Source organism: Shinella sp. 20P9.1.1, assembly GCF_057798995.1.
On sequence record NZ_JBYOLC010000001.1, the window covers coordinates 676280 to 733950 of the forward strand.

Sequence of the window (57671 nt, forward strand, 5' to 3'; positions counted from 1 at the left end):
GTCTTTTTCGCGTTCGGCGAGTGCCTCGCTTGAGATCACCCCAGATTGACCCATACGGATTTAGTCTGGGTATATTGAGTGAGGGCTTCCAGGCATTTGTCGCGGCCGTTGCCGGTCTGCGTGTAGCCGCCCCAGATCGAGGTCATGTCGCCGTGGTCGAAGCAATTCACCCAGACGACGCCGGCCTCGATGTCGCGGGCGAAGAGATGGGCCTTCGAGATGTCGCGGGTCCAGATCGAGGCGGCGAGGCCATAGATGCTATCGTTGGCGTCTTCCATGCCGTCAATCGGGATGATGGTTGCGACCGGGCCGAAAATCTCTTCGCGGGCGATCTTCATGGAATTGTTCACGCCGGCGATGCGGACAGGACCTAGCGTCGTGCGGAAATCGATAGCATTGCTATTGGCCGGATTTTCACGCCCATTTCGCCTGGACGGGCGGGCGCCGGTTCTCCGAAGCCGCTGCCGCCTGTTCAAAACGGAAATGTGACAGGAGATCCTTGAGCCGCTGGCTCTCCTGCGCAAGCGCTGCGCCCGCTGAGTTCATCTGTGCGACAATGGCGGCGTTCTGCTGCGTTCCCTGATCCATATGGTTGACGGCGGTATTGACCTCGGACACACCAATGGACTGCTCCTTTGCCGCGGTCGCAATCGCTTCCATATGCGTATTGGCGGCGATGACGAGGTCGGTGATCTCGGAGAGGCAATGTCCCGTGTCGCCCACCAGCTTGACCCCGTCGCCGACCGCAAGGGCCGCGGCGCTGACCAACTGCTGGATTTCGCCCGCCGCCTCGGAGGAGCGTTGCGCCAATGCCCGCACCTCCTGGGCCACGACGGCAAAACCCTTGCCGGCCTCGCCGGCCCGTGCTGCCTCGACGCCGGCATTCAGCGCCAACAGGTTGGTCTGGAAAGCGATTTCCTTGATCACATCGATGATCTGGCCGATCCGTTCGGAAGAATGTTCGATCCGTTCCATGGCCGCGATGGTTTCGTTGACGACCGTGCCGGACTGGTCTGCCTTGCCGCGAGCGTCATGTACCGTCCGGCGCGCGTCGCTGGTTCGATCCGAGGTCGACCGGACATTGGCGGTGATCTCTTCGAGGGCCGCCGCCGTCTGTTCCAGCGAGGCCGCCTGTTGCTCGGTACGAAGCGCGATGTCGTTCGATGCGGCCGAGACATCCTGGGCTCCTGCGTTCACCGTGGAGACCGATCTGGCGACATCAGCGAGCACATCACGCAACTGCCGCACCGATGTGTTGAAATCCTGACGCAGCGCCTCGAATTGCGTTCCAAACGGCGTGTCGATTTCGCAGAACATATCGCCGGACGAAAGGCGGCGGAGACCGTCGGCAAGCGAGGCCGTCGCATGGTTCAAACGCCGCTCGGCCTCGGCTTCGGCCTGGCGCTGCAGCGCGATCCGCTCCTCCTCGGCCCGCTCGCGGCTGGAGACGGCCGCCATTTCCAGGTCATTGTTGCGAATGGCTGCCTGCTGGAACACCTGCACGGAGCGCGCCATGCCGCCGATCTCGTCGCGACGGCCGACAAAGGGAACGGAAATCGAGAAATCGCCGTCGGCGAGCTTGCGCATCATCGCGGTGATCTGTTCCACCGGGCGGACGAAGCCTGTCGCGGCAATGAAGGCGCCGGTCAGAGCGACGAGAAGGATGCCGGCGGAAATCAAAAGCATGCGGTTGCGCGCCGTTATCGCGCCTTCGACCATGGCGTTCTCGGGCGCGGACAGGATGAGCAGCCATTTCTCCGATGCGCCGGGGAAAGCGATGGGAACGGCAGCCTGATAGAGACCGCCATCAAGGACGCGATCGGCAACACCGTCCTGCTTGGCGGCCGAACCGAAGGCGAGGATCGCCTCGTCCGTGACCTTCTTTCCGACAAGAACCTTGTCCGGATTGGCCAGCCACTGGCCGGCGCCGTCGATCAGTGAGACCGTTCCCGTGTTGAACGGCTTCAGTTCCGCAATCATCTTCGAGATGTCGGTGAGCGCGAAATCCACCCCTGTCGTGCCAATAACTTTGCCGTTCGATCTGATAGGCGCGGCGAGTGTGGTGATGAAGGTGGGCTTGCCGTCGATCTGGTCGACATAGGAGGGTGTGATGACCGGATGGCCGGCATCGCGCGGCGCGACATACCAGACGGCGACGGCATCGTCCGTCATGTCGAGCTTCTCGACGGCGACCTGTTTCGCCTCGTTCCGATAGACATAGGTCGCGAAGCGGCCGCCCGTCGCATCCGAAAAGGCATGGCCGACGAAGTCTGCATCGCGGCCATCCAAAGCGTCGGGTTCGAAGACGAGCGTGACGCCGAGAAGGTCCGGATTGTCCTCGACCATGCTCGTGACGATCCGGCCGAGATCGTCGCGGCTCTTGGATTGCGATGCGGCAAGCGCCTGGGCGGTGGTCGCGAGGTTCTGTCCAAGGCCCGCCGCGTGGGTGATGTCGGCGCGAATGGAATTGGCATATTCGCGCAACAGGCCTTTCGCGGCCGTTTCCGCTTCAACGCGACTGGAGGCCGACATCAAGGCCGAACCGGCCAGCGTGACCGATGCGAGGCCGACAATAAAACCGATCGCCGTCAAAGCCAGCAGGCGGCCACGCATCGAATGCAAGCTTATCATTACCCATCCCCCGGCGTGCCAGCCGCCATCTCTCCAGTGAATGCAGTTCTAGATTGAAGATGGGCAATAAAGGTTTAATTTCACTCCCGAAAATTGCCGCTGCTAGAAAAAGCTCTCACAGCAGGATTGCTTGAGGCAGCTGGTGGTGTGGGCGGCCAATCGATCTGCGCCTTGAACCCGGCGAATGGAGCCGGCATTCGGAGCCGTAAACCCCTTCGATCGGATGTCAGGAGAAAAGCGGTTGCGTGCGCACCCACAGTTCCAGCGTCGTTTCGCTACCGAGCGTCGCCGAACGATGTGGGAGATGCGACTGGAAATGCATGGAGTCGCCTTTGTTGAGGATGTGGCGCTCGCCGCCCACTTCCAGCAGCATGCAGCCTTCCAGTACATAGACGAAATCCTCGCCCTCGTTGTGCATGATCTCCGACACATGCCCCGGCCGGCGGCGCACGAGGGTCGGATGCAGTTTGGCGCCGGAAAAGCCGGCGCCAAGCAGCTCATAGGTCCGCCTGACATCGCCAAGACTGAAGGATTCGCGCTCGCCGGGGCGCGACACCGAGCCCGACTGGCGCGGCGCCTTGATGAAGGCATCGATATTCGTGCCGAGCGCTTCGGCGATGTTGCACAGCGAGGCAAGCGACGGCGTCGAGGTGCCGCGCTCGACCTGCGACAGGAAGCCGATGGAAAGCCCGACGCGCTCGGCAACCTGCTGCAACGTCATATCCATCGCACGGCGACGCTTGCGTATCTTCTTGCCGAGAGCCTCTTCCGCAACGCTGTCTGCCACGTCCTTCTTTCTCGCTTTCGCCTCTGGCGACATTACAACACCCGTTTGCGGACCGGTTCGAAATCCGCCGAAATATGAGCCACGCCACCGGCAATGTCGATGCCATCCAGCGAATTCTCGCGCTTGCGGCCGCATCTGTATCCACGGTTTCGTACCCCTATAAAAATTTTACCACAAGCCTTCAATTTCTTTTGCATTGGTTCAATTTTTGAGCAACAACTCTGCGCAGTGAGGATAAAGCTCAAGGGAGGAGCCCCCATGCGGATGCACAAGAACTGGACGATTCTGATGGCGACGGCGGCCGTGATCGGCGCGCTGCAGACTGGCACCGTGCTGGCGCAGGAGGAGCCGCAGACCGGGGGTGTGCTGCGTATTCTGGCGACGGGCGAGCCCGACCATATGGATCCGACGCTTGCCGGCATGGTGACGACGAACAATCTCATGCGCGCGATTTCCCGCCAGCTCGTCAGCTACGAGGCGTCCACCGATCCGGACATTGCGATCAAGCCGGTCGGGGATCTCGCAATCGAGGTTCCGCAGCCGAGCGCCGACGGCCTGACCTACACCTTCACCCTGCGCGACGGCGCGATGTGGAATGCGCCTTCCGGCGCGCGCCAGATCACCTCGGCCGATGTGGAGCGCGGTTTCAAGCGGCTTTGCAATCCGCATATGCAGGCTGCAACACTGACCTATTTTACCGCCTTGATTTCCGGTCTGACGGAATTCTGCGACGGCTTTGCCAAGGTCGAGCCGACACCGGCGGCGATGAAGGTCTATATGGAAGGCAACGACGTCTCGGGCATCGAGACGCCCGACGACAAGACCGTCGTCTTCAAGCTCAAGGAGCGGGCCGGCGATTTTGTCTATATGCTCTCCCTGCCGATGCCCGCGCCAGCGGCCATCGAGACGCTGGACTACCTTCCCGACAGCCCGGAATACCGCGCCAATTTCATCGGCAGCGGCCCTTACACGATTGGCGAATATACGCCCGATACCAGCCTGAAACTGGTGCGCAACCCGGCCTGGAAGGCTGAGAGCGATCCGTTGCGCAAGGCCTATGTCGACGAGATCGACATCACCATGGGCATGCAGGCCGATGCGATCATGCAGCAGCTCCAGTCGGGCGACGGCGATCTCGCCTACGACATCAACGTGCCGACCGCGATCCTCTCGACGCTTGCCGCCACCGGCGACGAGAAGCTGACGGCCATGTCCGCCGGCAATACGAACTTCCTGTTCATCAACACGGTCTCGGACAACAACAAGGGCGCGCTGAAGGACCTGCGCGTGCGCCAGGCGCTGCAATATGCCGTCGACAAGGCTGCTATCGTACAGCAATGGGGTGGCGCGGCGGTGGCAGAGCCCGCCAACGGCATCTTCGGCATCGGCGTGCTCGGTCACCACAAGTTCGACCTCTATCCCTCGACGGACGCCAAGGGTGACCCCGAAAAGGCAAAGGCGCTGCTGAAGGAAGCCGGCTTCCCTGATGGCATCACGCTGAAGATGCCCTATCGCAACAAGGACCTGGAAGTGGCGACCGCCGCGACGATCCAGGCCAGCCTTGCCCGCGCCGGCATCACGCTGGAAATGACGCCGGTCACCGCGGCCGACTACTATTCCAAGTTTATGACGAACCCGGTCAACACCAAGGACGGCACCTGGGACATCGCGCCCGTGGGCTGGACACCGGACTGGGTAGGCGGTGCCGCGCGCTCGGTCTTCCAGCCTCAGTTCACCTTCGACGGCACGCACCAGACCTACAACTACACCGACTACAACAACCCGAAGGCCAACGAGATCGCTGCCAAGGCGATCAATGCCACGACGCCGGAGGAGACGGGCAAGCTCTGGGCCGAGGTCGACGAACTCGTCATGGCCGATGCGCCGGTCGTGCCGCTGATCGCCAACAAAAACCCGCGCTACCGCAGCGAGGCGGTCAGGAACTTCCAGCCCTATGCGCTGGGCGTCGAAGGCGACTGGACCAATCTCTGGCTCGAGCGCTGATCGGCTGAAACCGCAGCAGCCGGCGCGGGGTCGTCGCCGGCACTTCCTTTCCTCTGCAGACGAACGGGTTCTGGCTTGGCTATTCTCGAAGCGAAGGGTCTTACCGTCGATATTCCGACGGAAGACGGCACCGTGCATGCGGTGCGCAATGTCTCCTTCTCCATCAAGCCGGGATCGCTGTTCGGCATTGCCGGCGAGTCAGGCTCGGGCAAAAGCGTGCTCACCCAGGCGGTGATGGGGCTTCTGCCCAATGCCGATATCGGCGGCGAAGTCTGGTTCGAGGGACGCAACCTCATCGGCCTCCCGCAGGAGGAAATGCGGCGCCTGCGCGGCGGGCGCATCGGCATGATCTTCCAGGATCCGCTGTCGAGCCTGCATCCCTTCTACACCATCGGCGCGCAGATCGCCGAGGTGCTGCACGCGCATGAGACGATCAGCCCGGCGGATGCGCGGGCGCGCGTGGTCGACATGCTCGGCAAGGTCGGCATTCCCGCACCGGCCGAACGCTTCGACGACTATCCGCACCAGTTTTCCGGCGGCATGCGGCAGCGCGTGATGATCGCCATGGCGCTGATCCTGAAGCCGGCGCTCGTCATCGCCGACGAGCCGACCACGGCGCTCGACGTCACCGTGCAGGCGCAGATCGTGGCGTTGCTCGACACCATGCGCCGCGATTTCGGCACCACCGTCATCCTCATCACCCACGATCTCGGCCTGCTTTCGAGCGTCGCCGACGATGTGATGGTGATGTATGCCGGGCACCGGTTGGAATACGGCCGGGCGGCGGATGTTTTCCGCGCGCCAGCCCATCCCTATACGGCCGGCCTCCTGCGCTCGACGCCGGCCAGCTACCGGCCCGGCACCGAGCTTGCGCCGATCGGCGGCCGACCGCCGAGCCTGCTCGCCACGCCCGCCGGTTGCGTCTTCGCGCCTCGTTGCACGGAGGCCTTGCCGCACTGTTCCAGCGAGCCGCCGCCGCTGCGCCGCTACAGCGACGGTGTCGAAGCCCTCTGTTGGCTGGAGGAAGGCGCAAGCACCGCTCGGCCGGCCGCCAAGGCCGCGACGACCGTCGAGAAGGTCGGGTCTCCGGAGCCGGTGGCGGAGATCGAGGATGTCTGCCTGACCTATCATGTCGGCAGCTTCTTCGGCCCCAAGCGCGCGCTGGATGTGCTGAAGGGCGTGAACCTCACCGTCGGACGCGGCGAGACCATCGGGCTTGTCGGCGAAAGCGGCTGCGGAAAATCCACGCTGGCGCGGATCGTTGCCGGCCTTGTGCCCGCCACCTCCGGCCGCGTGCGCGTGCTCGGCCGCGACATGGGCACGCTCGACGCCCGGCAATGGCGGGAGATGCGCCGGGAGGTGCAGCTCGTCTTCCAGGATCCCTTCGGCTCGCTCAATCCGCGCCGCCGTGTCGGCGCCATCATCGGCGATCCCTTCCGCCTGCATGGCCTTGCCAAAGGCGAGGAGCGAAAGGAAAAGGTGCGGCATCTGATGGAACGCGTCGGGCTCAACCCCGAGCACTACAATCGCTTCCCGGCCGAATTTTCCGGCGGTCAGCGCCAGCGGATCGGCATCGCCCGGGCGCTGGCGCTCAATCCGGCGCTGATTATCTGTGACGAGCCGGTTTCCGCGCTCGACGTCTCGATCCAAGCGCAGGTGCTCAACCTGCTGCGCGAATTGCAGCGCGATCTCGGCCTGACCTATCTCTTCATTTCCCACGACCTTTCGGTGGTGCGCCATGTCTGCGACCGCATCGCGGTGATGCAGGGCGGACGCATCGTCGAAATGGAGACGGCCGAGCGGCTGTTTGCCGATCCGCAGCACGACTATACGCGGACGCTGCTGTCGGCCTCCAAGACGCTGCCGGCCTTTGCGGAAGCCGACCGCCGATCGCTGGTCGAAACACAGGTGGCATCATGAGCGACGTGACGACGAACGAACCTTCGCCGCAGACCGAAATCGTCCAGCGCGGCTCCTTCGCGCTGACGGTGCGGCGGCTCCGGCGCGACACGGCCAGTATTGTCGCATTGTGCGTGATTTTCGCAATCATCGTGCTCGCCGTCATCGCCCCCTGGGTGGCTGATATCACCGGCCATTCACCCATCGAGCAGTTCCGCGAGACCGGCTTGTCGCCGGCTGGCATTCCGGTCGGGCCCGGCGGCGAATTCTGGTTCGGCACCGACCAGCTCGGCCGCGACGTGCTGGTCCGGCTTGCCTATGGTGCGCGGGTGTCGCTGCTTGTCGGTGTCTTCGCTTCCTTGCTCGCCTCGCTGATCGCCGTCGTCGTCGGCACGACGGCAGGCTATTTCGGCGGCACGGTCGATCTGGTTCTCAGCCGCCTGACCGACCTCGTCATGAGCGTACCCTTCCTGCTCTGCGCGCTGGCGCTGGTCTCGGCCTTCGGGCCGAGCCTGACGCTGTCCGTCGCCGTCATCGTGTTCTTCAGCTGGGCGCCGATGGCGCGTGTCATCCGCGGCCAGGTGATCTCGCTGCGCCGGCAGGACTTCGTGCTGGCCAGCCGCTCGCTCGGTGCCGGACCCCTGTCGATCATGGTGGTCGATATCCTGCCCAATCTCGCCGTGCCGATCATCGTTTACACGACCATGCAGATCCCCAATTCCATCGTCTTCGAGGCGACGCTCTCCTTCCTCGGCATGGGCATTGTGCCGCCGACGCCGAGCTGGGGCGGCATGCTGGCGGATGCGTCCTCCAACTCGCTCTATCTCGTCGCCTGGTGGCTGATCTTCGTGCCCGGCACGGCGCTGCTCATGACGACGCTCGCCTTCAACATTCTCGGCGACGGGTTGCGCGATGCGCTCGACCCGAAAAGCGCCCGCACCCTGCGCCGCCTCAAGCGCCGGCCGAAGGCAGGAGCCAAGCCATGATCCGTTTCCTCACCCATCGCATCGGTTTTGGCGCAGGCGTTCTGCTCGTCCTCTCGGCCTTCGTCTTCTTCCTGTTCTTCGTCGCACCCGGCGATCCCGCCCGCATGATCGCCGGCGACAAGGCGACCGAAAGCCAGCTTGCGCAGATCCGCAAGAATCTCGGCGTCGACCGGCCGATCGTCGTGCAATACGGCGCCTTCATGCAGAAGGCGCTGTCGGGTGATCTCGGCTTCTCCTACCGCAACCAGCAGCCGGTCGCGCCGATCATCCTCCGACGCATTCCCGTGACGCTGTCGCTGGTGCTGGGCGGGGCGGTGCTGTGGCTCTCCATCGGCGTGCCGATCGGCATCATGTCGGCGCGGCATGTCGGCAGCCTGCGCGACCGGCTGGGGCAGGCCTTCATCCTCGTCGGTCTCAGTTTCCCGACCTTCGTGCTCGGCATGATGTCGCTCTACCTGCTCTATTTCTTGCCGAAACAGGCCGGCTTCACGCTGTTCCCGGCCGGCGGCTACAAGGCGCTCGCGTCCAATCCCGCGCTCTGGGCCTGGCATCTCGCCTTGCCTTGGATGACGCTGGCGATGACCATGGCGGCGATCTATGCCCGTCTCACGCGTGGGCAGATGCTCGACGTGATGGGCGAGGACTATATCCGCACCGCCCGCGCCAAGGGCCTGACGGAACGCCGGGTGGTCTGGAAGCATGGCATGCGCGCCGCACTGACGCCGCTCGTCACGCAGCTCGGCGCCGATATCGCCCTTCTTCTGGGCGGTGTCATCGTCATCGAGCAGGTCTATGGCCTGCAAGGCGTCGGCGCGCTTGCGGTACAGGCGGTCGCCAACCAGGACCGGCCGATCATCATCGGCGTCGTGCTGCTCGGCGGCCTGTTCATCGTCATTGCCAATATTGTGGTCGACCTGCTTTACGTGCTGCTCGATCCGCGCGTCCGTTGAATTCGTCGCGCGACAGGCGGCAAGGAAGGAAATTTTCATGATCGTCTCCGAATACACCATCCCCGGCCTGCATGTGCGCGATCATGTCGTGACCGTACCGCTCGACTGGTCGAAGCCCGAGGGCAGGAGCATCGAGTTCTTCGCCCGCGAGGTGGTCGATCCCGCCCGCAAGGACGAGGCGCTGCCGCTTCTCTGCTTTCTGCAGGGCGGGCCGGGCGGCAAATCCCCGCGCCCGACGAAGAGCAGCCCCTCCTGGCTCGCCAAGGCGCTGAAGACGCACCGCATCATCCTGCCCGACCAGCGCGGCACCGGCCGCTCCACACCCGTCGACGCGGCGACCATTGCCGGCTTCGACGGTGAAGCGGGTGCGGATTACCTCGCGTGCTTCCGCGCCGATTCCATCGTCGACGATCTCGAGCACTTCAGAAAGACCACTTTCGGCGGCGAGCGCTGGCAGACTCTGGGTCAGAGCTATGGCGGCTTCCTGACGCTGACCTATCTCAGCCGCGCGCCGGAAGGCCTGTCGGCGTGCTATGTCGCCGGCGGCATCCCGAGCCTCGATCCATCCGCTGACGAGGTCTACCGCCACACCTACCCGCGCGTGCGTGCCAAGAACGAGATCTTCTACAAGCGCTATCCAGACGACAAGGCGTTGGTCGCCCGCATCGCGGATTTCATCGACGCCAATCCCGTCATGCTGCCGGATGGTGACCGCCTTTCGGTTCGTCGCTTTCAGAGCCTTGGCCTCGATTTCGGCATGGGACCGGGCTTCGAGAATATCCACTGGCTGCTCGACGAAGCCTTTGCCGCGCCCGATCGCCTGTCCGACCAGTTCCTTGGTTCGGTCATGCAAGCCACGGCCTATCATGGCAACCCGCTGTTCGCCGTGATCCACGAGGCGATCTACGGGCAGGGCGAGGGAGCGACCGCCTGGTCGGCCGAGCGGCTGCTAGCAGAATTCCCGGAATTCGACGCCAAAGCAAGACCGCTGCTCTTCACCGGCGAGATGATTTACCCGTCGATGTTCGAGGAGGTTGCGCTGCTCAAACCCTTCCGCGCCGCCGCCGAGGTGCTCGCCCGCCGTCCGCACTACAGCCGGCTCTACGACAAGTCGCGCCTCGCCGAGAACACCGTGCCGCTCGCAGCGGTCGTCTATCACGACGACATGTATGTCGATGCCGGAATCTCGCTTCAGACCGCGAGCGCCGTCGGCAATCTGGATGTCTGGATCACCAATGAATTCGAACATGACGGCATCCGCCAGTCCGGCGCCGTCTTCGACCGGCTCGTCGCGATGGTGGCCGAAAAGGGCGGTCCGCTGAAGACCGGCCGCTGAACGAAAGTAAAAGACATGACGATGAATGACCGTGCGCCGGTGCTTGCGGCGCTTCGCGGCTGGCTCGACGCGTCCGGATTGGACGGACTGATCGTGCCGCGCACCGATGCCCACCAGAGCGAGGTGACGGCGCCACACGACGATTGCCTGCGTTATCTCAGCGGTTTTTCCGGTTCGGCCGGACTGGCCCTGGTGTTGAAGGACCGGGCGCTCATCTTCGTCGACGGACGCTATCAGGTGCAGGTGCGCCAGGAGGTCGATCCCTCTCGCTTCGAGGTGCATCACCTGCACGACGATCCGCTCGACCGCTGGCTTGGGCAGCACGCGCAAAGCGGCTGGCGCATCGGCATCGATGCGATGCTGGTGGGCGGGAGCCTTTACGACCGTCTGGTCAAAGGCTGCACTGCCGCCCATGCGGATCTGGTCGCGCTTGAGGCCGATCCCTTCGATGCGGTGTGGCGCGATCGTCCGCCACGTCCGCTGGGCGCGATCAGGGCCATGCCGCCGCAGGTCGCCGGGGAAACCGCATCGGACAAACGAGCGCGGATCGCCGATGGCATTCGGCAGAGCGGGGCGGACCTTCTGGTCGAGACCCTGCCGGACAATATCGCCTGGCTGCTCAATGTGCGGGGCTCGGATGTCCCGATGAATCCGGTGCCGCATTCCTTTCTGCTGCTGGGTGCCGATAACGGCCTCGAATGGTTCGTCGATCGCCGCAAGCTCGGCAACGATCTCGATGCCTACGAACTGGACGGCGTGACCCTGTCGCCGCCGGAGCGTTTTCTCGATCGCCTTGCCGAGGCGACGGCGGAAAGGACCGTGGCGATCGATGCAGATTTCGCACCGCAGGCTGTGCGGGCAGCCGTGCTTGCGGCCGGCGGCCGGATTGCGTCGCAGACCAGCCCGATCACCCTTGCCAAGGCGAGGAAGACACTGGCCGAATTGCAGGGTTTTCGGGATTGCCATCTGGAGGACGGCATCGCGGTCACCGAGTTCCTTGCCTGGCTTGCATCGGAAGTGCCGGCCCGGCTAAAGGAGGCCCGCCCGCTGACCGAACTCGGCGCCGAAGCCCGGCTGCTGGCTTTCCGGAGAGAGCGGCCGGGTTTCCTTGAGTCAAGCTTCCGCACCATCTCCGCCGCCGGCGCCAACGCCGCCATGTGCCACTATGCGGCCAGCGCGGAGACGGATGCGCCCATCGATACGGCCGCCCCCTATCTGGTGGATTCCGGCGGGCAATATCTCAACGGGACCACAGATCTCACGCGCACGGTGATGCTGGGAACGCCGACGCAAGAAATGAAGATAGCCTATACGGCCGTGCTCAAGGGTTTCATTTCCCTGATGTCCGCGCGCTTTCCGGCGGGAACGCAGGGCCACCAGCTGGATGCCTTCGCACGCCGCCCGCTCTGGGATGTGGGCCTCGACTACGACCACGGCACCGGCCACGGCGTTGGTCACAATCTGCTGGTCCATGAATATCCGCATCGCTTCGACCGCAAGCCGAACCTTCATGTCCTGGAGCCCGGCACCATCATGACGGTGGAACCCGGCTACTACAAACAGGGCGCCTTCGGCATGCGCATCGAAAACCAGGTGGAAGTTGTGGCTGATGGTCCGGGCTTCTGCCGCTTCGCCTCGCTGACGCTTGCGCCTGTCGATCTTACGATGGCCGATCTCGATGCGCTCAGCCCCGGCGAAATCGCCTTTCTGGACGACTATCATATCCGCGTCCGGGACGCTCTGCTCGCCCATATAAGCCCGCAGACGCAGGCGTTCCTGCTTGCGCAGACACGGCCGGTTGTCGAGCGGCGCGGGGCCTGTTGACCGCTATGCTGAAGCGCTGTTCTGCCGGCGCGCCAGCAGGGCGAAGAGCACGTCGAGCATCACATACATCGGCGCCCGTCCGGTGGGCACGATGAGGGAATGGCCGGAGGCGCGGTAGGCGTTGAGGTTGATGTTCTCGTCGGCGAGCGAGGCGACGACGGACCCGCCCGGCGAGATGGACAAGATGCGGGCGCCAGCCTTCTTCGCGATTTCCATATTCGAGATAAGGTAGCTCGTGCGGCCGGAGAAGGAGAGCACGAACAGCACGTCCTGAGACGTCAGGTGCGGGGCGGACACCATCTGCAATGTCGGGTCTGCATAGGCCACGCTGGCGATCCCGAGCGAGGCGAGGCGGTGCTGCGCTTCGCTTGCCAGGAACCCGGAGCCGCCATAGCCATAGACATCGATGCGGCGGGCTTTCGCCAGTATATCGACGGCGCGGCGCAGGCCCTCGAGATCGAGATCGTGACGGGCTTCGCGCAGGGATTCGACGGCGCGGTTGAAGACGTCGTCGATGAGGCCGGTGAAAGGGTCGCCGCCGGTTTCTGCCTGGCTTGCCGGCGCCTGGCGCACGGCCAGTTGCTGGGCAAGCTTGAGGCGGAAATCCGGGAAGCCGTCGCAATCGAGCCGCCGGCAGAAGCGGATGATCGAGGGCTCGCTGACCTGGGCGATGCGCGCCGCATCAGTGATTGACCAGGTGATGGCCGTGCTCGGCGTATCGAGGATCGCTTCCGCGATCCTGCGTTCGGCGGGCGTGAACTGGGCAAGCGACTGCCTGATCAGGTCAAGCATGAAAGCCATCGGGGTCCGGCATCGGCGTGGCGCGTATCATGAGCGGCTTTCTGCCCCAGGGCTAGAGAATCCCGTCCTCCATCTGCTTGGACAGGTTGGACGATTGATAGTCAAAACCGGCCTGCGCGACAACGAGCCTTTTTACCGAGCCCAGTGCATCCTCGTTGGGTTCGAGCCGGCTTCCGGCTGCATCCTGCACATAGACCTGTCCGCCCGCTGCCTCGACGAGCTGGATGCCGGCCGCGATGTCCCAGGCGCTGAACTTCGATTCGTAGCAGACAGCGACGCGGCCGACGGCCACATAGGCGAGATGCAGCGCGCAGGAGCCAAGGCGGCGCACGGCGCGGAAGGAGTTGACGAGATCGGCATGAGCTTCCTGTGCCGCGCGGGAGGGCCGTTCGCCCTCGTAAGGCGCGTTGGTCAGCACTTCGACCTCGCGGTCCGTGCGTCCGCGCAGGAACGGTTCGACCTTCTTGCCGTTCAGCGTCAGACGACCCTGGTTTGCCAGGAAAAGTTCCTCGCGCACCGGATCATAGACGACGCCGCAGACGGGTTCGCCCTTGTGGTAAGCGGCAATCGAGACGCAGAAGAAGGGCAGGCCCGAGGCGAAATTGCTGGTGCCGTCGATGGGATCGATGATCCAGGTCGTGTCGCCTTCACCCTGCCAGCCGCCTTCCTCGCCGAGGATGCGGGACGTCGGGATGCGCGACCAGATCGTATCGCAGGCGGCTCGCTCGGCCGCCTTGTCGGAGGCCGTCACGATGTCGAAGAAGCCGGCCTTCTGTTCCGTCGCCAGCGTCTCGGGGCTCGCATTGACGAAGCCCCGGTGCGCCACCATGCCGGCGGCCAGCGCCGCCTCGCAGGCGACGGTCGCGATCATGTCGTGGAGATCATTGCTCATGGGCTTGATGAGGATCATGCGGCTTTTCCCAATGCGGTGGCTTCATTTTCCGGCAGGACCCAGACCGGCCGGCTATCGATTGCGAGTTTGACGGTCTGGCCGACTTCGGCGACGCCGGACTTGTAGTAATCCGTGTCGAGGAAGACACATTCCTGGCCTTCGAGATCGGTGAGATATTCAACATATGCGCCCTGGAAGACGACGCGGCGCACCTTCGCCTCCATCGTGCCTGCGGTATCGACGCGGATATGCTCCGGCCGCACCACGCAGCGCACGTCCTGCCCGACCTTGAAGGCGCGGTCGTTGCGAGCGAGCGTGAAGGCGACCGTCGAGGCGATGCGCACACGTACCATCGTGTCGTCGACCGCCTCGACCTTGCCGACAAGAATGTTCGCCTTGCCCATGAACTCGGCGACGAAGCCGGTGCCGGGGCGCGAATAGACGTTGAGCGGGCTGTCGTCCTGCTCGATCACGCCGTTGCGCATCACGACGACGCGGTCGGAGATCGCCATGGCCTCGCTCTGGTCGTGGGTGACGTAGAGGCTGGTGATGCCGAGGCGCAGCTGGATGGCCCGCAGCTCGTCGCGCATGCGTTCGCGCAGTTGTGCGTCGAGGTTGGAGAGCGGCTCGTCGAACAGCAGCACTTTCGGCTGGGTCACGACGGCGCGGGCGAGCGCCACGCGCTGCTGCTGGCCGCCCGAAAGACGCGACGGCGAGCGATCGGCATATTGGGCGAGCGCCATGGTCTCGAGGATGTTGTTGACGCGGTCCTTCATCTCGGCCTTCGGCAGGTTGAGCAGGCGCACGCCGTATTCGACATTCTCGCGCACCGTCATGTGCGGGAAGAGGGCGTAGCTCTGGAACACCATACCGACATTGCGGGCATTGACCGGAACGTTGGTGACGTCGCGGCCGCCGATAGTGATGGTGCCGTCCGATGGCGTCTCGAAGCCGGCGAGCATGCGCAGCGTCGTCGTCTTGCCGCAGCCGGAGGGGCCGAGCAGGGTGACGAGCGTGCCTTCCTCGATGGTGAGGTTCAGCTTGTCGACGGCGGTGGCGCCGGCAACGCCCGGAAAGCGCTTGGTGATATTGGAGAAGATGACTTTCGACATGGGGATTACCTCTTCGATGTCGAATTGAGAACGAGCTGCATGACCGCCAGGATGGCGAGCACGACGAAGACGAGGATGCTGCAATAGGCCGCCGCGACGCCGAGCTTCAGCGTTTCCACCTGCGAGAGGATGGTGACCGTGATCAGCGTCCAGTTGGCCGAGACCAGGAAGATCACCGCCGAGAGCGTCGTCAGCGAACGCGTGAGCGCATAGGAGAGCGAGGTGAACAGCGCGGGCTTCAGGAGCGGCAGCGTGACCTGGAAGAAGGTCCGTGTGTTCGAGGCTCCGAGGATGGCGGAGGCCTCCTCGATCGACTTGTCGATCTGGCGCAGCTGGTTGGAACCGGCCTCGATCCCGACCTGCAGGTTCTTCACCACCATGGCGGCAACGACGATGAAGGCGGTGCCCGTCAGAAGCAGCGGGGCGGCATTGAACGTGCTGACATAGCCGATACCCAGAATGGTGCCGGGGGCGGCGAAGGACAGCAGCGTCGCCCAGCGCAGCAGGAAGCTGCCCGGAAACGCCTTGCGGATCAGAAGATAGGCGATCAGCATGCCGGCGATTGCCGTGATCGGGGTGGCGATGCCGGCGAGCAGCAACGAGTTGGTGAGCGTCTGGAAGCCTGCCGTGAAGACGGTGGCGTAGTGGTCGAGCGTCAGCGTGTTGTTGACGCCGGGCAGCTTGGTGAAGGAGACGTAGACGACCGTCAGGTAGAACAGCAGGATAGCGAAGACGATCGCGTAGCAGCCGAGCGCCAGCGGCACGACAACCCCGCCGGAAATGCGGATCGTCTGTGCGGACGGCTTGCCGGTGACGGTCACGTAGCTGCGCTTGCTCACCCAGTAGCGGTGGATGAGGAAGGCGGTCATGGACGGCACCAGCATGAGGCTTGCGAGCAGCGCGCCGGCCTGCAGGTTGAAGTAGCCGACCATCTGCGAATAGGCCTCGACGGCGAGCGTGTTGTAGTTGCCGCCGATCAGCATCGGATTGCCGAAGTCCTCCACCGATTTGACGAAGACGAGCAGCGTCGAGGAAAGGATCGCCGGCGTCACCAGCGGCAGCGTCACCCGCGAGAAAGTCGTCCAGCGCGAGGCGCCGAGCGAGGCCGACGCATCTTCCAGCGCCGTGTCGATGGATTGCAGCATGCCGCGGATGTTGAGATAGGCGATGGGCGTGAAGGCGAGCGACTGGATCAACACCAGGCTATGGAAGCCGTAGACATTGGCATTGCGGATACCGAGCAGTTCGCGGGTGATGAGACCCGAGCGGCCGAACAGGATGACCACCGCGAGCGCCATGACGAAGGGCGGCGAGATGATCGGCAAGAGCGCCACGCCATGCACGAAGGTCTTGCCGGGCATGGTGGTGCGGGTTGCGGAAAAGGCGAGCAGGAAGCCGGCGGCGGTGGCGATGATGGCCGAGGTGGCGCCGAGCAGCAGCGTGTTGAAAAGCGAGGTCCAGACGAAGGACTGGGACAGCGTGTCGACGAGCACGCCGAGATCGAAACCGTGATCGGTGACGACCGCCTGCTTCATCACGACGAAGATCGGTAGCGCCGCGAAGATCAGCACGGAGAGCGTGACGACGGCGAAGATGCCGAACAGCCAGGGATCGACGACGATCTTGCGCAGAAAGGCTGGCGACGTCCCGGCCCTTGCGGGTTGGGTCGCTTGCGAGACGAGGGTCATGGAAGGCTCCTTGGGCAATTCCAAGAACGGTTTCCGCTCGGAATCGCATGTGACAATGAGATAGAGCATTCCGCTTCGGAGAAAAGCGGAATGCTCCTGCCTGCTGTGTGGGGCCTGCCGCCGTTACTTGGCGTCGGCCTTATGGCGCACGTCGTTTTCGTAGCGCTCCAGCAGGCGTGCTCGGTTCTCGCCGGCCCAGGTGAAGTTGTAGTCGATCATCTTCACGCTGGAGAGGTCGATCTTGGCTTCAGGGTTCTTGTAGCCCGGCACGATCGGGCCGCGGAAGGTGGCGCCGATGGCGGCCTGGCCCTTTTCGGTCAGGATCCAGTCGAGGAAGGCGCTCGCACCCTTGGCCTGTTCTTCCGGCGCATTGGCGATGGCCGCGGCGGCATTCACCTCGAAGCCGGTGCCTTCTTCCGGGAAGGAGTAACCGACCGGATAACCCTGCGCGAGGGCTGCCTCGATGTCCTGCGTATAGGCCATGGCGAGCGCGATCTCGTTGTTGGCGACCATGCGCGAGGGGGCGACACCCGAACGGGTGTACTGCACCACGTTCTTGTCGACTTCCTTCATCAGCTCGAAGGCGGGTTCTTCACCCAGCAGCTGGACGATCGAGGCGAGCGCCACATAGGCTGTGCCCGAAGACGCCGGATGGGCAAGCGCCACGCCGTCCTTGAAGATCGGATCGGCGAAGGACTTCCAGCTCGTCGGCGGCTTGGCGCCGATCTCGTCGAGCACCTGCTGGCTGTAGGCGAAGACGATCGGCGACAGCGAGATCGGCGTCCAGCGGCCTTCCTTGTCGGTGTAGCGCTGGTCGACCTTGTTGATGCCGACGGTCTCGTGTGCGGCGAGCAGGCCTTCGGATGCAGCCTGGATGAAGTTGTCGGCGGCACCGGCGAGCCACAGGCCGGCCTGCGGGTTGGCCTTTTCGGCGCGGATACGGGCCAGGATTTCGCCTGCACCGATGCGCACGAACTGCGCCTCGATACCGGTATCGTCCTTGAAGGCCTTCAGGACGGCGCCGCAATCGTCTTCCGACATCGGGCAATAAACGGTCATTCCCGCAGCCTCGGCGCCACCGGCCGAAAAGACATGCGAGCACAGGACTGCAAGCGCTGAAGCCAGCGCGAAACGGCGTTTCACTATCGATTTCCTCCAGGTGAACGCCACGGCCCCTGCCAAAGCTTTGTGGGCTTTCAGGTCTCACTCACCGTGCGTGATTGTCGATATAATTAAGAAATCTACATTTGTCAAAATAAATGTAGGTAAGCTACATTTTCTTTTTCTATGTAGCCCGTATCCTACTCGCCTGCGACCACAAGGCCGGGCACGGCCTCGGCAAGGGCTTCGAAGCCCGATTTCTGGCGGGCTTTTGCATCGGTGATGAGGTGGGCCATTTCACCGGTCTCGCAGAACACCGAGCGGCTGACGACGCCGATCTTGGAGTGATCGGCTAGGATGATCGTGCGACCGGAATGGCGCACCATGGCACGGGCGATCTCGGCGCCATGCAGAAAGTAGTTCATCGCGCCCATCGTCGCATCGACACCCCAGGGGGCGAGCAGGGCGACATCGGCGCGATAGCGCTGGATGTCGTTGATCGTCGCCTCGCCGTAGGTCTCCATCGGGTCTTGTTTTACATTTCCTGCAAGCAGAATGACGCGGGTGCCGCGGGAGAGATCGCCGGGCCGCTCCGCCAGCTGGCTCGCCACGTCGACGGAGTTGGTGAGGATGGTGAGGTTGGTGAGGCCGGTCGGACCGGCCAGCGCCTCGGCCATGGTGGACGTCGTCGCACCGGCATCCATGAAGATCGTCTGGCCGCTTTCGAGAAAGCCGAGCGCCGTGGCGCAGATCGTGCGCTTCTCCTGCTGGCGCAGCGTGATGCGCACGCCGAAGGTCGTATCCTCCCGCGCTTCCATTGGAATGGCGCCGCCGCGCACCCGTCGAAGTTCGCCGGCCACCTCCATCTCCATGAGGTCGCGGCGGATGGTTTCGCGCGACACGCCGAAATCCTCGACGATGCGGTCGATCGACACCTGGCCGTAGGCTGCAAGCAGTGACCGGATTTTTTGCTGACGCTCTTCCTGCCACATCCTGAAAGCCTCCCTAGACAAGCCTTGATACGCGATGCCTCGCTTTGCCACAAGAACCATGTGTTCTGCCGCATAAAAACTCAATTTGCCAACTAAAACACATATTGCCACATTGATGAAATGCATGTAGGAAGATTGCAGAGGCCGAAAAACGGTCCAGCCAAATCCTTCAATCAGTCGGAGAGCATCGCCGGCGCGTCACCCTGCATCCTGTGCGGGCGCGATGGCGGCTGTCCGAAAACCGGGAAAGCGTCGAAAAGAGAATGACCAGCGCCGCCCTCATCGAAGACCAGCATGTCGCCTTCGCCGTAGAACTGGCGGATGTCGCCCGCGCGGTTCTGAGCGAAAACGACATGGCGCATGTCGACGTCTCGGTGAAGCCGGACCGCAGCCTCGTCACGGCCATGGACATCCTGATCGAGGACCGTCTGCGCGAGATGATCTCCGCCCGCTATCCCACCCATGGCATCATCGGCGAGGAGCGCGATTGGCTGCGCCCCGGCAGCGACCATGTCTGGGTGCTCGATCCCATCGACGGCACGACGGCCTTCATCGCCGGTCTGCCCTATTACGGCACGCTGATCGCGCTCGCCGTCGGTGGCGTGCCGCGGCTCGGCATCATCGATATTCCCGCCATCGACTCCCGTTGGATCGGCGCCGAAGGCCGGCAGACGACGCGCAACGGCAGGGCGATCCGCGTGCGCGCCTGCCCCTCGATCGGCCAGGCGATCATGACCAACAGCAACCAGGACTATTTCGCCCCCGCCGAGCGTCCGGCGCTCGACCGGCTGCGTGCCGTCACCGGCGCGCGCTCCTATGGCGGGGCAAGCCTCAATTACGGCCTGCTTGCCGACGGGCGCACCGACCTTGCGATCGATGGCGGTCAGAAGGTTTTTGACTTCGCACCCTTCCGGCCCATCGTTGAAGGGGCGGGTGGCATCGTCACCGACTGGGCCGGCGCACCGCTGACGCTCGAAAGCTCCGGCCAGCTGCTCGGCGCGGGTGATGCGGAGGTACACCGCGCGGCGCTCGATCTCATCACGGACCTGAAGGCCGTTCCGGTCCACGCCTAAGCCTCAAAGACCAAAGAAGGGGGAACCCATGGGCATAGCGATTTCAAATCTCTCGGTGAAATACGGCGCCGAGACCGTCATTTCGGGCCTCTCCCTCGATATTCCCGAGGGTTGCTTCTTCACGCTGCTCGGTCCGTCCGGCTGCGGCAAGACCACGCTTCTGCGCACCATTGCCGGCTTTGCGCCGGCAAGCGGCGGACAGATCCGTTTCGGCGGGCGCGATGTCACCGAGCTTCCGCCGCACAAGCGCGCCATCGGCATGGTGTTCCAGGATTACGCGCTCTTTCCCGACAAGACCGTCGCCGACAACGTCGCCTATGGCCTTCGCGCCCGCGGTGAAAAGGGGCCGGGCGTCGAGCAGAAGGTGAAGGCCGCGCTGGAGCGCGTCGGCCTCGGCCATCTGCTGTCGCGCCATCCGGCAGCCCTGTCCGGCGGCCAGCGCCAGCGCGTGGCGCTCGCCCGCGCTCTCGTCATCAAGCCGGCCGTGCTCTTGATGGACGAACCGCTCTCCAATCTCGACGCGAAGCTGCGCGTGCAGATCCGCGAGACGATCATCGAATTGCAGCGCGAGGCCAACATCACCACCGTCTTCGTGACGCATGACCAGGAAGAGGCCCTTTCCATGTCCGACCTGATCGGCGTGATGAACAAGGGCAAGGTCGAGCAGCTCGGCACGTCGCAGGAGATCTATGCGACGCCGCGCACCGGCTATGTCGCCGATTTCGTCGGCGCGGCCAATCGCACCGAAGTCCCCGTCCGCCCGGTTTCGAGCGGCTTCGTTGAGGTCGAACTCGCCGGCCGTCGCCTCGTAGCGACCGACGCCCTGGACGGGCCGGCTGAGCGCGGCCTGCTCGTTCTGCGGCCGGAAGACCTGAAGATTTCCGCAGCCCCCGTTGGCGGCCGGCAATCGCTGCCCGCGACCGTTCGCGGCCGGCAATATCTGGGGTCGCGCACCAGCTACAGCGTCGAATGCGCCGGCGGCCTTCTGCTCAATGCCGAAATGCACGGCGCGGGACATGATGCCTTCCAGCCGGGCGCGTCCATCCATCTGGGCTTCGACCCCGTTGCCGCACGGGTGATCCGCTCATGAACCACTCGACTTTCCGCACGCCCTGGCCCTGGCTTTCGGCCCTCGCACTCGCCCTTCTCGGCGTCTTCGTGCTCTATCCGCTGCTCTATATCTTTACCGCGAGTTTCGTCGGCGAAGGCCGTTCGGGCTGGCTGCAGCTCATGGAGGACAGCAAGGGCCTTGCGGCAATCGGCAACACGCTGGTGCTTGCTACCGTCGTCACGCTGTTCTCCACGCTGATCGGCGTGCCGCTCGCCTATGTCTCGGCGCGCTACCGCTTCCGCGGCAAGCTGTTCATCACGCTGCTGCCGCTCATTACACTCGTCATTCCCGAAGTGGTGACGGCGCAGACCTGGCTGATGATCCTCGGCAACAACGGCGTCATCACCCGCTTCCTCAAGGGCTACGGCATTCTCATTCCGAGCTTCTACGGCTGGTTCGGTCTCATCACCTCGATGAGCTTCATCTATTACACCTATGTCTATATCGGCACGGTGGCCGCCATCGGAAAGTTCGACGCACAGCTGGAAGAGGCCGCCCAGAGCCTCGGCACCGCGCCGGCCCGCTCGCGCATGCATGTCATGCTGCCGGTCATCCGGCCGGCGATCCTCGCCTCGGCGCTGCTCGTCTTCACCATGGTCATCGGCAATTTCGCCATCTCCACCATTCTCGGCCACAATGTGCCACTGCTGTCGGTGGCGATCTACCAGGCGGCCGTCGCCGAGGGCGCAAGCAACCTCACCATGCAGAGCACGCTTGCCAGCGTCTCGGTGCTGATCGTCATGGCCGTGCTTTTCATCAACCGCCGCATCATCGCCAGGGGCCGCTATGAAGTCGTCCAGGGGAGGGGGGCCAAGCCGCAGCCGCTGAGGGGTGCGCAAGGCGTGCTCGTCAGCGGCGCGGCCGGCATCGTCGTCGCCATCTCGCTCCTGCCGCTCGTGACGATCGCCGTCGGCGCCTTCACGGTGTCGCGCGGCCCGGTCATGCGCTGGGGCGAATGGACGCTCGACAACATGGCGCGCGTCTTCATCACCGCGCCCGGCCCGCTCGTCAATTCCATCCTCTATGCCGGCATCGCCACGGTCATTTCGGTCGCTTTCTCGACGCTGGTCAGCTACCTCGTCGTCAAGAAGCCGAACCTGATGACGCCGCTGATCGACTATGTCTCGGCCATTCCGCTGGCGCTGTCGGGCACGGTGCTCGGCGTCGGCCTGCTCGCTTCCTTCAACGGCGGCTTCCTTGCGATGACCGGCACCTCGACGATCATCGTGCTCGCCTATGTCATCCGCCGCATGCCCTTCGGCATGCGCAACGGCCAGGCAATCCTGCACAATATCCCGAACTCGATCGAGGAGGCCTCGATCAGCCTCGGCTCGCCGCCGCTGCGCACCTTCCTGCGGGTCGTGCTGCCGATGATGCTGCCCGCCGTCGCCTCCGCCGCGATCCTCACCTGGACGACCACGGTCTCGGAGCTTTCGGCCTCGCTGCTCGTCTATTCCGGCGGCCGCGAGACCCTGCCGATCCAGATCTTCCGGCTGATCGATTCCGGCCTGATGGCCTATGCCTCGGCCTATGGCCTGGTGCTGGTCGCCGTCATCCTGCTGCCGGTGGTCATCGCCACCACCGTCTTCAAGGTCGATTTGTTCGCTTCAAAATGAACCCCGAAAACCAAAAGAGAGGAACTGCCATGAAGAAATTTGCCGCAACCGCGCTCGTTTTCGCCGGCCTTGCTGCCGGTGCTCAGGCGGCCGATCCGGTCATTTACACCACCAATCCGGTGCCCGCCGTCGAAGCGGTGCAGGCCGTCATCAAAGAGAAGGCTGGATTGACGACCGGTATCATCACCGGCGGCAGCGGCGTGCTGCTGCGCCGTATCGAGGCGGAAAAGGCGGCCCCGCAGGGCGACGTCTTCTGGTCGTCCTCGGCCAACACGATGGGCGCGTTCAAGGATGTGCTGGAACCCTATGCCTCGCCGGAACTTGCCGCCATGCCGGCGGACCTGCGCGTCGCCGACGACTATTTCCAGCCGGCCAATGTCCATGTCGTCACGCTGATGGTCAACACCGACCAGCTGGACGGCGCGGCCGCACCGACCGATTGGAAGGATCTCGCCGATCCCGTCTGGAAGGGCCGCATTATCCTGCCCGATCCGGCCAACAGTTCGACCGGCTACACGATCGTCTGGGGGCTTTCCAAGCTGCTTGACGCGGAAACCTACAAGGCGCTCGTTGCCAACCTCGTCGTCTCCTCCTCGTCCTCCGCGGTGCCAAAGGGCGTTGCCATGGGCGAATATGCCGCCGGCATCACGTTCGAGACGAACAGCTACAGCTATGTCGATGGCGGCCAGACGGAAATCAGCATCGTCTATCCGTCGTCCGGCACCTTCACGACGCCGGAATACTCCGCCCTCGTCAAGGGCGCACCGGCCGGCGAGGAAGCCAAGAAGGCGATCGATGCGCTGCTGTCCAAGGAATCGCAGATCGAGCTCCTGAAGGTCGCCTTCCGTCGCCCGAGCCGTACCGACATCAAAGTTTCCGACTACGTGAAACTGCCGGAACTGTCCTCGATCAAGGTCTTCAAGATCGACGAGGAGGAAGCCGCAAAGAGCCGTGACGCCTTTCTTGCCGAATGGGCCAGCCTGCCGAAGGCCGGTTCGAGCGAGTAACGAGCCTCCCGCGCGGGGAGACCGGTAGAGGTCCGCGCTTCAAAGCACCGGCTCCCAGCGATTGGGCGGCGTGCGGGCAATTCTCCTGCCCGCACGCCGTTTTAATATAGCCCTTGGCGTTTCACTGGGCACTGTCGGCCCAGAAGCACCGGCCACCGCCATCACTTCGCGGCGGCGAAAGCCTGCGTGATTGTCGCGAGAACGCGTTCAAGCGACTGGACGCCGCCCGCCGCGATGTAAAAATCCGGCGCGGGGAGATAGACGACCTGGCCCTTCTTCCATGCCGTCGTTTCAGCGACGAGCTCGTTGTCGAGTGTCACCCTGGCTGCCTGCTCGTTCGAACCGACGGCGGCCGCACGGTCGAGAACCAGCAGCCAATCGGGATTGGCCTGGCGGATGAATTCGAAGGAGACGGCTTCGCCATGCGTCGCCGTCTCGATCTCGTTGACGGCCGCCGGCAGGTCGAGCGCGGCATGCACCCAGCCGAAGCGCGAACCAGGCCCATAGGTCGAGACCTTCGGGCCGTTGGACATGACGATCAGCGCCTTGCCCTTGCCGGCAACTGCGGCTTTTGCGGCGGCGAGCCTGGCGTCGAGTTCATCGGCGACGGCCTTGGCCTCTACCTGTTTGCCGAAGAGGTCGCCGTAGGCGGCGAGGCGCTGTTTGGCCTGCTCGAAGAGGTCGTCGCCGTCAATCGTCATGTCGATGGTGGGGGCGACTTTCGCGGTCACGTCGGCCTTGGAGGCCGAGCGGCTGCCGACGATGATGAGGTCGGGGGCCAGCGCGCTCAGCGCTTCGAGGTCCGGCTCGAAGAGCGTGCCGACCGGCGCCGCTCCTGCCTTCACCGGTTCCAACTCGGGAACGTAGAGTTTGTCCGGCAGGCCGGCGAGGGGGATGCCGAGGCGGGTCAGCGTATCGATTGCGGCAACGTCAAAGACGGCCACCGTCTTGGGCACGTTATCGACCGCGACCGGCCCCCGCGCCGTTAGAACATCCATGGCGCTCGCCGGAAAGGTGGAAAGGACGATGGCAGCGACGACGGCGATGCGAGGGATATATTTCATGAATTTACCTGTTGTTTGAGAGGTGGCATGGCGGCCTTGTCCTGCCGCTGCCAGTCGAGAGCGTCGAAGGTCTCGCGAAAGGCAAAGCGCGCGAGATGCGATTCGATGATCGACTGGGTCTCGACAAGGCCAGCCTCATCGCCGGAGGTCACCAGCATGCGCAGGCCCCTTGCATCCGCGTCGAGGCTCGCCGTACCGCTGGCGAACTGACATTCACCGTGGGTGTCCGTATAGGAAACCGTGATCTTGTGGGCGAAATGCTTGCAGAGCTGCACCAGATACTTCGATCCGTTCGTGGTCTCGAGATGGGCGGCGGATTGCGGCATGGTCTTTCCTTTCAGCTTGAGAACGTCTGGCGTGTGAAGTACGGCAAAGCGCCGGCCGTTAGGGCGGGCTCCCGCCAAAAAGCGCGATCAACCCATCCGGCAGGACGCCCTGCCAGACGAGATAGTCGTGTCCGCCGGCATAATCGCGGTAGGTGACGGGAATGCCCTTGGCCCGCAGCACGTCACGCAGATGCCGGCTCGTATCGAGGATGCCGGCCGTACCGTTGGCACCGGTCTCGAACAGGCCGGCGGCGAGGAAGAATCGCAGCGGTAGCACGCCGCCTTCGGCAACCAGTCCCGCCACATACTCTTTCTGGTCTTCAGGCGTGCCGGGCGGGCTCCACCAGAAGGATCCGGACATGGACAGCACATTGCCGAAAACCTCCGGATGACGCATGGCGACCGTCGCGGAAGCGAGACCGCCATAGCTCGATCCCGCAAGCACCGTGCGGGCCGCCGAAACGGTGATTCCGGTTTCCTTGACGACGAGCGGATGAAGCTCCGTCGCCATGAAATCGGCGAAGGCGGGATTGGCCGGCAGTTCGCGTGCCCGCGCCGCCCGGTCGGGATTGGCGACGAAGACCGCGACGACAGGCGGCACCGCACCGGCTGTGATCATGTTGTCGAGCATGCGCGGCACCGGCACCCGTTCCAGATACTGGTCGGCATCGAAGACGAAGAGCAGGATCGTGTCCGTGCGCGCCGGGTCGAAGCCGGGCGGACGGTAGATCGTGATGTCGCGGCGATTGCCGAGAGCGGCACTTTCGATGGAGAGCGTTTCCAGCATGCCGGCGGGATTGCCCTTTTCCGCTATCCACCGCTGCGGCGGCGCGCCCGCGAGTTCAAGCACGCTGTCCTGACTGTAGGCGTCACGCGCCTCGGCCGGCCATGGGTGGCGGTTGAGCGGATCGGCTTTGGCCGTCGCAAGGATGGCGATGCGCCGGTCGCGCGCCGTACCCGGCACATCGGGCACGTCGAAGGCAAGCTGGTAGGAAAGCCGCGTGCCATTGGGAACGTCGAAGCTCTTGAACCAGATGTCGGAGCCGGCAAGCTGTTGCAGTTCCTCGTGATCACCGCTCGGCGCGCCGAAGAGGCGGATGTTTCGCTGCGCGCCCCGGCCGAGGAAGGTGACGATCTTGCGGCCGTCCTCGCCGTCTTCGACAAGTGGCGTGCCCTGCGCCTCGACCTTCGCCCAGAAATCATCCGTCGGGTTGCCGGCGGCGATGGCGCGGGCGACATCGGCTATCGTGGGACTGAGATAGGTCGGCGTCGGCGGCAGCTGATCTGCGTGTGCTACCAGACGATCGAGGGCCAGCGCATAGGTTCCCGGCTCCCGTCCCGTCACGACGAGCCGGTCGCCCGGCGCCTCGACCACGAACTGGAATTCGGCCATGCCGCTGATACCATCGGCAAGCCGGCGCAGATGCCGGCCGGAGGCATCCACGAGATCGAGATCGAAGCGGCCCGTGGCAACGCGCAGCTGACCCTTGACATAGGCGCCCTCGGCCGCACCAGGGTCGAAGGCCTGTTTCACCCCGGCCGCTTCGGCTGTGCTTTCCACGGCCTTTCCTACGGCAAGCGCCAGGACCTGCGGCGTCTCCGCCGCAGGTGCCGGTGTCATCGACAGGATCATGGCCACAAGACCCAGCCCGATTGTGCGCAGCCCTACCATTGCTTCTTCAGCGTCGCGACGATGCTGCGGCCTTCGCCGTAGAAGCAGGCATAGGCATTGGCGCAGGAGGAAACATAGCGCTCGTCGCCGATGTTCTTGACGTTCACCTGGAGGGAAAGCCCCTTCAGGTCGGTGCTTGTCGCGCCGAAGTCATAGGAGGCCATCGCGTCGAACAGGGTGACGGCGCCGACCTTGAACGTATTCGTGCCGTTGCCCCAGCTCGAGCCCATATAGCGCACGCCCGCGCCGACCGTCAGGCCCTCAAGCGCGCCGGTATCCACCGTATAGGTCGCCCAGAGCGCGGCCTGATGCGCCGGCACGCGCGACGGCGTCTTGCCGACGATGCTGCTGTCGACAGAGGTCTTCACGACGCTATCGATGTAGCTGTAGCCGGCGATGAGGGAGAGATTGTTGGTCACCTCGGCCCGTGCCGACAGCTCGATGCCGCGGTTGTGGATCTCGCCGATCTGCGAATAGACCGTCTTGCCGGCAACCGGGTCCCAGGCGCCATCGACCACATCGTTCTGCGTCAGGTCATAGTAGGCGGCCGTCAGCAGCAGGCCCGTTCCTTCCGGCGCATATTTCACGCCCACCTCGAACTGGTCCGCCGTCGTCGGCTTGAAGGCTGGATCGCCCGCCGGTGGCGCATAAAGGGCCGGTTCGAAGGACGTCGCATAGCTGACATAGGGCGCAACGCCGTTGTCGAAGGTGTAGAGGGCGCCGGTGCGCCAGGTGAACGCACCGTCGTCATAGGACTGGCTGGTGCCGGCGAGGAGGTCGTCGATCTCCGTCTCCGCACGATCGTAGCGGATGCCGGCGAGCAGGTTCAGATTGCCGATCTCCACCTGATCCTGAAGGTAGACGCCGGCCTGGCGGGCGGTCGTCCCGGTCAGGTCGGTGGTTGCAAGCACGATCGCGTCGTAGTCGATGGTGCCGTACTGCGGATCGGTGAGATCGAGCGTCGGAGCGGACGCCGAGCCCCACTGGTAATCGCGCTTGCGATACTGGTAATCGACGCCGGCAAGCAGAGTGTGTTCCGCCGGTCCCGTCGAGAACTTCGCCTCAAGCTGGTTGTCGATGGTGAACTGGCTCCAGTCGTCGGTGCCGCCGCGGGCACTGCGGTTGAGGATCGTGTTGTCGCCGGTCACCGGATCGGCGGAAAGCCAGCCATAAACGAGGGTGTGGTGCAGCCAGTCGGTGCGGTGGTAGCGCGCATTCTGGCGGAAGGTCAGGTTGTCGTTGATCTCGTGCTTGAACTCATAGCCGATCCAAGCCTGCTGGCGCTCGGCGCGTTCGAAATCCGGATCGGAGACGAAGAGGTCGGGCGAAATGAAGCCGAAACCGGGGATCGGTTCGACGGTGCCGGCCGCATCGAGGAAGTTGCGAAAACCGGCATCCGGCTCGTTCTGGTAACCGCCGAGCACCGTCAGTGAGGTTCCCTCATCCGGCGACCAGGTGATGGACGGCGCGACGGCGAAGGAGCTCTGCTTGGCATAGTCTTCCTGCAGGTCGCGCTTCAGGCCGGTGGCGACGATACGGTAGCCGAAGGCGTCGCCGAAGCGGTCGCTGACATCGAAGCCGCCGGAGAGATAGCCGTCCGTGCCGATGGAGATTTCGGCCTCGCGTAACGGTTCGTCCGTCGGCTTCTTGCTGACCATATTGACGATGCCGCCCGGATTGGCCTGGCCGTAGAGCACGGAGGCGGGGCCGGAGATCAACTCGACGCGTTCCAGCAAGTAAGGATCGATCTTCGCATAGGAGAGATCGCCGCCGAGGAAGAGCCCGTCGAGATATTTTGGAACATAATAGAAACCGCGCACGAACATTTCGTCGCGCAGATTGGAGGCGCCGCGATATTCGGTGACGACGCCCGGCGTGTAACGCAAGGATTCGGCGACGGACAGCGCGTTCTGGTTCTGGATCTGCTCTTTCGGAACGACGGCGATCGTCTGCGGGGTCTTGGCGACGGGCGTGTCCGTCTTGGTGCCGGTCAGGCTCTGCTTGGCGATATAGCCGTCAACGGGGCCGTCGCCTTTTTCACCCGTGCCGCCCTCGACCACGACGGCCTCCAGCGCGGTGCTGCCCGCAGCCGCGCTTTGATCCTGCGCCGCAGCCGCATTCAGCGTCAAAACGCTGGCCGCGGCCAAAAGCATGATACGACGTCGCCCCATGGACGGCGAAAGAGTGCCCCACATATCCCAAACCCACATGCCGAAGGCCGGCTCTGCGGCCGGCGATTAAACTTGATTAACGCAGTCAACTATGCCAGTAGCTGGGTTCACCTGTCGACGGCAAAGACTTTCGCTGAGGCGTCAGAAAACTTTGCACAGGCGGCAGCGGGCATTCCACGCGGGTAAGGCGATGCAAGAGGGCGGCGTCTTGAACATCAGGATCAAACCGGAGATTCCCCAGCACCTGTTCGTCGGCGCGATGGACGGGCCGGCGAGCTGCACCCCTGACGACAATCTCTACGATGTCTGGCCGAAGTTTCTCATCATGGTTCTCTTGCAGGGCCAGCAGCATTTCGTGATGGACGACAAGCATTTCCGCATCGATGCAGGCGATGCTGAAAATCCGGAACCGGTCGTGTTCATGCTGAACGTGGCCCGCGAGTGCAAGCTGCGGTTCGTCAACGAGACCGCGACGCCGCTGCGCAAGGTGATGATTTCAGCGCCGCTGCCGTGGATCGACCGCCTGATCCGCTCGCAGCCCACCAGCATGCCGAAGCTGCGCGCCTTCTTCTCGCGCCATCTCGCGACCTTCAGCTTCGCGCCCAACCGGCACCTTTCGCAGGTCGCCGAGCACATCCTGAAGCCTCCGGGCGCCATGGCGGGCGAGCTTCTGACGCTCTACCGCAACTCCCACGCCTTCGACATCATGTGCCAGGCCTGCTCGGTTCTCGTCGAAGACGACGCGACGGCCCATCAGCCGACGGCGCTTAGCCGGCGCCAGGGCGAGAAGGTGCGCGACTACATCCTTGCCCATGTCGGCGAGGACCTGACGCTCGACCGCATCGCCCGCGAAGTCGGCATCAGCACCTCCTCGATCCAACGCCATTTCAAAGAGCATTTCGGCACCAACGTCTCGGATTTCATCCGTCTCGAAAGGCTGGAGATGGCGCGGACCGCCCTGGAGCGGGACGGCATACCGATCTCTCAGGCTGCCTATCTCGCGGGCTACCGCAACCCCTCGAGCTTCACGACGGCCTTCAAGAAGGCCTATGGCGTTTCGCCGAAACATCGGCGGGCTTGAGAGCTGCTGCGTGCTCCAATCTCAAGGCCATTGTCTTGTGAAACTGCGCGTTAGAGCGCAGGGAACAAGACCACCGCCGACGGCGCGGCCATCCGAGACGATCAGCGCGAAGCCGCGCATGATCTGCATGGTGGCGGGCGCAGGTATAGGCCGGTCAACAGGAAACCCTGCTATTTTCCGCAAGGTGTTTTGCCTTTTCAGAAAAGGTCGCGTCGTCGATCCTCAGTGCCCACGCACCGATTCCTTGATTTGATTGATAAATGACGGACCAGCGAGAAGCTTTAAGCAGCCAACAAGGCCAAGCTCAGCAATCGAAGAGGACATGACATATGGCATGCCCTTGACAGTCTCCGACAATTGCATGCACTAGTCGTGAACGTGCAGGTTCAAGCCTCACGGGAAAGCCCCGCTCAACTCATGTTGATGACGATCCGGAGTTCGCACCTCCTGGAACAGGGTCCTAGCGAAACTGGCCGGAAAGCCAGTTCAACTATGGAGCTGATGGGGCATGAGGATTTTTACTCTCATCCATGACAGGTTTCGTTTCTGGTGTGCATTGAGCACTCCGGCGGCGCGGCTTTCGCGCGACGTCTATCGTCGCCTGTTCGACATCACCCCAGCATCAGCGCGGCCGGCTCGGCGTGCGCGTCTCTGCTGCGGCTGCCTTACCCGGCAACGGCTTCATCTTCAGGCCTGAGCTCAAGCTGCGGCATGGCCTTTGCCCCGATGGCCATGCCGAATTGCCTGATCGAAACGGGGCTCCATTCAAAACGAAATGCTCGCAAAGGTAGGGAGGAATTTACCTTGGCAAATGCAGAAGAGGAAAGTGCAGTCAACGCGCGCCCGGAGGATCAAAAACTCGGCATCGGCGCTAATATCGCCTATGGGCTTCAACACGTTCTGACGATGTACGGCGGTATCGTCGCCGTGCCCCTCATCGTCGGCCAAGCAGCCGGCCTCAGCTCGGCCGACGTCGGCTTGCTGGTGACGGCTTCGCTTTTTGCCGGCGGTCTGGCCACCATATTGCAGACTTTGGGATTGCCCTTCTTCGGCAGTCGTCTGCCGCTCGTGCAGGGCGTATCGTTCTCGGGTGTCGCGACAATGGTCGCAATTTCCGGCAATGGGGGAATTCCCTCCATCCTGGGCGCCGTCATCGTCGCCTCGCTGATCGGGCTTCTGATCACCCCCGTTTTCTCGCGGGTCATCCGGTTCTTCCCGCCCCTCGTCACCGGGATAGTCATCACCACGATCGGATTGACGCTGATGCCTGTCGCAGCATTCTGGGCGATGGGCGGCAACAGCCGTTCGCCCGATTTCGGCAGCACAGCGAATATCCAGCTGGCCGCCGTAACACTCGCCATCGTCCTTCTGCTGAGCAAGCTTGGAAGCGCATCGATCTCGCGTCTCTCGATCCTGCTGGCGCTGATCATCGGGACAGGCATTGCCTATGCCTTCGGCATGACGGATTTTTCGCAGGTGGCGAACGGGCCGTTCTTCGCCCTGCCGACGATCTTCCATTTCGGTTATCCCGTCTTCGAGATCGCCGCCATCATCTCGATGCTGATCGTCATCATCGTCACGCTCGTGGAGACATCGGCCGATATTCTCGCCGTCGGCGAGATCGTCGAAACGAAGGTCGACTCCCGCCGCCTCGGCGACGGTCTGCGTGCCGATATGCTGTCGAGCATCCTTGCGCCGATCTTCGGCTCGTTCACCCAAAGCGCCTTCGCGCAGAATGTCGGCCTCGTCGCCGTCACGGGTATCAAGAGCCGTTATGTGGTGGCGACCGGTGGGCTTTTCCTCGTCATCCTCGGACTTCTGCCGGTTATGGGGCGCGTCGTTGCGGCCGTACCGAGCTCCGTTCTCGGCGGCGCGGGCATCGTGCTTTTCGGCACCGTGGCGGCCAGCGGCATCCGCACGCTCTCCAAGGTCGATTACCAGAACAACATGAACCTGGTCATCGTCGCCACATCGATCGGCTTCGGCATGATCCCGATCGCGTCACCCGGCTTCTACGAACACTTCCCGGCCTGGGTCGCGACGATCTTCCATTCCGGGATCAGTTCGTCGGCGCTGATGGCGATCGCCCTTAATCTCCTGTTCAATCATGTCAAAACCGGCAATTCCGACCAGCAATCGGTCTTCGTCGCGGGGACGGAGCGAAGCATTCGCTACCAGGACATAGCCCGGCTTCATGATGGCGACTACTTCCTCAACGGCAAGCTCTTCGACTCCAAGGGCGTCGAGGTGCCGATGATCTCTGAAGCCGCCCATTGATCCACCCTACGGTCCGGTTGCAACACGACTGTTTATCCGGACCGCTATTTCCTCAAAATATAAAGGAGAAAAAATGTCGGAAGAATACGAAACCAGGCGTCTGCTCGATGCGCTTTTCAGCACGATGGAGGAAGGGGTCATTCCCACAACGCAAGCCGGCGTTGCCGCGGGCAACAAGGTTTTCGGCGCCGCTCTGCTGCGCAAATCGGACCTTTCCACTGTTCTCGTCGAAACCAACAACGAGACGGAAAATCCGCTGTGGCACGGAGAGGTTCACACCTTGAAGCGGTTTTATGAAATGCCGCAATGCGACCGGCCGGACTCGAAGGATCTCATCTTCCTGTCGACCCATGAGCCATGCTCAATGTGCCTTTCGGCGATCACCTGGGCCGGCTTCGACAATTTCTTCTACTTCTTCAGCCACGAGGATTCCCGTGATGCCTTCGCCATCCCGCACGATCTGAAGATTCTGAAAGAGGTCTTCACACTGGAACCCGGCGGCTACAACCGGACAAACGCCTTCTGGAAGGGGCAGTCGATCCATGCGTTGATCGATCGCTTGCCGGAAACCCAGCGTTCCGAACTGCGGGAACGGGCAAGCGCCATCAGTCGCCAGTATGATGATCTCTCGGCCGTTTATCAGGCGGGCAAGGACGGCAACGCTATCCCGCTTAACTGAGCTTCTTTTCTTCCCGCAGAGCGTCGTGTTGCAGGCGGTTCCATCCTCCTCTCAGGAAACGCCTGCCGGAACAGCGGCACTCCTCCTCCCAGTCGCTGTTCGGTTCTTTCGAAAAGCCTGCCGCACCTCATCCGCGGCAGGCTTTTTCTTTTCGTCACGCAACGCCGGCCCGTTGATGTGGCAGATACCGCTCTCGATGCGGGCGGCGACGGCCATGGCCCGTCGGATGTCGTGACTGTAGACGGAGGCCGGCAGGCCGTATTCCGTGTCGTTGGCGACCGCCACCGCCTCGTCCTTCACGCGGATCACCGGCTTGACAGGGCCGAAGCTCTCCTCGTCATAGAGGCGCATGCCGGGCTTCACGCCGTCGAGCACCGCCGCATCGATATCGGCATCGTCGAGCACGATCATTGGCGCCTTGCCGCCGAGTTACAGCAGGGCCGGTTTCAGGTGGCTGCTGGACAGTTCGCCGACAATGCGGCCTACCTTGGTCGAGCCGGTGAAATTAACGCGCCTGACTTCCGGCGCGGCAATTAATGCCTCGATCACGGCTGCGGCATCCTGGGGCGCATTGGTGATGACGTTGACGACGCCATCGGGGAAGCCGGCTTCGACGAAGACCTTGCCGATGGTGACATGCATGTCGAGGCAAACACCGGCCGGCTGACGGATGCTCATGGCAAGTGTGCCAGGCTTGTCGGAGGGAATGATCTCACCCTGGATCTGGATGATCATGCTGGCGGCCTCGCGCAGCGTGTTGCCCGACAACATGGTGTTTAAGCCGGCCCAGGGCACGGTGCCGCCGGTCTCCGTGATCATCAGTTCCGCAAATTCGCCAGCCTTAGCGGCCGGCAGGTCCGCTGCCCTGTTCAGGAAGGCGCGGCGTTCGCCGGAACCGTTCGACCTCAAGCTCATGGCGACGCCATGCGTGAACGTGCGCTGTATATTCCTGGCCATGGGTCTCGAAGCTGTCGCAGCGCGCTGCTCCGTCCCTGGATGATGAAGCGGCACTGACCGCCGCCGCGCTCGCACTCCCGTATGGCCGATACGGCTATCGCCGCATCTCGGCGATACTGCACCGAGCTGGCAGGATATGAGCCTCAAGCGGGTCGAGGTCGTCTGGTGGGTTTAGGGGATGAAGGGGCCGCACAACCCGAGCACGGTCGGTTGTGGTCGAACGAGAGTTCATGCATCCGGACGCAGACGGAATACCCCTTCTATTGCGCAAGACCACCATACGTTTGAAGGTTCGCGCGGCCGGTGGTCTCGGAGTTCACGTCGTCTTCGTCGGCAAGCGCGTTGACGGCGATGAGAATACGGTCCTGGGCGGATGTCATTGCAGGTATTGAAGGGACGGATGCGATGCCAATGGGGCAGCCTGGCCGCTGCCCCATTCATTCAAGTCTCAGCCGAGAACGGCTTTCACGGCACCGGCTGTTGCCTTGACGACGATATCGGCCTCCTCGCGGGTGAGGCATAGCGGCGGGGCGAAGCCGAGGATATCGCCCTGCGGCATGGCGCGGCCGATGACGCCGCGTTCGAGAAGGGCGGCGGAGACCTGCGGGCCGATTTTTTTGCCCGGATCGAAGAAAGCGCGGTCGTCCCGGTCTTCGACGAACTCGATCGCCGCCATCAGGCCATCGCCTCGTACCTCGCCGACATGTTTGTGATCGCCGACGGCCTTGGCGAGTTCGCTGCGGAAATAGGCGCCGGTGGAACCGGCATTCTCGACGAGACCGAGTTCGTCGATGAGTTCGAGATTGGCGACGCCCGCGGCGGCGCAGATTGGATGTGACGAATAGGTCCAGCCATGGCCGATCGCGCCAAGCTCATCGGAACCCTTGACAAGCACATCCCAGACCTTGTCGGAGACGATGGTGCCGGAGAGCGGCGCGTAGGCCGAGGTGAGGCCCTTGGCGATGGTGATGAGCGCCGGCTTCATGCCGTAGTGGTCCGAACCGAACATTGTGCCGAGGCGGCCGAAGCCGGTCACGACCTCGTCGGCGACGAGCAGGATGTCGTACTTGTCGAGCACCGCTTGAATCTTCTGCCAATAGCCCTTCGGCGGCGGCACGATGCCGCCGGTGCCAAGGATCGGCTCGCCGATGAAGGCGGCGACGGTTTCCGGTCCTTCGGCGAGGATCATTTCCTCCAGCTTGTCCGCGCAGTATTGCGAGAACTGCTCCTCATCCATCGAGCGATCCGGGCGGCGGAAGAAGTAGGGGGCTTCCGTATGCAGGATCGGCGCGCGCGGCAGGTCGAATGCATTGTGAAAGAGGGCGAGGCCGGTCAGCGATCCTGTCATGACGCCCGAGCCGTGATAGCCGCGCCAGCGCGAGATGATCTTCTTCTTCTCGGGACGGCCGAGGATGTTGTTGTAGTACCAGATCAGCTTGATGTTGGTCTCGTTGGCATCCGAGCCCGACAGGCCGAAATAGACACGGCTCATGCCCTCGGGCGCGCGATCGATGATCATCTTTGAGAGCGTGATAGAGGCTTCCGTGCCGTGGCCGACATAGGCGTGGTAATAGGCGAGGTTCTTCGCCTGGTTGGCGATCGCGTCCGCAATCTTCTGGCGACCGTAGCCGACATTGACACAATAGAGGCCGGCGAAGGCATCCAGGCTCGTCTTGCCGGTCGTATCCGTGATGTAAACCCCTTCGCCGCCGCCGATGACGCGGGTCGGCGTCTCGCCGCGGGCATGCATGCCCATATGGGTCGAGGGATGGAAGAAGTGGTCGCGGTCCCAGGCGGTGAGTTCGTTGTTTCCGTCGAGCATGGTTTTTCCTTTCGTATAGTGCTGGCGCCGGGGTCAGGCAGCCGTGTCGATGCAGAGATATTTGAGTTCGGTGAAGGCCTCCATGCCATGGCGCGAGCCCTCGCGACCGAGGCCGGATTGTTTCCAGCCGCCGAAGGGGATCGGCCCGCCGGTGATCTTCACGCGGTTGACCGCCACCATGCCGTATTCCAGCGCGCGGGCAAGGCGCATCTGGCGCGCGCCGTTTTCGGTGACGACATAGGCGACGAGACCGTATTCCGTGTCGTTGGCGCGGGCGACCACTTCCGCCTCGCTGTCGAAAGCCGTGACGGCGGCGACGGGGCCGAAGGTTTCCTTGCGCATGATGAGAGCGTCGTCGGGCACATCCGTCAGAAGCGTCGGCTCGTAGAACAGGGAGCCTGCCTTGTGGCGCTTGCCGCCGGTCAAGAGTTTGGCGCCGTGCTTCAGCGCATCGGCCACCTGTTCCTCCACCTTTGCGATAGCGCGTTCGTGCATCAGAGGGCCGATCTCGACGCCCGCCTCAAGCCCGCCGCCGACCTTCAGCGCTTCGATGCGCGTCTTGAACGCCTTCGTGAAAGCAGCGAGCACGGGGCGCTCGACATAGATGCGGTTGGCGGCGAGGCAATCCTGGCCTGACGTGGCGAATTTGGCATTGACCGCGATGTCGGCCGCCTTGTCGATATCGGCATCGGCGAAGACGATCAGCGGGGCATGGCCGCCGAGTTCCATCACCAGCCGTTTCATGGTCGGCGCGCATTGGCCGGCGATGAGTTTGCCGATCTCCGTCGAACCGGTGAAGCTGAGCGCGCGAACGCGGGGATCGGCATTCATGCGGCCGACGGTGGTTGCGGCATCGCCGGTCACGACGTTGAAGACACCGGCGGGAAGGCCGGCGCGCTCGCCGAGTTCGGCCAGCGCCAAAGCCGAAAGCGGCGTTTCGCTGGAGGGATGGGCGACCAAGGTGCAGCCGGCGGCAAGGGCAGCCGCTGCCTTGCGGGTGATCATGGCAGAGGGGAAATTCCACGGTGTGACGATCCCGACCACGCCGAGCGCCTCGCGGCGCACGATCATCTCCGCGCCGGGCAGGTGGCTCGTCACGCTCTCGGCGTTGAGGCGTTTTCCCTCCTCGGCATACCATTCGATGAACGAAGCGGCATAGTCGATCTCGCCTCGCGATTCCGCGAGCGGCTTGCCCTGTTCCAGCGTCATCAGCAGCGCAAGGTCCTCGCGCGCTTCTAGGATCAGGCCATGCCATTTGCCAAGGATGGTGGATCGCTGCTGCGGTAGCAGGTCCCGCCAGGCGGGGAAGGCCTGCGCGGCAGCCGAAACGGCTTCCGCCGTCTGCTCGGCGTCGAGAGATGCGACCCAGGCGAGCGTCGCGCCCGACGCGGGATCCGTCACGGCAAAACTGTTGCCGTCACGGCCGGCCACCCAGCGGCCGCCGACATAGGACAGTTCGCGCAGCAGGTGCGGGTCGGCGAGGCGGGCGAGTGCGTCGTGAAAGGTGGTCCGGGCGAATTGGGCGGTCATGGCGGCCTCCTCTGGCTGATTGAGAGGAGTCTGCCAGAGGCCGGGCGGCAGATTGTCTATTGCCGGGGCGGCAGGCAGAGACTTTGGCCAAATCCGAGGCCGGCCATAGACAATCTCTCTACGGCAGCCTCATTCGGAGGCCGGCAGAAGAGTTGCCAGCGGCAGAACGGTCTCCTCCTTCACCGTCTTGGTGACGATGTAGGTGAAGTAGCGGTCGATGCCGAGTTCGCGGTCGAGCAGGCTGTCGACCAGGCGCTGGTAGGCGTCGATATCCGCCGCCATGATCTTCAGGATGTAATCGACCCCGCCGCCGACCGACCAGCAGGCAACGATCTCCGGCGTCGAGGCCACCGCGCGCTCGAACCGGTCGAAATCGGCCTGGCGATGGTTTGCCAGCGTCACCTCCATCATGACGCTCGCGACCGGTGCGACGCGCCGCACCGCCACCCGCGCATGATAGCCGGAAACGATACCCGCCTTCTCCAGCTTGCGCAGCCTGAGCCAGCAGGGCGTCGGCGACAGCCCCGCCTTTTCCGCCAGCGCCAGTTTGGTGATGCGCCCGTTCTCCTGGATCGCCTCCAGGATGCGCAGGTCGATGGCGTCGAGTTTCATGCGGTCGCCCTCCGGGCGGAGATCATGTCAAAGCTTGGAAAAAGACAATGGAAAGGCATTTTGGCGTTGTCAATTGAACTGAATTTGAGCACTGTTGAAATCATGACAAATTGGCGTCCCGATCTATCTCAATTGCGCCGGCCGGCCTACCTGTCCCTCGCCGAGCAGATCGCCCGCGCCATCCAGGAAGGACAGCTGCCGAACGGTACACGCCTTCTGCCACATCGCAAGCTCGCCGACGACCTGAAACTCTCCGTGCAGACCGTCAGCCGCGCCTATGACGAGCTGATCCGCCGCGGCCTCATTTCGGGGGAGGTCGGCCGCGGCTCCTTCGTGCAGACGCAGCCGAAAGAGCCGGAGCCACCCTATCTGCCGGAGCGGTTGGGCGAGCTGGTGGACCTTTCGATCCTCAAACCCGTCTGCGAGCAGCTTCATCTCGAGCGCATGCGCGAGGCCTTCGGTTGGCTGGCGGAGAATCTGCCGTCGAGTTCGGCGCTGTCCTTCCGCCCCAATATGGTGTTCCCGCGCCATCGCGCCGTTGCCGCCGAATGGTTGGCCCGCTGCGGCCTCGATATCTCGCCGCTCAACATTAGCCTCACCAATGGCGCGACCTCGGGCATGACGGTCGCTCTGATGAGCGTGGCCCCGCCCGGCTCCACCGTCGCGACGGAGGCAATCAGCCACCACACGCTGGTGCCGCTTTCCACCTATCTCGGCCTGCATCTCGAAGGCTTGCCGATCGATCGCGACGGCATGATCCCAGAGGCGCTCGACGAAGCCTGCCGCAAAGGCGTTATTCGCGCGGTTTTCCTGCAACCTTCCGTGATCAACCCGACGGCCACACTGATGAGCGGCGAGCGCCGGCAGGCTTTGGCGGACGTCGCGCGGCGTCACGATATCGCGATCATCGAGAACGACATTCTCGGCCCGCTCGTCGAGCGCAAGCCGCCGCCGATCGCGGCCTTCGCGCCGGAGCGCACGCTCTACATCACCAGTTTCACCAAGATCACGGTGCCGGGCCTGCGCATCGGCTATCTCGCGGCACCCGACCGCTATGTCGCCGCCGTCGCCAACCGGCACCTCGTCTCGAACTGGATGGCGACGCCGTCGATTGCCGAGATCGCCACCCGCTGGGTCAGCGACGGCACGGCCATGGAATTGGTCAACTGGCAGCGACGGGCGCTTGGCGTTCGCCATGCCATTGCGGAGGAGGCCTTCGCGGGGTTGCCCTATCATGCCCATCCGCAGAGCCTGCATGTCTGGCTGCCGCTGCCGGAAGGGCACACCGAGGAAGGCTTCGTTTCGCAGGCCCGCCTGCGCGGCGTCGCCATCGCGCCGGGCTCGTCCTTCCGCACGGCGGACCAAGGCTGGCATCCGGCCGTGCGCATCTCGCTCGGCTCCACGACCGAGCAGGAACTTCGTACCGGCCTCGGCATTCTCGCTTCGTTAGCCAGCGGAAACCCGGAGGCGTTGCTGCTCGCGATTTAGGGCAAATTGCCCGCCAAATGCGCATGGAAACAATAATTGTCATGAGATTATTATTCGGATTGACATGATTTTGATCGCCGCGCATCGTTAGGCCATCACTTGTCCCGCCAGGGAGAGACAGGCATGGCCCCACCCATCATCCGCATCGACAACATCACCAAGCGCTACGGTCCCCTGACCGTGCTCGACGGTTTGTCGATGGAGGTGCTGCCGGGCGAAAAGCTCGCCCTTATCGGCCCGTCCGGCTCCGGCAAGACGACGATCCTGCGCATCCTCATGACGCTGGAAACAATCAGCGGCGGCCATATCGAGGTCGAGGGGGACCAGCTCTATCATATGCCGAAGAACGGCAGCCTCGTGCCGGCCGACGACCGCCACCTGCACCGGATGCGCGAGAAGGTCGGCATGGTCTTCCAGCACTTCAATCTCTTCCCGCACAAATGCGTTCTCGACAATGTAACGCTCGCGCCGATGCTGACCAAGGGCGTGGCGCGTGCGGAGGCTGAGAAGCGGGCGATGGAGCTTCTCGACATGGTGGGCCTCGCCGACAAAGCGAAGAGCATGCCCGCCCAATTGTCCGGCGGACAGAAGCAGCGTGTCGCCATCGCCCGCGCCCTCGCACTTTCGCCGAAGATCATGCTGTTCGACGAGGTGACCTCGGCGCTCGACCCGGAACTGGTCGAGGAGGTGCTGAACGTCATGCGCAAGCTCGCCGCCGAGACCGACATGACCATGCTGCTGGTCACGCACGAGATGGGTTTCGCCCACGACTTCGCCGATCGGGTCCTGTTCTTCGATCGCGGCAAGATCGTCGAGGAAGGCAAGCCGGACGAGATTTTCCGCAATCCCAGGCAGGAACGCACACAGACCTTCCTGCGCAAGATCATCGCGGCAGGGCACCGCGTCTGAGGTGCTCCAGGCACTTCAAGAGAATGGCCCCAAACAACAACCACAGAGGAGTTCGCACGATGAAGATCAGACATTTCATGAGCATGGCTGCCGGTGCCGGCGCGCTGATGGCAATCGCCGCCGCAACCCCGGCGTCCGCCGATGACGCCAAGCTGGAGGAACTGAAGGGGCAGGGCTTCGCCCGCGTCGCCATCGCCAACGAGCCGCCGTTCACGGCGGTCGCTGCCGACGGCAAGGTTTCGGGCGCGGCACCCGATGTCGCCCGCGAAGTCTTCAAGCGCCTTGGCGTCGCCGATATCGTCGCGTCGATTTCGGAATACGGCGCGATGATCCCCGGCCTTCAGGCCGGCCGCCACGACGTCATCACGGCTGGCCTTTTCATGAAGCCGGAGCGCTGCGCGGCCGTCGCCTATTCCGAACCGATCCTCTGCGACGCGGAAGCCTTTGCACTCAAGAAGGGCAACCCGCTCAAGCTGAAGAGCTACAAGGACATCGCCGACAATCCGGACGCCAAGATCGGCGCGCCGGGCGGCGGCACGGAAGAGAAACTGGCGCTCGAAGCCGGTGTGCCGCGTGACCGCGTCATCGTCGTGCCGGATGGCCAGAGTGGTCTGAAGATGCTGCAGGATGGCCGCATCGATGCCTATTCTCTCCCTGTCCTCTCCATCAACGATCTCGTCGCCAAGGCGAATGATCCAGAGATCGAGGTCGTGGCCCCGGTTGAAGGAGCGCCTGTCTATTGCGATGGTGCGGCCTTCAAGAAGGGCGATGAGGCCCTGCGCGATGCCTTCGACGTCGAACTCGCCAAGCTGAAGGAAAGTGGTGAGTTCGCCAAGATCATAGAGCCCTACGGTTTCTCGGCCGCAGCCGCGATGTCGACGACGCGCGACAAGCTCTGCGCGGCGAAGTGAGCGCGATCTCCATCTCGTCCTCTCCCTTGTCAAAGGGAGAGGGCTGCTTGATCCACACTTGAACGGGAAGACGATGACTGACTGGTCCGGCTATATAGGGCTGATCCTGCAAGGCGCGCTCGTAACGCTTCAGCTTACCGTGATGGGCTCGGTGCTTGCCGTGATCATGGCGTTTCTTGCCGGCCTTGGCCGCGTCAGTCGCTTCTTGGCGGTGCGTGCGCTTGCCACCACCTATATCGAATTCTTCCGCGGCACCTCGATCTTCGTGCAGCTCTTCTGGGTCTATTTCGTGCTGCCCTTTGCCGGCGTCACGCTGTCGCCGCTTCAGGCCGGTGTGCTGGCGCTGGGGCTCAATGTCGGCGCTTATGGCGCGGAAGTGGTGCGCGGCGCCGTCAAGGCGATAGGCCGCGAGCAGCGCGAGGCGTGCATCGCGCTTAACCTGACGCGTGGCCAGGCGATGCGCCATGTCATCCTGCCGCAGGCTTTGCCGCTCATGCTGCCGACCTTCGGCAACAATGCGATCGAGCTCCTGAAGGGCACCGCCGTCGTGTCGCTGATCTCGCTGACCGACATGACCTTCCAGGCACAGGTGGTGCGCGCCCAGACCGGCAGCACGCTGATCCCCTTCACGGTCATCCTCGTGCTCTACTTCCTGATGGCGCTGGCCATCTCCACCGGCATGCGCTGGCTGGAACGCCGCGTCACCCGTGGCCTCGACGGCGTGAGGACCTGACGATGGAATGGGACTGGAATTTCGTCTGGCAGATCCTGCCGACCCTCCTCGAGGGGCTGAAGATCACTCTTCTGGCGACCGTGCTCGGTGCTGCCGTCGCCGCCGTCGTCGGCCTTCTCTTCGCCATCCTGCGCATGACCGCGCCGAAGCCGATCGCGCGGGCCACGAGTTTCGTCGTGGAGTTCATCCGCGGCACGCCGTTGCTCGTGCAACTCTATTTCATCTTCTACGTGCTGCCGGATATCGGCATCCGCCTGCCGGCGCTCTTGGCCGGTGTCATCGGGCTCGGCGTGCACTACGGCACCTATGCGGCGGAAGTCTATCGCGCGGGCATCGAGAATGTGTCGCGCGGACAGTGGGAGGCGGCCAAGGCGACGAACCTTTCCGGCCGCCAGACCTGGATCCATGTGATCCTGCCACAGGCCATCCCACCGATGATCCCGGCGCTCGCCAACTATCTCATCGCCATGTTTAAAGAGACGCCCTTGCTCTCGGCCATCACGGTGCTGGAGCTGATGAACCAGGCCAAGAGCGTCGCCAACAGCAGCTACCGCTACATCGAGCCGATGACCATGGTGGGTGTCTTCTTCCTGATCATGAGCCTGATCTCCGTCGTCTTCCTGCGCTGGCTGGAAGAACGCTATGCCCGCCTAGAGGAACGCTGATGCAGACCCTCGATCTCACCCTCGCCACACGGGCGCCAAAGCTCGACGACCGCCCGCTGGAAAAGCGCGTCGGCCTGATCATCCTGGCGACCGATCACACGACGGAGGTGGATTTCCAGCGTATGGTGGCAAGCGACAGGATCGGCGTCTATGCGACCCGTATTCCCTATGCCAATCCTGTGACGCCGGAAAACCTGCGCGCCATGCAGCCCTCGCTCACGGCGGGTGCGGCTCTCATCCTGCCGGACGAGCCGCTCGACGTCGTCATGTATTCCTGCACCTCGGCCTCGGTCGTCATAGGCGATGCGCAGGTGAAGGCCGCAGTGACGGCCGCCAAGCCGGCAGCCGCCGTCGTCACGCCCACCGCCGCCGCCGTATCCAGCCTCAAGGCCTTTGGCGCCCGGCGCATTTCCATACTCACGCCCTACACACTCGAAACCAGCCGGCCGATGGCCGACTATTTCCGCGCGCTCGGCTTCCACATCGCCCGCTTCACCTGCCTCGGCCTCTCCGACGACCGGGACATGGCGCGGATTGCGCCGGCAGACATCGTCGCCTTCGCGAAGGAGGCCATGGCACCCGATTCCGATGCGCTCTTCATCTCCTGCACGGCCGTTCGCGCGGCGGGCGTCGCGGCCGAGATCGAGGCCGCCATCGGCAAACCCGTCGTCACCAGCAACCTTGCCACCGCCTGGGCCTGCCTGCGCCTGTGCGGCGACGAAGCGCCACGGCCGGAATTCGGCCGGCTGATGACGCTCGCTTATCCGGGTGCTGCACCATGACGGATGCGCGCCTTCCGGTAACAGTGGCGGATATCGAGCAGGCGGCCCGCCGCATCGAGGGTCGCATCCTGCGCACGCCGTTCGTTCTCTCCTCAGTCTTGTCCGAGCGCCTGGGCGTGCCGGTCGGCCTGAAACTCGAACACCATCAGACGACCGGCAGCTTCAAGCTGCGCGGCGCGACCAATGCAGTGCTCTCCCTTTCGCCGGAAGAGCGGGCGCGCGGCGTCGTGGCGGCGTCGACGGGCAATCATGGCCGCGCGCTCGCCCATGCGGCCAAGGCCGAAGGCTCGGTCGCGACGATCTGCATGTCCCGGCTCGTGCCGGAGAACAAGGTTTCGGAAATTCGCCGGCTCGGCGCCGATGTCCGCATCGTCGGCCGGTCGCAGGACGAGGCGCAGGTGGAGGTGGACCGGTTGGTCGCCGAAGACGGCCTCGTCATGGTGCCGCCCTTCAACAACCCGGCGGTCGTTGCCGGGCAGGGCACGCTCGGGCTGGAAATCGTCGAGGCCATGCCTGATGTCGCGACCGTGCTCGTGCCGCTTTCCGGCGGCGGGCTGGCGGCGGGCGTCGCAGCGGCAGTCAAGGGCCGTTCGCCGAAGACGCGCGTCATCGGCCTCACCATGGAACGCGGCGCGGCGATGAAGGCGAGCCTCGATGCGGGCCGGCCGGTGCAGGTCGAAGAGGTGGCGAGCCTGGCGGATTCGCTCGGCGGCGGCATCGGGCTCGACAATGCCGTGACCTTCCCCATGTGCCGCGCTCTGCTCGACGATGTGATCCTGCTTTCCGAAGCCGAGATCGCAGCCGGCATGCGGCACGCCTATGCTGAGGAGCGCGAGGTGATCGAGGGGGCAGGCGCGGTCGGCATCGCGGCGCTGCTGGCCCGCCGGCTCGGCCGGCTGGAAGGCCCGGTGGCCGTTATTCTGTCCGGCCGCAATGTGGATATGGGCCTGCACCAGTGGGTCATGAATGGCGAGGACGCGGCATGACGAAGATGAAGATCCTGACCGAAGCGGAACTCCGGCGCATCGTGCCGCTCGATCTCGAAGCCATCGCCTGCGTCGAGGACGCCTTTCACGCGCTCGCCACCAAGGCCGTCGTCATGCCGCCGATCCTGCGGCTCGACATGCCGGAGCAGCGCGCGGAGGTGGACGTGAAGACCGCCTACGTTCCGGGCCTCGATGGTTTTGCCATCAAGATCAGCCCCGGCTTTTTCAACAACCCGGCCATCGGCCTGCCGAGTACGAACGGGCTTATGGTGCTGTTCTCGACAAAGACCGGACTCGTGCAGGCGGTACTGCTCGACAACGGTTATCTGACGGATGTGCGCACGGCAGCTGCCGGTGCCGTCGCGGCGCGTTATCTTTCGCGCCCGGACGCTGGCGTGGCCGCCATCTTCGGCGCGGGCATGCAGGCGAAGCTGCAACTGGAAGCGCTGAGCCTCGTGCGCCCGATCCGCGAGGCCCGCATCTGGGCGCGCGACGCGGCGAAGGCCGAGGCAGTTGCCGCGGAGCTGACGCTGAAGCTCGGCTTTCCTGTCCATGCGAAGACGGATGGACGCGCGGCGGTCGATGGGGCCGACATCGTGGTCACCACGACGCCGTCGGAAACGCCGGTGCTCCGGGCCGAATGGCTCCAGCCCGGCCAGCACGTCACGGCCATGGGCTCGGATGCCGAGCACAAGAACGAGATCGAGCCGGCGGTCATCACCGGCGCCGGGCTCTATGTCGCCGACAGCCTGAAGCAAACCCGCCGTCTCGGCGAGCTGCATCACGCCATCGAAGCCGGCCTCGTAACCGAGGGAATGGGCTTCCCCGAACTCGGCGAGATCGTCGCCGGGCGCAAACCGGGCCGCAGCGGCCCCGAGCAGATCACCGTGGCGGATCTCACCGGCACGGGCATCCAGGACACGGCCATCGCGACCCTTGCCGCCGCCCGCGCGGCAGCGGCAGGCGCCGGCACGACCTTCGAGAGTTGAGACCGGCTTTTCGCCGGGTATAGAGGAAAAACCGATGAAACAAGCGAACCTGAAGTTCTCACTTCCGGAATATGAAGCGCGTCTTCAAAAAACACGGAAGGCAATGGAAGCCAAGGGCATCGACGTGCTGATCTGCAGCGATCCGTCGAACATGAACTGGCTGACGGGCTATGATGGCTGGTCCTTCTATGTGCACCAATGTGTCGTGGTGCCGCCGACGGGCGAGCCGATCTGGTATGGCCGCGGGCAGGATGCCAACGGCGCGAAATTCACCGCCTATGTGAAGCACGAGAACATCATCGGCTATCCCGACCACTACGTGCAGTCCACCGAACGCCACCCGATGGATTATCTCGCAGCCAAGCTCACGGAGCGCGGTCTCGATAAGCTGACCATCGGCGTCGAGATGGACAATTACTGGTTCTCGGCCGCCGCCTTCGCATCGCTCACGAAACATCTGCCGAACGCCCGCTTCGTCGATGCCACCGCGCTCGTCAACTGGCAGCGCGCGGTGAAGAGCCCGACCGAGATCACCTATATGCGCAATGCCGCCCGCATCGTCGAAAAGATGCATGAGCGCATCTTCGACAAGATCGAGGTCGGCATGCGCAAATGCGATCTCGTGGCGGAAATCTACGATGCCGGCACGCGCGGCGTCGATGGTATCGGCGGCGACTATCCGGCGATCGTGCCGCTTCTGCCCTCGGGCGTCGAAGCCTCTGCGCCGCATCTCACTTGGGACGACCGGCCGATGAAATCCGGCGAGGGCACGTTCTTCGAGATCGCCGGTTGCTACAATCGCTACCATGTTCCGCTGTCGCGCACCGTCTTCCTCGGCAAGCCGACGCAGGCCTTCATCGATGCGGAGAAGGCGACGCTGGAGGGCATGGAGGCGGGCCTTGCGGTCGCAAAACCCGGCAATACCTGTGAGGACATCGCCAACGCCTTCTTCGCGGTCCTCAAGAAATACGGAATCGTCAAGGACAACCGCACGGGCTACGGCATCGGCGTCTCCTATCCGCCGGACTGGGGCGAGCGCACGATGAGCCTGCGCCCCGGCGACAGGAGCGAGTTGAAGCCCGGCATGACCTTCCATTTCATGACGGGCCTTTGGCTGGAGGACATGGGTTTCGAGACGACGGAAAGCATCCTGATCACCGAGACCGGCGTCGAATGCCTCGCCAATGTACCGCGCAAGCTTCTCGTGAAGGATTGAGCCATGGCGGACCGTAACCTTCGTCCGTCGCCGATCAGCGCCACGGTCGATTTTTCGGCCGAGGGCGTCCAGCACGGCTTCCTGCGCCTGCCCTACAGCCGGGATGATTCCGCCTGGGGTTCAGTGATGATTCCGCTGACGGTGGTGAAAAACGGGGAGGGGCCGACGGCCCTTCTCACCGGCGGCAACCACGGCGACGAATATGAGGGGCCGATCGCGCTCTTCGATCTCGCCCGCCGGCTGAAAGCGGAGGATGTCTCCGGCCGCGTCATCATCGTGCCGGCGATGAATTATCCGGCCTTCCTTGCCGGTACGCGCACCTCGCCGATCGACAGGGGCAACATGAACCGAAGCTTTCCGGGCGCGCCCGACGGCACGGTGACCCCGAAGATCGCCGATTATTTCCAGCGCACGCTGCTGCCGCTTGCCGATATCGTGCTCGATTTCCATTCGGGCGGAAAGACGCTGGATTTCCTGCCCTTCTGCGCCGCCCATATCCTGCCTGACAAGGCGCAGGAGGCGAAGGCCTTCGATCTCGTTAAGGCCTTCGGTGCGCCGTGGTCGATGAAGATGCTGGAGATCGATGCCGTCGGCATGTACGACACGGCGGCGGAGGAGATGGGAAAAATCTTCATAACCACCGAGCTCGGCGGGGGCGGAACTGCGACGACCAAGAGCGCCGGCATCGCCAAGGCGGGTGTCGCCAACGTGCTGAAGGCCGCGGGCATTCTGAAGGGAGCGGTCGCGGCGGCGCGGACCACCTGGCTCGACATGCCTGATGGCAACTGCTTCTCGTTTGCCGAGGATGGCGGGCTGATCGAGCCGCTTTTTGATCTCGGTGACCAGGTACGGAACGGTGATGTGATGGCCCGCATCTATCCCGTCGCCCGCACCGGCGCGGAGCCGCTGGAGATCAGAGCAAAGATGGATGGCGTCCTTGCGGCCCGCCATTTCCCCGGTCTCGTCAAGCCCGGCGACTGTGTCGGCGTGCTTGCAGCCGTTGTGACGGCATGAGCCTCTTGCGCGGTTCCCTCCAACGCCAAGGATAGCGTGATGGCGAGCCGCAGCATTAAGCTGAGGCCCGCTATTCGCCGGGAACGTTATCTACCACCCCGCAAATCGCGCGAGCTTTTCATTCGAAACGTTTGGCAAATCCGATAGGGCTTGATCCAGACGGCCGAGCGCATCCTGGATTTCGTCCTCCGTTACGGTCAACGGCGGGGTCATTTCGAGGACGTTGCCGTTCATGCCGACATAATAAAGCACGACGCCGAGTTCGTAGGCGCGGTAGATCAGCTTTGCGGTCTCCGCACGGGCCGGCGCGCGGGTTTGGCGGGCGAGCACGAGTTCGACGCCGCAGGCAAGGCCCCGGCCGCGAATGTCGCCGATCAGGGTGTGGCGTTCGGCAAGCCTCGCCAGACCGTCGCGCAGCAATTTTCCCTTACGCTCCGCGCCTGCGGCAAGGTCTTCGCGGTCGATCGTTTCGAGGACGGCAAGGCCTGCGGCGGCGCAGACCGGATTGCCATGCAGGGTCTGCATGGCAAATGCGCTGGCGCAATCGAGGATATCGGCCGGCGCAATGACGGCCGAGAGCGGCAAGCCGCCGCCGAGGCCTTTGCCGAGCACCAGGATATCGGGCACGAAGCCCTCGTGGTCGAAGCAATGCAGGCGGCCGCTGCGGGCAAGGCCCACCTTCACCTCGTCGCAGACGACGAGAATGCCATGGGCGCGGCAGATATCCGCAAACTTGCGCAAAAAACCATCGGGAGGAACGATCAAGCCGCCATCTGACTGGATCGGCTCGATAAAGGCCGCACCGATCGAGCCGGCCGGAACCGAGGCCAGCTTCTCCTTGAGAAGCGTGAGGATGGCATTGCCCGTCGGATCGCCCTCATGGGGGCGGTAGGGATCGGGGTAGGGCAGAAGGATCAGCCCATCCGCCTTGGCTGCGCCGGCCTGAACGCTGTGGCCGGAAAATGCCATCGAGCCGACGGTGCAGCCATGATAGGCGCCGACAAAGGCGATGACGCCGGTGCGGCCGGTTGCCTTCACGATCGCCCGATAGGCGGCTTCGTTTGCATCGGAGCCGGAATGGCCGAACCAGATCTTATGCCCGCCGCGGCCGGGAAAACGCGCCAGAAGCCTTTCGGCAAGCGCCACGGCCGGTGCGTTCGAGGCGGAAAGGATGCTTGCGCCGGCAGGGTTGGCGATGGCGGTGGAGACGGCCTCGACGATGGCGGGATGGCCGTAGCCGAGGCTCGCCGCGCCCCAGGCGCCGGAGAGGTCGATGAGTTCGCGGCCATTCTCCTCCACAAGCCGCGCACCCTTGCCGCCGCTGATGGCAAGCGGGAAGAAGCGCAGCTTCTGCAGGGTGCCGATGGCCGCTTCATCCCTGTCGTAGAGACTGTCCTCCATCAGCCTTGCTCCTGCAATGCCGCCTTGAAACAGCGGGTGAGCCTGTCACCCCATTCGCCGACGCCGGAAAGCGTGTCGATCAGATCATGCCGCACCTCGATGAGGGCACCCGGCAGGCCGCGAGCGTCTGCATGGACGGGCACCGTATAGTCCTCATCCCGATGGATGATGTAAGGCTCGTTGTCGCCGATAATGAGGCCGGATTCCGCCTGGAGTTCCCGGACTAGCATTTGGCCGAAGCCGGTTGCCTGTCCATAGAGGATACCGGCATGCCATGGGCGTTGCTTGCCGAAATAAACAGGCGTGAAGGAATGGATCCCAACGACGATCGGGCGCTTGCCCTGTTGCTGCAACAGGTCTAGCCGTCTCGCGACGGCCTCGGCATAGGGCGTGAACAACGTGTCGATGCGCTGCGCCTTCTCAGCTTCCGTCAGGCCGATATTGCCGGGGATCTTGGTCGTTTCGCTGATTTCGGGCATGGCCGAGGGGACGCCGAGGGGACGGTTGCAGTCGATGACGAGCCGCGAATAGTTCGTCATGAACAGCGGCGCATCGAGCATGCGGCTGAGATGCTGGGAGAGCGCGTTGACGCCGATATCCCAGGCGATGTGGCGCCGGCGCTCCGTCTCCGGCAGACCGAGGTCGCCCAGCGCCTTCGGGATACGGTTGGACGCATGTTCACAAAGCAGCAGGTAGGGTGAGGTCCCATCGGGATTGATCACGCTATAGGGCGGCGGCTCGTCGATGGCGAGCAGCGGCAGGGCCGGATCGTGCCGCCACCGGTTCTCGGGATGGGGAATGACATTGCTTGAGGTCATGATCTGCCCAATCAATAGACGGTGGCGTAGCGGGCGCAGAGGTTTTCGGGCGAAAGCCCCTCGACGATCTCGATCTCCTTGCGCTTCATGGCGAAATAGCAGTCAAGGAAATCCTTCGAGAACCAGCCGGTCACCACGTCATCGGCGGCAAGCGTATCCAGCGCTTCGGAAAGGCTGGAAGGCAGGCGGCGGACGCCGAGCCTTGCCTGTTCCTCGGCTGAGAATTCCGACGGGTCGGTGTTGATCAGCGGCGGCTGCTCCAGCCCGGCGCGAATACCCTCGAGGCCGGCACGCAGCACGACGGCCAGCGACAGGTGCGGGCTCGCGCAGGCATCGGCGGCGCGGTATTCCATGTTGAACTGTCTTGCCGGGTTGCTGCCGGGCAGGTCGAGCGTCGGGCAGATGCGCAGCGTCGCCTCGCGGTTCTTTTCACCCAGGCAGGTATAGGCGGCACTCCAATGGTGCGGCACGAGGCGCATGTATGAAAGCACCGAGGGCGCGGTGAAGGCGACGAGCGCCGGCAGGTGCTTGATGACACCGGCCGCGAAGGATCCGGCAACCTTGGAAAGCCGGCCGGGGCGCGACGCGTCGAAGGTGAAGGGATTGCCGTCGAGGTCGGTGAAGCTGACATGCAGGTGCACGCCGTTGCCGACGCCATCGGGGTCGGTTTTCGGCGCGAAGCTGGCGGTCCAGCCGAAGAGGGCGGCGACCTCGCGCGTGACGGCGCGGATCGTCGCGCCGCGATCGGCGGCGACGAGTGCGGGGGCGGGGCGGCATGTGACTTCGAACTGGTCCTTGCCGTATTCCGGCAGGAACATTTCCGGCTCGGCCCCGGCTTCCTTCAGCGCGGTCATCAGCAGGGATCCGAAGGGTTCGGCGCGGCGCTGGGCGCGCAGGCCGAAGGCCGGTGCTGCGGGCCAATCGGCACCGAGGATCTGGAATTCCTGTTCGACCGCGCTGATGACCTTGAGACCGGCTTCCTTCTCGAAGTCTGCCAGCGTCGCCTTGAGGAAGCTGCGCACGCAGCAATCCCACGGCTCGCCCTTCAGGTCGGTGATATCGGAATGGTAGAAGTGCAGCGCCGTCTCGTCCGGCAGGCAGGTGACGCGGGCTTTACTTGCGGGATCGGCCATCAGGCGCAGATCGCCGGCCGAGCCCCAGGGGTTCGGGTCGGCGATGAGATCGAACGGCGTCAAGGCGAGGTTCGCCGGCACCCAGCCGACGCCCTTGCGCAGATAGTCCTCGACCTCGGCGGCCGCGAAGCTGCGGCCGCGGGTAATGCCGGCAATATCAGTCGTGACAAAGGTCGCGAGTTCCATCAGGTCGGCGAAGGCTTTGCCGTTGCTGCTCTCGTTCATGGTGATCCCCTTGTGAAACGATCAGGCGCGGTCGAGCGCGGCAAGGCGGCCGATGACGGTCTGCGTGTCGGTGATCCAGCAATAGCCGGAATAGGCGCGCAACGCCGCCTCGTGGCGTTCCTGGCTGTAGGTGGCGCAGGCATCGTCCACGACCGTTACCAGATAACCGCGATCGGCGGCGTCGCGCACGGCCATATCGACACATTGATCTGTGATGACGCCGGCAATGATCAGGTAGCGCGTGTTGAGGTTGCGCAGGACGTAGTCGATGTTCGTCGAATTGAAAACGCCCGACGAGGTCTTCGGCAGAACGATCTCGTTTTCGACAGGCGCCAAAGCAGGGATCACCTGGCCTTCAGGCGAACCCTTGGGAACATGCATGTCGGACAGTTTATGATCGAGCGAGCGGTCGCGGCCATCAAGCGTCAGGCTTTCGATGATGGTGTGCAGCACGTTGCAGCCGGCCTTGCGGCCCGCTTCGAGAATGCGCACCTGGTTCGGAATGACCTTTTCGCGGAGCCGGCGGTGATAATAGCTGTCGGCATCCTGCGGATGGGTCGGGTCGAGGTTCGGCTCGCACCAGATACGTTGCATATCGACATAGAGCAGGGCGGTCATGCCGCTTTCGTAGGCACTGTCGCGGCGCACCAGGTCCTTGCCGTATTGGACTTCAATCGCAGTCATATCTTCCCTCCAATGATGTGTCCGTTTGCCCTTCAGGCAAAGTCTATCTGCTGCTCTCGACCGGGTTCGGGTAGGCGTCCTCGGTGATGCCGTAGCTGCGGCGCAGCTCTTCCATACGTTCCATGCGTCCGCGCGACTGGCTGGCAATGCGGGCGGTGAGGCCGGCGATCAGCGCTTCGGTCTGGGCGATGGCGGGTACCATAGTGTCGTAGGGCGAGACCGTATCGACCGACGTCATCAACGTAACGGAAGCGCATTCGGCGATCGGGGAGACCCAACGGTCGGTAAAGAGCACGATGCGCGCGCCTTGTTTTGCAGCCCGCTTTGCGAAGCGGATCGTGTCGATCTGGTAGCGTCTGTAGTCATAGACGAAGAGCACGTCGCGCTTGCCGAGATCGACCAGCTGGTCGACTTGATCGGCCTGAGACCCGTTGATCCATCGTGTTTCGCCCCGCAACTGCTTCATGTGCGACCAGAGAAGACCGGCGAGAAAACCGCTGAAACGTCCGCCGAGACAATGCACCCGCATGTTCAGGTCGGCAGCTGCGTCAATGGCAGCCTCGAAGTCGTCGGATGGCAGCATCTGCATCGACGATTCCAGCGCATGAATGCTGGCGCGCATAAAATACTGGTAGAAATTCTCCTGCTCCAGCGAGGGCTTGCGCGTGTCGAGCATGGAGAGCGGCGAGCTCATCCGCTCCTGCACCTCACCAAGAAGAGCGGCCTGGAATTCCGGATAGCCCTCGTAGCCGAGCTTGTTGGCAAAACGCACGACGGTCGGGTTGCTGACGCCGGCGGCGCTGGCGAGATGCGCAACCGTATTGAGGCCGGCTGCCGGATAGTTCGACAGCAGCTGCCGCACGATCTTGAGCTCAGCGCGGGTGAAGGCGATTTCCCCGTCCGTCAGGCGGTCTCGAATGGCCATTCCTTGCCTCCCCCTCTGATCGGCGTTCGCAGCACGATTTTAATTTTGTTACATTCTTGCTAGCAGACAATAAAAAATGAAACAAGATTGACATATATGTTTTCTCGATTAACGTTTGTTGCGGGAACAGGCTCGACGAACGAAGCCGCAAATCGGGAGAATGCTGATGGTGCGCATAAGGCGCGGGACCGTCGTCGGGATCGTCGCGACGGTGCTTCCCCTGGTGATCGCAGCCCTGGTGGCGAAAGGCCTCTTTCCGGGCGCTGGGGAGCGGCTGGTGACGCTGTTCCTGATCAATGTGGTCGCCGTCATCGGCATCGGCGTCTATAGCGGCAATTCAGGCATCATCTCCTTCGGTAATGTCGGCTTCATGGCCGTCGGCGCCTATGCGTCCGGCCTCCTGACCATCAATCCGATCGTGCAGAAGACGGCGTTGCCGCATCTGCCGGACTGGCTGATGGGTTGGGGCATGCCGTTCCTGCCGGCACTTCTCGTCGCCCTCGTCGTCGTCGCGCTGGTGGCGGTCGCCATCGGCATTCCGGTCGCCCGGCTCGGCGGCTCCTCCGCCTCGATCTGCACGCTCGGCTTCCTCGTCATCGTGCATGTCGTGATGGTCGCCTCCAGCGACTTTACCCGCGGCAGTCAGACCTTCTTCGGCATTCCGCGCGCAGTGAACGTCTGGGTCGCGCTTCCCTTCGCCATTCTCGCGGTCGCCATCGCCCGTATCTATCGCGACAGTGCCGCCGGCATGAAACTGCGTGCCTCGCGGGAGGATGAGATCGCCTCGACTGCCGTCGGCGTGAATGTGCGGCTGCACCGCTTCCTCGCCTGGGTTCTCGGCGCGATTCTGTCGGGTGCCGCGGGTGTGCTGTTTGCTCATTTCATCGGCGCCTTCTCGCCGAAGGACTTCTATTTCAACTTCACCTTCATGCTGCTCGCCATGCTGATCCTCGGCGGCATCACCACCGTTTCCGGCGCGGTCGTCGGTTCTGCTGTCATCATGCTGATCGTGGAAATGCTGCGCAAACTCGAGGGCGGCGTCGATCTCGGCTTCCTGTCGCTGCCCACGGTGTTCGGCCTCACCGATATCGGCATCGGCCTTGCCATCCTGCTCGTCATGTACCGCCTTCAGGATGGCCTGCTCGGGGTGCGTGAAATCGACGAGCAGGTACCGTTCCTCAAGCGCCTTGCCGCCGGGGGTGTAAAGCCGGTGGTCGAGCAGCCGGTGCAAGCGATGCCCAGGGAAGCAGGCACTTTGCGTATCGAAAATGTCGGCAAGCGCTTCTCCGGGCTGGTCGCACTGGAAAAGGCCGATTTCGAAATCCGTCCTGGTCTCGTCACCGGCCTGATCGGCCCGAACGGCGCCGGCAAGTCCACGCTCATCAACAGTGTCTCCGGCGTCGTGCCGCCGTCGACCGGCCGGGTGATGATCGACGGGACCGACGTCGCCTCGCTCCCGGTCCATCGTGTGCCGGTCACTGGCCTGGCCCGCACCTTCCAGAACATCCGCCTGTTCAAGAACCTCACGGTCCTCGAGAACGTGACGGTCGCCGCAAGCGCCGTAGCGGGCGAACGCGATCCGGTTGATCTGGCACGGGAAGCGTTGGCCGAAGTCGGCCTTGTCGATGTTGCGGGCCAGCTCGCCGGCACACTGTCCTACGGCGCGCAACGGCGGCTGGAAATCGCCCGTGCGCTGGCGCTGAAGCCCCGCTACCTCCTGCTCGACGAGCCCGCCGCCGGCATGAACCCGGCCGAGACGCAGGAATTGATGACCGTGCTCGATCGCATCCGCACGAAGCACCGCCTGGGTCTCCTCGTCGTCGAACACGACCTGAAGCTCATCATGCGGCTCTGCGACGTTGTCGTGGTGCTCAACAAGGGCCAGCAGATCGCCATCGGAACGCCGGCGGAAATCCAGGCCAATCCCGCCGTCATCGAAGCCTATATCGGCCGCCGCCGTTCGGCCGCGCAGCAGACCGCAGCAAAAATCGACACCGTCGTGCCGGACCTTGATCCGCATACCGCCGGCAAGCCCGCATAACCACCAGAGGAGAATAAGAATGAAAACGACATTGAAGGCATTGTTTTTGTCCACCGCGCTTGGCGCCCTCGCTTTCCCGGCGCTTGCCGAAGATCTCGTCGTCGGGATCGCGACTGCGCAGACCGGCGCCCTCGCTTACGTCGACCAGCCTTCGCTGAAAGGTCTTCAAATGGCGGTCGACGAAATCAACGCGGCGGGCGGTATCGCAGGCAAATTCCCGATCAAGATGATTGCCAAGGATACCCGCTCGGATGCGGCCCAGACGGCGCTTGTCGCGCAGGAACTGGTCGATGAAGGTATCAAGATCCTCATCACGCCGTGCGATGCCGACCCGTCGATCGCCGCCGGCCAGATTACCCAGGCCGCGCAGATCCCGGCCTTCTCCTTCTGCGCCACGACGCCGACCATGCCACTGGCTGTCGGTGACTACATGTTCGGCAACTACCCGGCAGACAATGTCCAGGCCGCGGTGCTGGCGAACTATGCCAAGGAGAAGGGCTTCAAGACCGCTTATGTCGTGAAGTCGCCGGACACCGCCTACACGCTGAAGCTCCCGGAATATTTCGCCACCAGCTTCAAGGGCAAGGGTGGCGAGGTGATCGGTGAGGGTACCTACAGCATGGGCCAACAGGACTTCAGCGCCGAAGTCACCAAGATCAAGGCGCTGAACCCGGCGCCCGACGTCATCATGACCGCCGCCTACGAGCCCGACTTCCCGGCCTTCATCCGCCAGCTGCGCGGCGCGGGTGTCGCCACGCCGATCCTCGGCAGCGACGGTATCGATTCCCCGACGACCTTCGGTCTCGGCCCGCTGGTCGACGGGGTGGTCTTCACCACGGCCGGTTTCGCGACGGAGGGCAGCCCGCTCGCCGCCTTCAACGAGAAGTACAAGGCAAAGTTCGGTCAGGAGCCGGACACCGTCTACATCGCCAACGGCTACGACCTCGGCAAGGTGATCGAGGCCGCCGTCACCAAGGCCGATAGCGTCGATTCGATCGCTATCCGCGAGGCCATCGCATCGCTCGACGGGGTCGAGGGCGTGACCGGCAAGATCAGCTATGTCGGCACGCAGGGCATGCCGATGCGCTCCGTCTCGCTGGTGCGCATCGAGGGCGGCAACCGCTCGCTGGTCAGCCAGGGCGTCCCGGCGGCCGAAGACGTTCCGGCGCCGTGATTTTTCAAGCGATGCCCTCCGGCTCCGGCCGGAGGGCGGTTTTCCTGCTGTTGGCCGGGGCGGATGAGCCGCGGCGAGGATCTGCCCGATGACGCGTGACATTTCCGACGAGACCCCCTTGCTCGAGGTCAGCGGCCTCAAGGTCGCCTATGGACCGGTCGAGGCGCTGAAGGGCGTCGATCTCAAGGTCCGCAAGGGAGAGATCGTCACGCTGCTTGGCGCCAATGGTGCAGGCAAGAGCTCGACGCTCAATGCGCTCGTCGGCCTCGCCGCCAAGAAAGCCGGCCGCGTGACCTTCGCCGGCAAGGACATTTCCGCCTTGCCGCCCGAGATGATCGTGCGCATGGGGATGACGCTGACGCCGGAAGGGCGCCGCATCTTCCCGACCCTCACAGTCGACGAACACCTTCTCCTCGGCGGGGCCATGCACAAGGGCAGGGGGCAGATCGATGTGGTGCGCGAGGATATGCTGTCGCGCTTTCCGATCCTCAAGGAGCGCCTGCATCAGAAGGCCGGATCGCTCTCCGGCGGCGAGCAGCAGATGCTGGCAATCGCCCGTTCCATGATGTCCTCGCCCGATCTCCTGCTGCTCGACGAACCCTCGCTCGGTCTTGCCCCGCAGATCGTCGACCAGATTTTCGAGCTGATCGCCGGCCTGCGTCAGCGCGGACTGACGATCCTGCTCGTTGAGCAGAACGTCTCGCTGTCACTGGAGATCGCCGACGCCGGCTATGTCATGGCGAACGGCCGCATCGTGCTCTCGGGTCCGGCGGCCGATCTGCGCAATTCCACAGAAATCCAGGGCGCCTATCTCGGCGCGTGACCGGCAAGAAGGAAAACCATCCATGGACATGTTCCTGCAGCAGCTGGTCAATGCGCTCAGCCTCGGCGGTACCTATGCGCTGCTTGCGCTCGGCCTCGCCGTGGTCTTCTCGATCATGAGCCTCATCAATTTCGCGCATGGCGAGTTGATGACGGCTGCCGGATACGGCCTGTGTTTTGCGCTCCTCTTTGGCCTGCCGTTCGGCCTTGCCGTCGTCTTCGCCCTGATCGTCGCGATCGTGCTGGTGCTCCTGATGGAACGCATCGCCTTCCGCCCGGTGCGCGGAGCAAGCGGTACGACGCTGCTGCTGACGAGTTTCGCCGTCAGCGCCATCCTGCGCGTGCTGTTTCAGAACTTCATTTCCGCCCGCCCGAAGCCGGTACCGATGCCGATGAGCCTGTCCGGTACGATCGAGATCGGTGGCCTGCATATCGGCGTCATCCAGGCGATTTCCATTCTCGTCACGGTTATCATGCTGGTCGGCCTCAACCTCTTCCTGCGCACCACGGTGCTGGGCCGTGCCATGCGGGCGGCATCGGAGGATTTCGCCATCGTCCGCCTGATGGGCATCCGCGCCAATGCCGTCGTCGCCACAGCCTTTGCGATTTCCGGCCTCATGGCGGGCGTCGCCGGCATTCTCTGGGTGGCCCAGCGCGGCAGCGTCGATCCGCTGATGGGGTTCCTGCCGGTGCTCAAAGCCTTCATCGCGGCGATCATCGGCGGCCTCGGCAGCCTTTCGGGCGCCGTTGCCGG

Annotated in this window: 49 protein-coding genes and 1 pseudogene (1 of these 50 cut by a window edge); 27 read left to right on the forward strand and 23 right to left on the reverse strand. The window is 63.7% G+C overall.

The features are described 5' to 3' along the window. Positions 1-35: 35 nt before the first annotated feature. The 4 genes from AC27VQ_RS03170 to AC27VQ_RS03185 form a co-directional block, all read right to left on the reverse strand. On the reverse strand, positions 36-524 hold the full coding sequence (locus tag AC27VQ_RS03170) for an aldehyde dehydrogenase family protein (RefSeq protein ID WP_488715175.1): 489 nt from the start codon (positions 522-524) through the stop codon (positions 36-38). Beyond that, positions 415-2631: a methyl-accepting chemotaxis protein gene (locus AC27VQ_RS03175; protein ID WP_488715176.1), complete on the reverse strand. Its 2217-nt coding sequence runs from the start codon at positions 2629-2631 to the stop codon at positions 415-417. The genes AC27VQ_RS03170 and AC27VQ_RS03175 overlap by 110 nt, the downstream gene beginning before the upstream one ends. Positions 2632-2857: 226 nt before the next feature. Further along, entirely contained in the window at positions 2858-3418 is a 561-nt protein-coding gene (locus tag AC27VQ_RS03180; RefSeq protein ID WP_488715177.1) for a helix-turn-helix domain-containing protein, read from the reverse strand. 32 nt (positions 3419-3450) lie between these two features. Continuing rightward, the gene (locus AC27VQ_RS03185) at positions 3451-3663 is read right to left on the reverse strand and encodes a hypothetical protein (RefSeq protein ID WP_488715178.1); all 213 of its coding nucleotides are present in this window, start codon (positions 3661-3663) and stop codon (positions 3451-3453) included. 13 nt (positions 3664-3676) lie between these two features. On the opposite strand from AC27VQ_RS03185, the gene AC27VQ_RS03190 reads away from it, so the two are divergent. The 6 genes from AC27VQ_RS03190 to AC27VQ_RS03215 all read left to right on the forward strand — a co-directional run bounded on the left by AC27VQ_RS03190 (position 3677) and on the right by AC27VQ_RS03215 (position 12417). Then, the gene (locus AC27VQ_RS03190) at positions 3677-5422 is read left to right on the forward strand and encodes an ABC transporter substrate-binding protein (protein WP_488715179.1); all 1746 of its coding nucleotides are present in this window, start codon (positions 3677-3679) and stop codon (positions 5420-5422) included. 75 nt (positions 5423-5497) lie between these two features. After that, positions 5498-7342, forward strand: a complete 1845-nt coding sequence (locus AC27VQ_RS03195; RefSeq protein ID WP_488715180.1) for a dipeptide ABC transporter ATP-binding protein — start codon at positions 5498-5500, stop codon at positions 7340-7342. Then, positions 7339-8307: an ABC transporter permease gene (locus tag AC27VQ_RS03200; protein ID WP_488715181.1), complete on the forward strand. Its 969-nt coding sequence runs from the start codon at positions 7339-7341 to the stop codon at positions 8305-8307. Before AC27VQ_RS03195 ends, AC27VQ_RS03200 begins: the two co-directional genes overlap by 4 nt. After that, complete coding sequence (locus AC27VQ_RS03205) at positions 8304-9257, forward strand: ABC transporter permease (protein ID WP_488715182.1); 954 nt, start codon at positions 8304-8306, stop codon at positions 9255-9257. The genes AC27VQ_RS03200 and AC27VQ_RS03205 overlap by 4 nt, the downstream gene beginning before the upstream one ends. Positions 9258-9294: 37 nt before the next feature. Then, a complete protein-coding gene (locus AC27VQ_RS03210) occupies positions 9295-10593 on the forward strand; it encodes an alpha/beta fold hydrolase (RefSeq protein WP_488715183.1) in 1299 nt (432 codons plus the stop codon). Positions 10594-10608: 15 nt separating this feature from the next. Then, positions 10609-12417, forward strand: a complete 1809-nt coding sequence (locus AC27VQ_RS03215; protein WP_488715184.1) for an aminopeptidase P family protein — start codon at positions 10609-10611, stop codon at positions 12415-12417. Positions 12418-12420: 3 nt separating this feature from the next. On the opposite strand, the gene AC27VQ_RS03220 is transcribed toward AC27VQ_RS03215, so the two are convergent. From AC27VQ_RS03220 to AC27VQ_RS03245, 6 genes are all read right to left on the reverse strand, one after another. Further along, complete coding sequence (locus AC27VQ_RS03220) at positions 12421-13209, reverse strand: MurR/RpiR family transcriptional regulator (protein WP_488715185.1); 789 nt, start codon at positions 13207-13209, stop codon at positions 12421-12423. Between the two features lie 61 nt (positions 13210-13270). Then, positions 13271-14128 (reverse strand): inositol monophosphatase family protein, encoded by an 858-nt coding sequence (locus AC27VQ_RS03225; RefSeq protein WP_488715186.1) that lies wholly within the window; start codon positions 14126-14128, stop codon positions 13271-13273. Next, positions 14125-15222, reverse strand: coding sequence for an ABC transporter ATP-binding protein (locus tag AC27VQ_RS03230; protein ID WP_488715187.1), 1098 nt, complete (start codon positions 15220-15222; stop codon positions 14125-14127). The genes AC27VQ_RS03225 and AC27VQ_RS03230 overlap by 4 nt, the downstream gene beginning before the upstream one ends. Positions 15223-15227: 5 nt before the next feature. Next, a complete protein-coding gene (locus AC27VQ_RS03235; RefSeq protein ID WP_488715188.1) occupies positions 15228-16910 on the reverse strand; it encodes an ABC transporter permease in 1683 nt (560 codons plus the stop codon). 123 nt (positions 16911-17033) lie between these two features. Beyond that, complete coding sequence (locus AC27VQ_RS03240; RefSeq protein WP_488715189.1) at positions 17034-18053, reverse strand: ABC transporter substrate-binding protein; 1020 nt, start codon at positions 18051-18053, stop codon at positions 17034-17036. Between the two features lie 158 nt (positions 18054-18211). Then, the gene (locus tag AC27VQ_RS03245; RefSeq protein WP_313531939.1) at positions 18212-19003 is read right to left on the reverse strand and encodes a DeoR/GlpR family DNA-binding transcription regulator; all 792 of its coding nucleotides are present in this window, start codon (positions 19001-19003) and stop codon (positions 18212-18214) included. Positions 19004-19266: 263 nt separating this feature from the next. Here AC27VQ_RS03245 and AC27VQ_RS03250 point away from each other — a divergent pair, with 263 nt between their 5' ends. The 4 genes from AC27VQ_RS03250 to AC27VQ_RS03265 are packed head-to-tail and all read left to right on the forward strand — an operon-like array spanning position 19267 to position 23810. Beyond that, positions 19267-20076 carry an inositol monophosphatase family protein gene (locus AC27VQ_RS03250; protein ID WP_488715190.1) on the forward strand — a complete coding sequence of 270 codons (810 nt, stop codon included), beginning with the start codon at positions 19267-19269 and terminating at the stop codon, positions 20074-20076. 28 nt (positions 20077-20104) lie between these two features. Next, complete coding sequence (locus AC27VQ_RS03255; RefSeq protein ID WP_488715191.1) at positions 20105-21166, forward strand: ABC transporter ATP-binding protein; 1062 nt, start codon at positions 20105-20107, stop codon at positions 21164-21166. Beyond that, positions 21163-22803 (forward strand): ABC transporter permease, encoded by a 1641-nt coding sequence (locus tag AC27VQ_RS03260; protein WP_488715192.1) that lies wholly within the window; start codon positions 21163-21165, stop codon positions 22801-22803. Before AC27VQ_RS03255 ends, AC27VQ_RS03260 begins: the two co-directional genes overlap by 4 nt. 29 nt (positions 22804-22832) lie before the next feature. Further along, positions 22833-23810 carry an extracellular solute-binding protein gene (locus tag AC27VQ_RS03265; protein WP_488715193.1) on the forward strand — a complete coding sequence of 326 codons (978 nt, stop codon included), beginning with the start codon at positions 22833-22835 and terminating at the stop codon, positions 23808-23810. A 161-nt stretch (positions 23811-23971) separates the two neighbouring features. Here AC27VQ_RS03265 and AC27VQ_RS03270 read toward each other — a convergent pair whose 3' ends face one another. The 4 genes from AC27VQ_RS03270 to AC27VQ_RS03285 are packed head-to-tail and all read right to left on the reverse strand — an operon-like array spanning position 23972 to position 29025. Next, positions 23972-24874 (reverse strand): siderophore ABC transporter substrate-binding protein, encoded by a 903-nt coding sequence (locus AC27VQ_RS03270; RefSeq protein WP_488715194.1) that lies wholly within the window; start codon positions 24872-24874, stop codon positions 23972-23974. Further along, positions 24871-25200, reverse strand: coding sequence for a DUF2218 domain-containing protein (locus AC27VQ_RS03275; protein WP_488715195.1), 330 nt, complete (start codon positions 25198-25200; stop codon positions 24871-24873). Before AC27VQ_RS03275 ends, AC27VQ_RS03270 begins: the two co-directional genes overlap by 4 nt. Positions 25201-25258: 58 nt before the next feature. Then, complete coding sequence (locus AC27VQ_RS03280; protein ID WP_488715196.1) at positions 25259-26872, reverse strand: alpha/beta hydrolase-fold protein; 1614 nt, start codon at positions 26870-26872, stop codon at positions 25259-25261. After that, positions 26866-29025: a TonB-dependent siderophore receptor gene (locus AC27VQ_RS03285; protein WP_488715197.1), complete on the reverse strand. Its 2160-nt coding sequence runs from the start codon at positions 29023-29025 to the stop codon at positions 26866-26868. The genes AC27VQ_RS03280 and AC27VQ_RS03285 overlap by 7 nt, the downstream gene beginning before the upstream one ends. A gap of 226 nt (positions 29026-29251) precedes the next feature. Here AC27VQ_RS03285 and AC27VQ_RS03290 point away from each other — a divergent pair, with 226 nt between their 5' ends. The 3 genes from AC27VQ_RS03290 to AC27VQ_RS03300 all read left to right on the forward strand — a co-directional run bounded on the left by AC27VQ_RS03290 (position 29252) and on the right by AC27VQ_RS03300 (position 33080). Further along, complete coding sequence (locus tag AC27VQ_RS03290; protein ID WP_488715198.1) at positions 29252-30124, forward strand: helix-turn-helix domain-containing protein; 873 nt, start codon at positions 29252-29254, stop codon at positions 30122-30124. Between the two features lie 732 nt (positions 30125-30856). Beyond that, positions 30857-32401, forward strand: coding sequence for a nucleobase:cation symporter-2 family protein (locus AC27VQ_RS03295; RefSeq protein WP_488715254.1), 1545 nt, complete (start codon positions 30857-30859; stop codon positions 32399-32401). A 73-nt stretch (positions 32402-32474) separates the two neighbouring features. Further along, complete coding sequence (locus AC27VQ_RS03300; RefSeq protein ID WP_488715199.1) at positions 32475-33080, forward strand: nucleoside deaminase; 606 nt, start codon at positions 32475-32477, stop codon at positions 33078-33080. 138 nt (positions 33081-33218) lie between these two features. On the opposite strand, the pseudogene AC27VQ_RS03305 reads toward AC27VQ_RS03300, so the two are convergent. From AC27VQ_RS03305 to AC27VQ_RS03320, 4 genes and pseudogenes are all read right to left on the reverse strand, one after another. Next, a pseudogene (locus AC27VQ_RS03305) lies at positions 33219-34112 on the reverse strand (aldehyde dehydrogenase family protein); the annotation flags it as partial. A 373-nt stretch (positions 34113-34485) separates the two neighbouring features. After that, positions 34486-35859 (reverse strand): aspartate aminotransferase family protein, encoded by a 1374-nt coding sequence (locus tag AC27VQ_RS03310; RefSeq protein ID WP_488715200.1) that lies wholly within the window; start codon positions 35857-35859, stop codon positions 34486-34488. A gap of 33 nt (positions 35860-35892) precedes the next feature. Further along, on the reverse strand, positions 35893-37389 hold the full coding sequence (locus tag AC27VQ_RS03315) for an NAD-dependent succinate-semialdehyde dehydrogenase (RefSeq protein WP_488715201.1): 1497 nt from the start codon (positions 37387-37389) through the stop codon (positions 35893-35895). Between the two features lie 129 nt (positions 37390-37518). Beyond that, the gene (locus tag AC27VQ_RS03320) at positions 37519-38001 is read right to left on the reverse strand and encodes an Lrp/AsnC family transcriptional regulator (RefSeq protein WP_488715202.1); all 483 of its coding nucleotides are present in this window, start codon (positions 37999-38001) and stop codon (positions 37519-37521) included. 102 nt (positions 38002-38103) lie between these two features. On the opposite strand from AC27VQ_RS03320, the gene ehuR reads away from it, so the two are divergent. From ehuR to doeB, 10 genes are all read left to right on the forward strand, one after another. Continuing rightward, entirely contained in the window at positions 38104-39489 is a 1386-nt protein-coding gene (gene ehuR / locus AC27VQ_RS03325; protein WP_488715203.1) for a MocR-like ectoine utilization transcription factor EhuR, read from the forward strand. Between the two features lie 123 nt (positions 39490-39612). Beyond that, positions 39613-40398 carry an ectoine/hydroxyectoine ABC transporter ATP-binding protein EhuA gene (gene ehuA / locus AC27VQ_RS03330; RefSeq protein WP_488715204.1) on the forward strand — a complete coding sequence of 262 codons (786 nt, stop codon included), beginning with the start codon at positions 39613-39615 and terminating at the stop codon, positions 40396-40398. 59 nt (positions 40399-40457) lie between these two features. After that, positions 40458-41309, forward strand: coding sequence for an ectoine/hydroxyectoine ABC transporter substrate-binding protein EhuB (gene ehuB / locus AC27VQ_RS03335; RefSeq protein ID WP_488715205.1), 852 nt, complete (start codon positions 40458-40460; stop codon positions 41307-41309). Positions 41310-41382: 73 nt separating this feature from the next. Beyond that, on the forward strand, positions 41383-42042 hold the full coding sequence (gene ehuC / locus AC27VQ_RS03340) for an ectoine/hydroxyectoine ABC transporter permease subunit EhuC (protein ID WP_488715206.1): 660 nt from the start codon (positions 41383-41385) through the stop codon (positions 42040-42042). A gap of 2 nt (positions 42043-42044) precedes the next feature. Next, positions 42045-42707 (forward strand): ectoine/hydroxyectoine ABC transporter permease subunit EhuD, encoded by a 663-nt coding sequence (gene ehuD, locus AC27VQ_RS03345; RefSeq protein ID WP_488715207.1) that lies wholly within the window; start codon positions 42045-42047, stop codon positions 42705-42707. Next, positions 42707-43489 (forward strand): ectoine utilization protein EutA, encoded by a 783-nt coding sequence (gene eutA / locus AC27VQ_RS03350; protein WP_488715208.1) that lies wholly within the window; start codon positions 42707-42709, stop codon positions 43487-43489. Before ehuD ends, eutA begins: the two co-directional genes overlap by 1 nt. Continuing rightward, entirely contained in the window at positions 43486-44475 is a 990-nt protein-coding gene (gene eutB / locus AC27VQ_RS03355; RefSeq protein WP_488715209.1) for a hydroxyectoine utilization dehydratase EutB, read from the forward strand. Before eutA ends, eutB begins: the two co-directional genes overlap by 4 nt. Then, the gene (eutC, locus tag AC27VQ_RS03360) at positions 44472-45464 is read left to right on the forward strand and encodes an ectoine utilization protein EutC (protein WP_488715210.1); all 993 of its coding nucleotides are present in this window, start codon (positions 44472-44474) and stop codon (positions 45462-45464) included. Before eutB ends, eutC begins: the two co-directional genes overlap by 4 nt. Before the next feature lie 34 nt (positions 45465-45498). After that, positions 45499-46680, forward strand: a complete 1182-nt coding sequence (doeA, locus tag AC27VQ_RS03365) for an ectoine hydrolase DoeA (RefSeq protein WP_488715211.1) — start codon at positions 45499-45501, stop codon at positions 46678-46680. A gap of 3 nt (positions 46681-46683) precedes the next feature. After that, positions 46684-47694, forward strand: a complete 1011-nt coding sequence (doeB, locus tag AC27VQ_RS03370) for a N(2)-acetyl-L-2,4-diaminobutanoate deacetylase DoeB (RefSeq protein WP_488715212.1) — start codon at positions 46684-46686, stop codon at positions 47692-47694. 90 nt (positions 47695-47784) lie between these two features. On the opposite strand, the gene AC27VQ_RS03375 is transcribed toward doeB, so the two are convergent. From AC27VQ_RS03375 to AC27VQ_RS03395, 5 genes are read right to left on the reverse strand one after another with little or no spacing between them, the layout of a single operon-like run. After that, positions 47785-49095, reverse strand: coding sequence for an aspartate aminotransferase family protein (locus AC27VQ_RS03375; RefSeq protein ID WP_488715213.1), 1311 nt, complete (start codon positions 49093-49095; stop codon positions 47785-47787). Then, a complete protein-coding gene (locus AC27VQ_RS03380; RefSeq protein WP_488715214.1) occupies positions 49095-49913 on the reverse strand; it encodes an N-formylglutamate amidohydrolase in 819 nt (272 codons plus the stop codon). The genes AC27VQ_RS03375 and AC27VQ_RS03380 overlap by 1 nt, the downstream gene beginning before the upstream one ends. An 11-nt stretch (positions 49914-49924) precedes the next feature. Continuing rightward, on the reverse strand, positions 49925-51271 hold the full coding sequence (locus AC27VQ_RS03385; RefSeq protein ID WP_488715215.1) for a glutamine synthetase family protein: 1347 nt from the start codon (positions 51269-51271) through the stop codon (positions 49925-49927). Between the two features lie 21 nt (positions 51272-51292). After that, entirely contained in the window at positions 51293-51955 is a 663-nt protein-coding gene (locus tag AC27VQ_RS03390; RefSeq protein WP_488715216.1) for a cysteine hydrolase family protein, read from the reverse strand. A gap of 43 nt (positions 51956-51998) precedes the next feature. Beyond that, positions 51999-52880 carry a MurR/RpiR family transcriptional regulator gene (locus AC27VQ_RS03395; protein ID WP_421593199.1) on the reverse strand — a complete coding sequence of 294 codons (882 nt, stop codon included), beginning with the start codon at positions 52878-52880 and terminating at the stop codon, positions 51999-52001. A gap of 166 nt (positions 52881-53046) precedes the next feature. On the opposite strand from AC27VQ_RS03395, the gene AC27VQ_RS03400 reads away from it, so the two are divergent. The 4 genes from AC27VQ_RS03400 to AC27VQ_RS03415 all read left to right on the forward strand — a co-directional run. Continuing rightward, the gene (locus AC27VQ_RS03400; RefSeq protein WP_313529534.1) at positions 53047-54921 is read left to right on the forward strand and encodes a branched-chain amino acid ABC transporter ATP-binding protein/permease; all 1875 of its coding nucleotides are present in this window, start codon (positions 53047-53049) and stop codon (positions 54919-54921) included. A gap of 19 nt (positions 54922-54940) precedes the next feature. Beyond that, positions 54941-56095 carry an ABC transporter substrate-binding protein gene (locus AC27VQ_RS03405; RefSeq protein ID WP_488715217.1) on the forward strand — a complete coding sequence of 385 codons (1155 nt, stop codon included), beginning with the start codon at positions 54941-54943 and terminating at the stop codon, positions 56093-56095. Between the two features lie 88 nt (positions 56096-56183). Continuing rightward, positions 56184-56918, forward strand: coding sequence for an ABC transporter ATP-binding protein (locus AC27VQ_RS03410; RefSeq protein ID WP_313529538.1), 735 nt, complete (start codon positions 56184-56186; stop codon positions 56916-56918). A 22-nt stretch (positions 56919-56940) separates the two neighbouring features. Next, positions 56941-57671, forward strand: the 5' portion of a protein-coding gene (locus AC27VQ_RS03415) for a branched-chain amino acid ABC transporter permease (RefSeq protein ID WP_313529541.1). The gene runs 157 nt beyond the window's last position; the window shows 731 of its 888 coding nt (coding positions 1-731); it begins with the start codon at positions 56941-56943; the stop codon falls past the right edge of the window.

What these genes read in the sequence shown, in the direction of transcription:
- AC27VQ_RS03175 (WP_488715176.1), bottom strand. Translation starts at nt 2,631, where the DNA reads ATGATAAGCTTGCATTCGATGCGTGGCCGCCTGCTGGCTTTGACGGCG.
- AC27VQ_RS03190 (WP_488715179.1), top strand. Translation starts at nt 3,677, where the DNA reads ATGCGGATGCACAAGAACTGGACGATTCTGATGGCGACGGCGGCCGTG.
- AC27VQ_RS03200 (WP_488715181.1), top strand. Translation starts at nt 7,339, where the DNA reads ATGAGCGACGTGACGACGAACGAACCTTCGCCGCAGACCGAAATCGTC.
- AC27VQ_RS03205 (WP_488715182.1), top strand. Translation starts at nt 8,304, where the DNA reads ATGATCCGTTTCCTCACCCATCGCATCGGTTTTGGCGCAGGCGTTCTG.
- AC27VQ_RS03210 (WP_488715183.1), top strand. Translation starts at nt 9,295, where the DNA reads ATGATCGTCTCCGAATACACCATCCCCGGCCTGCATGTGCGCGATCAT.
- AC27VQ_RS03215 (WP_488715184.1), top strand. Translation starts at nt 10,609, where the DNA reads ATGACGATGAATGACCGTGCGCCGGTGCTTGCGGCGCTTCGCGGCTGG.
- AC27VQ_RS03220 (WP_488715185.1), bottom strand. Translation starts at nt 13,209, where the DNA reads ATGCTTGACCTGATCAGGCAGTCGCTTGCCCAGTTCACGCCCGCCGAA.
- AC27VQ_RS03225 (WP_488715186.1), bottom strand. Translation starts at nt 14,128, where the DNA reads ATGATCCTCATCAAGCCCATGAGCAATGATCTCCACGACATGATCGCG.
- AC27VQ_RS03230 (WP_488715187.1), bottom strand. Translation starts at nt 15,222, where the DNA reads ATGTCGAAAGTCATCTTCTCCAATATCACCAAGCGCTTTCCGGGCGTT.
- AC27VQ_RS03235 (WP_488715188.1), bottom strand. Translation starts at nt 16,910, where the DNA reads ATGACCCTCGTCTCGCAAGCGACCCAACCCGCAAGGGCCGGGACGTCG.
- AC27VQ_RS03245 (WP_313531939.1), bottom strand. Translation starts at nt 19,003, where the DNA reads ATGTGGCAGGAAGAGCGTCAGCAAAAAATCCGGTCACTGCTTGCAGCC.
- AC27VQ_RS03250 (WP_488715190.1), top strand. Translation starts at nt 19,267, where the DNA reads ATGACCAGCGCCGCCCTCATCGAAGACCAGCATGTCGCCTTCGCCGTA.
- AC27VQ_RS03255 (WP_488715191.1), top strand. Translation starts at nt 20,105, where the DNA reads ATGGGCATAGCGATTTCAAATCTCTCGGTGAAATACGGCGCCGAGACC.
- AC27VQ_RS03260 (WP_488715192.1), top strand. Translation starts at nt 21,163, where the DNA reads ATGAACCACTCGACTTTCCGCACGCCCTGGCCCTGGCTTTCGGCCCTC.
- AC27VQ_RS03265 (WP_488715193.1), top strand. Translation starts at nt 22,833, where the DNA reads ATGAAGAAATTTGCCGCAACCGCGCTCGTTTTCGCCGGCCTTGCTGCC.
- AC27VQ_RS03270 (WP_488715194.1), bottom strand. Translation starts at nt 24,874, where the DNA reads ATGAAATATATCCCTCGCATCGCCGTCGTCGCTGCCATCGTCCTTTCC.
- AC27VQ_RS03275 (WP_488715195.1), bottom strand. Translation starts at nt 25,200, where the DNA reads ATGCCGCAATCCGCCGCCCATCTCGAGACCACGAACGGATCGAAGTAT.
- AC27VQ_RS03280 (WP_488715196.1), bottom strand. Translation starts at nt 26,872, where the DNA reads ATGGTAGGGCTGCGCACAATCGGGCTGGGTCTTGTGGCCATGATCCTG.
- AC27VQ_RS03285 (WP_488715197.1), bottom strand. Translation starts at nt 29,025, where the DNA reads ATGCTTTTGGCCGCGGCCAGCGTTTTGACGCTGAATGCGGCTGCGGCG.
- AC27VQ_RS03295 (WP_488715254.1), top strand. Translation starts at nt 30,857, where the DNA reads ATGCCGAATTGCCTGATCGAAACGGGGCTCCATTCAAAACGAAATGCT.
- AC27VQ_RS03300 (WP_488715199.1), top strand. Translation starts at nt 32,475, where the DNA reads ATGTCGGAAGAATACGAAACCAGGCGTCTGCTCGATGCGCTTTTCAGC.
- AC27VQ_RS03310 (WP_488715200.1), bottom strand. Translation starts at nt 35,859, where the DNA reads ATGCTCGACGGAAACAACGAACTCACCGCCTGGGACCGCGACCACTTC.
- AC27VQ_RS03315 (WP_488715201.1), bottom strand. Translation starts at nt 37,389, where the DNA reads ATGACCGCCCAATTCGCCCGGACCACCTTTCACGACGCACTCGCCCGC.
- AC27VQ_RS03320 (WP_488715202.1), bottom strand. Translation starts at nt 38,001, where the DNA reads ATGAAACTCGACGCCATCGACCTGCGCATCCTGGAGGCGATCCAGGAG.
- ehuR (WP_488715203.1), top strand. Translation starts at nt 38,104, where the DNA reads ATGACAAATTGGCGTCCCGATCTATCTCAATTGCGCCGGCCGGCCTAC.
- ehuA (WP_488715204.1), top strand. Translation starts at nt 39,613, where the DNA reads ATGGCCCCACCCATCATCCGCATCGACAACATCACCAAGCGCTACGGT.
- ehuB (WP_488715205.1), top strand. Translation starts at nt 40,458, where the DNA reads ATGAAGATCAGACATTTCATGAGCATGGCTGCCGGTGCCGGCGCGCTG.
- ehuC (WP_488715206.1), top strand. Translation starts at nt 41,383, where the DNA reads ATGACTGACTGGTCCGGCTATATAGGGCTGATCCTGCAAGGCGCGCTC.
- ehuD (WP_488715207.1), top strand. Translation starts at nt 42,045, where the DNA reads ATGGAATGGGACTGGAATTTCGTCTGGCAGATCCTGCCGACCCTCCTC.
- eutA (WP_488715208.1), top strand. Translation starts at nt 42,707, where the DNA reads ATGCAGACCCTCGATCTCACCCTCGCCACACGGGCGCCAAAGCTCGAC.
- eutB (WP_488715209.1), top strand. Translation starts at nt 43,486, where the DNA reads ATGACGGATGCGCGCCTTCCGGTAACAGTGGCGGATATCGAGCAGGCG.
- eutC (WP_488715210.1), top strand. Translation starts at nt 44,472, where the DNA reads ATGACGAAGATGAAGATCCTGACCGAAGCGGAACTCCGGCGCATCGTG.
- doeA (WP_488715211.1), top strand. Translation starts at nt 45,499, where the DNA reads ATGAAACAAGCGAACCTGAAGTTCTCACTTCCGGAATATGAAGCGCGT.
- doeB (WP_488715212.1), top strand. Translation starts at nt 46,684, where the DNA reads ATGGCGGACCGTAACCTTCGTCCGTCGCCGATCAGCGCCACGGTCGAT.
- AC27VQ_RS03375 (WP_488715213.1), bottom strand. Translation starts at nt 49,095, where the DNA reads ATGGAGGACAGTCTCTACGACAGGGATGAAGCGGCCATCGGCACCCTG.
- AC27VQ_RS03380 (WP_488715214.1), bottom strand. Translation starts at nt 49,913, where the DNA reads ATGACCTCAAGCAATGTCATTCCCCATCCCGAGAACCGGTGGCGGCAC.
- AC27VQ_RS03385 (WP_488715215.1), bottom strand. Translation starts at nt 51,271, where the DNA reads ATGAACGAGAGCAGCAACGGCAAAGCCTTCGCCGACCTGATGGAACTC.
- AC27VQ_RS03390 (WP_488715216.1), bottom strand. Translation starts at nt 51,955, where the DNA reads ATGACTGCGATTGAAGTCCAATACGGCAAGGACCTGGTGCGCCGCGAC.
- AC27VQ_RS03395 (WP_421593199.1), bottom strand. Translation starts at nt 52,880, where the DNA reads ATGGCCATTCGAGACCGCCTGACGGACGGGGAAATCGCCTTCACCCGC.
- AC27VQ_RS03400 (WP_313529534.1), top strand. Translation starts at nt 53,047, where the DNA reads ATGGTGCGCATAAGGCGCGGGACCGTCGTCGGGATCGTCGCGACGGTG.
- AC27VQ_RS03405 (WP_488715217.1), top strand. Translation starts at nt 54,941, where the DNA reads ATGAAAACGACATTGAAGGCATTGTTTTTGTCCACCGCGCTTGGCGCC.
- AC27VQ_RS03410 (WP_313529538.1), top strand. Translation starts at nt 56,184, where the DNA reads ATGACGCGTGACATTTCCGACGAGACCCCCTTGCTCGAGGTCAGCGGC.